The following is a 57,671-nucleotide window of genomic DNA, read 5'->3' as shown; positions in this document are numbered from 1 at the left end:
GCCGCCCTGCAGCTTGTGGAACAGTGGCAGGTAATCCATTTAGCGGATGACCTCGACACCACCCATGTACGGCTTGAGCACCTCAGGCACACGGATCGAACCGTCGGCCTGCTGGTAGTTCTCCAATACCGCCACCAGGGTGCGGCCGACTGCCAGGCCAGAACCGTTGAGGGTATGTACCAGCTCTGGTTTGCCGGTTTCCGGGTTGCGCCAGCGGGCTTGCATGCGACGCGCCTGGAAATCACCGCAGTTGGAGCAGGAGCTGATCTCGCGGTACTTGTCCTGGCTCGGTACCCACACTTCCAGGTCGTAGGTTTTCACCGCACCGAAGCCCATGTCGCCGGTGCACAGCGCCAGTACCCGGTAGGGCAGTTCCAACAACTGCAGCACGCGCTCGGCATTGGCGGTCAGGCCTTCGAGGGCTTCCATCGACTTGGATGGCTCGACTACCTGGACCATTTCGACCTTGTCGAACTGGTGCTGGCGGATCATGCCACGGGTGTCACGGCCCGATGCGCCGGCTTCACTGCGGAAGCAAGGCGTGTGGGCGACCAGCTTGAGCGGCAGTTGCTTGGCATCGAGGATTTCGCCGGCAACCAGGTTGGTCAGCGAAACCTCGGCGGTTGGGATCAGGTAGAAGTCAGCTTCGCCTTCGCGGCTGATCTTGAACAGGTCTTCCTCGAACTTCGGCAGCTGGCCGGTGCCCTGCAGGGCCGGCGCTTGTACCAGGTACGGGGTGTAGTGCTCTTCGTAGCCGTGCTCGCCGGTGTGCAGGTTGATCATGAACTGCGCCAGGGCGCGGTGCAGGCGGGCGATCGGGCCACGCAGCACGGCAAAGCGGGCGCCAGACAGCTTGGCTGCCGCTTCGAAGTCCAGGCCACCGCTGATTTCGCCCAGGGCGACGTGGTCTTTGATTTCGAAGTCGAAGGCTTTAGGGGTGCCCCAGCGGCGTACTTCAACGTTGTCGTCTTCGCTGGCACCAACCGGCACGCTGGCGTCCGGCAGGTTAGGAATGGTCAGCAGGATGCCATCCAGCTCAGCCTGGATGCCGTCCAACTCGACTTTGCCTGCGGCCAGCTCATTGGCCATGCGCTCGACGTCGGCCATCAGCGGCGCAATATCTTCGCCCTTGGCCTTGGCCTGGCCGATGGACTTGGAACGGGCGTTACGCTCCGCCTGCAGTTGCTCGGTGCGCGTCTGCACGGCCTTGCGGCGCTCTTCCAGTGATTCGATGCGCGCGACATCCAGGCTGAAGCCACGGGAGGCCAGGCGATCCGCCACTTCCTGAAGTTGGCCGCGTAACAGTTTGGAATCGAGCATATCGTTCTCTCGTTATGTGTAGGTGTTGGTTCAGAATCGGGTCAAGGACAGGCCGGCCCAAGTCGCGAGCAGCCCGCCCACCACGCTGATACCGGTATAGCCCAAAGCCAGGGGCATCTGCCCGCTTTCCATGAGGCGTACGGTATCGAGCGAAAAGGAGGAAAACGTGGTTAAGCCGCCCAGGAAGCCGACGATCAGGCCCGCGCGCAGCTCGACCGGCACCATGGGCTTGTGCAAAAACAGGCCATACAGCAGGCCGATCAACAAGCAGCCGATCAGATTGACGGCCAGCGTACCGAGATAGAAGTGCCGTGGCCAGTGGGCGACCACCCAGTTGGTGGTCGCAAAGCGCAGCAAAGTACCCGCGATACCGCCTGCACTGACGGCAGCGATCAGTGCAATCATGGTTTTCTCCGTTGCCGGGGGCTGCTGCGATCCAGCTCGGCCAGGTGCCGTAGCTTCTCGCCGATTTTCAGCTCCAGGCCGCGGGGCACGGGTTGGTAATACTGGCGAGGCTCGAGTTGGTCAGGGAAGTAGTCTTCACCTGCCGCGTAGGCATCGGGCTCGTCATGGGCATAGCGGTATTCGTCGCCGTAGCCCAATTGCTTCATCAACTTGGTCGGGGCGTTACGCAGGTGCAGCGGCACTTCCAGCGAACCATGCTCGGCCGCCTCGCGCAGGGCAGTCTTGAAGCCCATGTACACCGCATTGCTCTTTGGCGCACAGGCGATGTAGGTAATGGCCTGGGCCACGGCCAGCTCACCCTCGGGGCTGCCCAGGCGCTCTTGCACGTCCCACGCCGACAGGCACAGGCTCAGGGCACGAGGGTCGGCATTGCCGATGTCTTCGCTGGCCATGCGCACCACGCGGCGGGCGATGTACAGCGGGTCGCACCCCCCGTCGAGCATACGCGCGAACCAGTACAGCGCGGCATCGGGGTTGGAGCCACGCACCGATTTGTGCAACGCCGAGATCTGGTCATAGAACGCCTCGCCGCCCTTATCGAAGCGCCGACGGCTGTCACCGAGCAGGCTTTGCAGCAGCTCGACGCCAATTTCGCTGCCATCTTCAGCCAGGTCCGAGGCGTTTTCCAGAAAGTTGAGCATGCGCCGGCCATCGCCGTCGGCGGCCGCCATGAGCATCTTGAAGGCCTCGTCGCCCACCTGCAGGTTGTGCTTGCCCAGGCCGCGCTCTTCGCTCAAGGCTCGGTCGACGAGCTTGCGCAGCGCCGGCTCGTCCAGGCTCTTGAGCACATACACCCGCGCGCGGGAAAGCAACGCATTGTTCAGCTCGAAGGACGGGTTTTCGGTGGTGGCGCCAATGAAGATCAGCGTGCCGTCTTCCACGTAGGGCAAAAAGGCGTCCTGCTGCGACTTGTTGAAGCGGTGCACTTCGTCGACGAACAGGATGGTCCGGCGGCCATACTGGGCCGCCTGCTGCTTGGCCACCTCGACCGCCTGGCGGATCTCCTTGACCCCTGCCAGTACCGCCGAGACCGTTTCGAAGTGCGCATCACAGAACTGCGCCAGCAGCCGCGCCAGGGTGGTTTTGCCCACCCCGGGCGGCCCCCAGAAGATCATCGAGTGCAACGCCCCCTGCTCCAGCGCCTCGCGCAGCGGCTTGCCGCGCGCCAGCAGGTGCTCTTGGCCAACGTACTCGTCCAGGTTGGACGGGCGCAGGCGAGCAGCCAGGGGCTGGGCGACGGGTTCGCTTCGAAACAGGTCCATCACGGGCTCCGGTTACTCCTGGATGATATCCGCGCCTTTCGGGACATCGAACTTGAACTTGCTGTCAGGCACTGCCTGGTTGGCCTTCACCCCACTGAACAGGATGTTGGTCCGCTGGCCGACACTGTCAATCAGCTGCATGTCATTGATCAGGCCCTTGCGGAACGACACGCGCAGGGAGTCGAACAAGGTGTCCTTGGTTTTCGGCTTCAAGGTGAAATCCATGACTTCGCCCTGCTCCTTGGACGCGATGTCGAAGCTCTGGCTGATCTTCGACACGTCACCGGACAGCAGCAGCGCCGGGGTCTGGTTCAGGCGTACATCAAGCTTCTTGATGGTGGCCTGCTCAAGGTCCGGATCCCACAGGGTGACCATCTTGCCATCAGACACCACCACCTGCTCCTGCGGGGCATCGGTGTGCCAGTAGAACAGGCCCGGGCGCTTGACGGTCATCTGGCCCTTGGTCTCCTGCAGGCTGGTGCCGTCGGCACCCAGCGTCAGCTGAGAGAAATTGGCATCGATCGTCTGCGACTTTTCCAGCAACTGGGTCAGGCGCTTCACGTCCAACTCGCCGGCATGGGCCGACACAGAGCCCATGGCCAGGGCAGAAACCAACAGCATGCGAATCGCGCGCATGGAAATCCTCGTAGGACAGTAAATGAGCCAGGCGCCCAGCAGGCGCCCGGCAAGGTGTTCATCAATCGCGCGGGCCGCCTGGGGCTATCACTTCCCGCGAGCCGTTGCTGTTCATCGGGGTGACCACGCCGGCCATCTCCATTGCCTCGATCATGCGTGCGGCACGGTTGTAGCCGATCTTCAGCTTGCGCTGCACAGCCGAAATGGAGGCACGGCGGCTCTCGAGCACGAACTGCACGGCTTCATCATACAGTGCATCGCTTTCCGAATCGTCGCCGTCACCACCCCCGCCGCCACCTTCGAAGCCGCTGCCGGCCTCTTCGACGCCGTTGAGGATGTCATCGTTGTAGTCCGGCGCGCCACGCAGCTTCCAGGCTTCCACCACGCGGTGCACTTCGTCATCGGAAACGAACGCACCGTGCACGCGGATCGGCAGGCTGGTGCCGGGTGGCATGTACAGCATGTCACCGTGACCGAGCAACTGCTCGGCGCCACCCTGGTCGATGATGGTGCGGGAGTCGATCTTGCTCGACACCTGGAACGCCATGCGCGTCGGGATGTTGGCCTTGATCAGGCCGGTGATCACGTCAACCGACGGGCGCTGGGTGGCGAGGATCAGGTGAATACCGGCGGCCCGCGCTTTCTGAGCGATACGGGCGATCAGTTCTTCGACCTTCTTGCCGACGATCATCATCATGTCGGCGAATTCGTCGACCACCACCACGATGGTCGGCAGGGTCTTCAGCGCGGGTGGCTCGTCGTCCATGCTCTCGCGACGGTACAGCGGGTCGTGGATGACCTCGCCGGCCTCCTGAGCGTCCTTGATCTTGCGGTTGAAGCCGCCCAGGTTACGCACGCCCATCGCGGCCATCAGCTTGTAGCGCCGCTCCATCTCGGCGACGCTCCAGCGCAGCGCGTTGGCGGCGTCCTTCATGTCGGTGACCACCGGGCACAACAGGTGCGGGATGCCTTCGTAGATCGACAGTTCGAGCATCTTCGGGTCGATCATGATCAGCCGCGCGTCTTCCGGGCCGGACTTGAACAGAATCGACAAGATCATCGCGTTCACACCCACCGACTTACCAGAACCGGTAGTACCGGCCACCAGCAGGTGCGGCATCTTGGCCAGGTCGGTGATCACCGGTTTGCCACCGATGTCATGGCCCAAGGCCAATGCAACCGGCGACTTGGACTCGTCGAACTGCGGTGACGACAGCACTTCAGAGAAGCGCACCATCTGCCGGTTTTCGTTAGGGATCTCGATACCCACGGTGGTCTTGCCCGGGATTACCTCGACCACGCGCACGCTGGTCACCGCCAGCGAGCGCGCCAGGTCCTTGGCCAGGTTGGCGATACGGCTGACCTTGACCCCTGCCGCGGGCTGGATTTCGTAGCGGGTAATGACCGGGCCGGGGTGGATGGAGTCCACCGAGACTTCCACGCCGAATTCCTTGAGCTTGATTTCCAGCAACTGGCCAACACCGGCCAGGGATTCTGGCGAGTACTCGATCTTTTTCTGCTCGGCCGGATCGAGAATGGAGATCGACGGCAACGTGCCTTCCACAGCGCTGTCGACGAACAGCGGGGTCTGTTTTTCCTTCATCACCCGCTTGCTCGGCTCTGGCGCCCTGGCCGGGGCTGGCGGGATGATCACTGGCGCCGCAGGTTGCTCGCGGGGCACCACTGTCTCGCGCGCCACCACGGGTTCGCGTGGTGGGGCAGGCCGGGCGGGCGCCTCTTCGCGCTCGACGCTACGCTCACGCAGCTGAGGTTTGACCGGCTCGCGCTTCTGCGCAGCCGCTGGCGCGGTGTTGAAACTCGGCTCATCCACCTCACGCAACTGCGCTTCCAGGCGCTTGCGCTCGTTGCGGGCTTCCCACCAGCGGTTGGCGGCGCCTTGCACCAGCTCGAACAGGTCGAGGGTGATCTTGCCGGTAAGGTCCATCACTTTGAACCAGGACAGGTCGGTGAACACCGTCAGGCCAAACAGGAACAGGGCAATGAACATCAACGTGCTGCCCTGCACGTTCAGCAGGCTGCGCGCCAGTTCGCCCAGGCTTTCGCCGAGGGCACCGCCCGCGGAGAACGGAATGCTGGCCGGCGGGTGGAAATGGATATGCGCCAGGGCTGCGCCCGACAGCACCAGGAACACCAGCCCGATCAGGCGCCAGGAGAACAGCCAGCCGCTCCATTCCCAGGGTTGGTGGCGCTCGCGGAAGATCTGCCAGGTCTTGATCGCCAGCAGCAGCGGGAAGATGTAGGCGAAATAGCCCAGCACCATGAACAGGATGTCGGCGAAGTAGGCCCCTGCTCGCCCGGCGGCGTTTTGCACCTGGTCAATGTTGCTGGTGTGGCTGAAGCCAGGGTCGGAAGTGTCGTAGGTCAGCAGCGCCATCCACAGGTACAGGCACAGGGCGCCGACAGCGATCAACGCACCTTCCTTGAGACGATAGTGCAGCTGCTGCCGCCACATAGGCACTGGCAAGGGAGCTGGAGTTGCGGTGGATTTCTTCAAAACGCGTCTATTCCTGCGCGTGCTGCGCGTCCAATAGTGATCGGCCGGTGTCTGGCCAATGAACCACTACTTTTAACATTACTGCCCGCCAGCCGCCATGGCGGCGCGCCGCACATGGGCTTGAGGGGGCTGCTTTCACTTAGCTGCAATTTGAGCATGCATTTTCTTTTGTGACAAAGGCTTATGCTGTGTTTTTGCACAGGTGTGACAGCAAATGTCTCGGATGGTGCCTGAGGCCTCATGAATGTGTAGGAAAATGCCTAAAGGGCTGCCTTCGCTACGGCGAATGAACCGCAGTGATTGACCCTGCTTTTCAGCCACGCCATGCTGACCACTCCCCTCCCCCACCGCACGATAGACCATGCTTACCTGGCTGACCCGCGACTCGCTGACCTTTCCGCCCCTGGAAAAGGCCCTGCACGAACCCAACGGCTTGCTCGCCGCCGGCGGCGACCTGAGCCCCGAGCGCCTGGTGCAGGCCTATCGCCACGGCTGCTTCCCCTGGTACCAGGACGGCCAGCCGATCCTTTGGTGGTCACCCAACCCTCGCACCGTGCTGCTGCCAGACGAACTGCACGTCTCGCGCTCGCTGGCCAAGTTCATGCGCCAGGGCCACTACCAGGTCAGTTTCGACACCGACTTCGCCGGCGTGATCGCCGCCTGCGCCGCGCCACGTGACTACGCCGACGGTACATGGATCACCGACACCCTGCGCGCGGCCTACTGCGAGCTGCACCGGCTCGGCTACGCCCATTCGGTGGAGGTGCGCCAGGACGGTGAGCTGATCGGCGGCCTGTACGGCCTGGCCATGGGCCGCCTGTTCTTCGGCGAATCGATGTTCAGCCGCGCCGACAATGCCTCCAAGGTCGGCTTCGTGACCCTGGTCACACACCTGCGCCAGGCCGGTTTTGTGCTGATCGACTGCCAGATGCCGACCAACCACCTGCACAGCCTTGGCGCGCGCGCCATCAGCCGCGCCGACTTTGCCGACTACCTCGCGCGCTACCTCGACCAGCCCAACAGCGCCACCTGGGTTCCCTAGGCGAGTTCTCAGAGCTGGCTTACACTTAAGGCAAAGTCTCACCGAAGGGGTTGATCATGACAGAGTTGGCGCGGTTGAAGTTTTATGCCACTCAACCCCACTCCTGCAGCTACCTGCCCGAGGAGCAGGCAACCACGCTGTTTCTCGACCCCAGCCAGCCAATGGACGTGAACGTGTACGCCGACCTGTCGGAGATGGGTTTTCGGCGCAGTGGCGATCACCTGTACCGCCCCCATTGCCAAAACTGCAACGCCTGTGTGCCAGCACGCATTCCGGCGGCGCGCTTCATCCCCAACCGCCAGCAACGGCGCATTCTCAAGCGCAACGCCGACTTGACCGTGACCGCCGCACGCCCGGCGTTCAAGGAAGAGTATTTCGACCTGTACCGGCGCTACATCGAGACACGCCACGCCGACGGCGACATGTACCCGCCCAGCCGTGATCAGTTTTCCACCTTCCTGGTACGTGACCTGCCCTTCTGCTGGTTCTACGAGTTCCGCCTGGCAGGGCGCCTGCTGGCGGTGGCGGTATGCGACCTGCTGCCCAACGGCTTGTCGGCGGTCTACACCTTCTACGAGCCCGATGAAGAGCGCCGGAGCCTGGGCCGTTTCGCCATCCTCTGGCAGATCACCGAAGCCCTTCGGCAGAACCTGGAGGCGGTTTACCTCGGGTACTGGATCAAGAACTGCAAGAAGATGAACTACAAGACCCAGTATCGCCCCATCGAGCTGCTGATCAACCAGCGCTGGGTCACCCTCAACTGAAAGCATTGGCTTGAAATACTATTTTCCGGCATAATCCACGCCACTTTTTTGCCCGGTGCGGTTATGCGTCGGGCCAACACTGGACACCGAGGGCTCAACTGCATGTCGAAAGAAGACAGCTTCGAAATGGAAGGTACTGTCGTCGACACCCTGCCCAACACCATGTTCCGCGTGGAGTTGGAAAACGGGCACGTCGTAACCGCGCACATCTCCGGAAAGATGCGCAAGAACTACATCCGTATTCTCACTGGCGACAAGGTCCGCGTCGAACTGACACCTTACGACCTGAGCAAAGGCCGCATCACGTATCGTGCGCGCTAAGCCCAAGCCATGAAAAAGCCCGGCCAAGTGCCGGGCTTTTTTGTGCCTGCAAGAGTGGTTGGGCTGCTTTGCAGCGCATTCGCAGCGCAAGGCTGCTCCTATGTATGGACTCGCCCACACTGTCTAGCTGCTTTTGAACTTAGGAACCCGGTTGCATCTATGTATCAGGCCTATTCGAGGAAGCTTTTTGCTTCTGGCCAACATCGTGGTGAGCTCGCAGCGTGCCGTTTACATTGAGGCCATTCATCAGGCCTGTAGGAGCAGAGGCATCTGTCTGCGACGGTCTTACCAGGGGTCAATGTTCACTAGCAGGGGTTGGAGCGCTCGGCGCCCCGGTGGCATTGCTCGGTTGATCAGAGGCTCATAGCAGCCTCCGAGTTGCTGTTCGGTTTGCGCTGATATACCTGATCGCTCTGCAACAAGGCCCAGATAATGCGCAGATTTCGATTAGCCAGTCTGATCGCCGCCTCCTTGCGTCCAAGGCGGGATAGCCAGCGTAAAAGGCGGTGATCGTCTGGCTGATCGGAATCAGGCCTTAGCTGACTCAAGACAGCATGCGCCCCCTGGATCATCAGGCTGCGTATGTAGCCATCACCTCGCTTGCTCATCCTGCCCAGCCTGATTTTGTTTCCGCTGCTGTGCTGGTCGGGCACGATACCGAAGAAGGCGGCATACATTCGGCCACTGGCGAAGCGGCTAGGCTCGGTCTGTTTCGCCACGATCGCCGTGGCAATGATTGGGCCCACGCCACGAATGGTGATCAACCGCTGTGCGACCTTATCTTCCTGGGCTGTCGCTTCAAGCCGCCTACTCAGCGTCGCAATGCGTTCACCCAGAGAGAGCCAGTCAGTCAGCAGCTCATCGAGCAACTCGCGCAACAAGTCGGGCAGAGGTAAAGAGGCATCTTCAAGAGCCCGTGGCACATGCGAATTGATCGCCGCATCGCCTTGAGGCATGGAGACGCCATGCTCTAGCAGCAGGCCACGTATCTGATTACCCAGCGCTGTATGCCGCTTGATGTTGCCGCGCCGGACACGGTGCAGCGCTTGAATAGCCAGTGCTGTAGTGCTCTTGATCGGGATTGAGGCAATACTGGTATCGCGACCGGCACGCAAAATGGCATGGGCGTCGTTACGGTCATTCTTCGCGCCGCTGCGGTGTTCGGCAACGCGTTGCGCAGGCAGGATCCGAACCGGATTACCCTTGGCCTGCAGTAGTCTGGCCCAGGCTTGAGCACCAGGACCGCACTCCATTAAGACAGTCACCGTCACTGGCAGCTTGATTAGAAAATCATGGAAATTTTGACGGGATTTGATGCGATTTTCGTAGATCACCCGCCCGGTAGCATCCTCGCCTGCTAACTGGAAGACCTGTTTGGCCAGGTCTACGCAGAGGGTTGTGCAAAGCTCCACATCAGTGGAAGACAGGGGATCGTGCTTCGAACTATGCTTCTTCATGGTCTCGCCCTCGCTGCCGTTGGCTTCTTTGAACGCCACCGTGGCACTGTGATGCCTCGGCGGGGGCGAGTCCATCGATTACCTGGGAATGTGACACCCTGTAGGAGCAGCCTTGCGCTGCGAATGGGCCGCAAAGCGGCCCCCGCTATCACGCCACCTCAGCCGTGGTTTCGAAGTCGAACACCAACTCGCCATCGCGCAAGTCGACGTGCACCACGCCGCCATGCTCGGCCAGCTCACCGAACAGGATCTCTTCAGCCAGCGGCCGCTTGATCTTGTCCTGGATCAGCCGCGCCATCGGCCGTGCACCCATCTGCACGTCGTAGCCCGACGCCGCCAGCCAGCCTCGTGCGTCATCACTGACCTCCAACAGCACACGTTTATCTTCCAGCTGCGCCTGCAGTTCGATAAGGAACTTGTCGACGATACTCTTGATGGTTTCGTGGCTCAGGCGGCCAAACTGGATGATTGTGTCCAGGCGGTTGCGGAACTCCGGCGTGAAGCTCTTGCGAATGACTTCCATGGCATCGGACGCATGGTCCTGATGGGTAAACCCGATCGAAGCCCGCGCCGCAGTCTCAGCCCCGGCGTTGGTGGTCATGATCAGGATCACGTTACGGAAGTCCGCCTTGCGCCCGTTGTTGTCGGTCAGCGTGCCGTGGTCCATCACCTGCAGCAGCAAGTTGAAGACTTCAGGGTGCGCCTTCTCGATTTCGTCCAGCAACAACACGCAATGCGGCTGCTTGGTGATCGCCTCAGTCAACAGGCCACCCTGGTCGAACCCGACGTAGCCAGGCGGTGCACCGATCAAGCGCGAAACGGTATGCCGCTCCATGTACTCGGACATGTCGAAGCGCACCAGCTCCACACCCAGCGCCTTGGCCAACTGCCGCGCCGCTTCGGTCTTGCCGACACCGGTTGGCCCGGCGAACAGGAACGAACCCACCGGCTTGTCGGGCGCCTTGAGCCCCGCACGGGACAGCTTGATCGCCGTCGCCAGCGAGTCGATGGCCGCGTCCTGCCCGAACACGGTCAGCTTCAGGTCACGCTCAAGGTTGCGCAGCAGCTCCTTGTCGGAACTGGTGACATGCTTCGGCGGAATCCGCGCGATCTTGGCGACGATGTCTTCGACTTGTGGCACCTCGATACGCTTGACTCGGTTTGCCTCAGGCTGCAGGCGCTGGTAGGCACCCGCCTCGTCGATCACGTCGATGGCCTTGTCCGGCATGTGCCGGTCGTTGATGTAGCGCGAGGCCAGCTCTGCAGCGGCGCGCAGGGCTTCATCGCTGTACTCGATGTTGTGGTGGCTCTCGAACCGGCCCTTGAGCCCGCGCAGGATCCCCACGGTGTCTTCCACCGAAGGCTCGCTGACATCAACCTTCTGGAAACGCCGCGCCAGGGCACGGTCCTTCTCGAAGATGCCGCGGAATTCCTGGAAGGTAGTCGAACCGATGCAGCGAATGTCGCCAGACGACAGCAGCGGCTTGAGCAGGTTGGACGCATCCATGACCCCACCGGAAGCCGCACCGGCGCCGATGATGGTATGGATCTCGTCAATGAACAGGATCGCCTGCGGGCGTTTGCGCAGTTCGCCGAGCAGCGCCTTGAAACGCTTCTCGAAGTCGCCGCGGTACTTGGTACCGGCCAGCAGCGCACCCAGGTCGAGGGAATACACCACGCTCTGGGCCAGCAGGTCAGGTACCTGGCCGTCGACGATACGCTTGGCCAGGCCTTCGGCGATGGCCGTCTTGCCCACCCCGGCCTCACCGACCAGCAGCGGGTTGTTCTTGCGCCGGCGCGCCAGGATCTGCGCAACACGCTCGACTTCCTGCTCACGGCCCACCAGCGGGTCAATACGCCCGGCACGTGCCAGTTCGTTCAGGTTGCTGGCATAGGCGTCCAGTGGGTTGCTCGACGATGACGTTTCGCCACCGTCCTCGTCCTGCATCTCCTGGTCGCCTTCGGTGTTGGGGCCATGGCCCGGCACCTTGGAAATACCGTGAGCGATGTAGTTGACCACGTCGATACGGGCCACGCTCTGCTGCTTGAGCAGGAACACGGCCTGGCTTTCCTGTTCACTGAAGATCGCCACCAGCACATTGGCGCCGGTCACTTCGCGCTTGCCGGAGCTCTGCACATGGAACACGGCACGCTGCAGCACACGCTGGAAGCCCAGGGTCGGCTGGGTTTCGCGGTCTTCGTCGTTGACCGGAATCAGGGGTGTGGTGGAATCGATGAACTCTTGCAGGTCGTGCTTGAGTTTGTCGAGATTGGCGCCACAGGCGCGCAGAACGGTCGCAGCAGCCTCATTGTCAAGGAGTGCCAGCAACAGATGTTCGACGGTCATGAACTCATGACGCTTCGAACGAGCCTCCTTGAAGGCCAGATTGAGGGTGACTTCGAGCTCGCGGTTTAACATAGCTTCACCTCATACCCAAGTGGTCGGCGATTAACCGTCCTTCTCGATTTCACAGAGTAGCGGATGCTGGCTTTCCCTGGCGTATTGGTTGACCTGCATGGCCTTTGTTTCGGCGATGTCACGGGTAAACAATCCGCACACTGCCCGCCCCTCGGTATGGACGGTCAGCATGATCTTGGTCGCCAGCTCGCGGTTCAGACTGAAGAACGTCTCGAGCACTTCGACGACGAAATCCATTGGTGTGTAGTCATCGTTGAACAAAACCACCTTGTACATCGGTGGCGCCTGCAGGATCGGCTTGGCTTCCTGGACAGCAAGACCTGAGCCGTCGTCCTCATTCGATTGCGGGCGATCCTGATTGAATGTTAGTCGAATCTCACTAGGTGCATGCATGGAAAGAATTTCATCATGATCGACAGGTTAAAGTTGTGGGTTGAGCGCAAAGTCAGCCTCCGGCGCACGCGCCGCATGACCTTGACTATCGGCAAAACGGTGTTACAACCAATAAGAACCCACCGTGGTCGATAAAGATCCGCGCAGTCAACCAGATTTTTCGCATGGTTCGTATGCGGATGAAGTGGATGATACTCCAGTGATGGAGTCCTTTGCAGAGGGACATAGGGATGGCAAGCGGTAAAGTCAAGTGGTTCAACAATGCCAAGGGCTACGGATTCATCAACGAGGAAGGTAAATCCGATGACCTTTTCGCTCATTACTCGGCCATCCAGATGGACGGATACAAGACGCTGAAGGCTGGCCAGTCCGTGGAGTTCGACATCATCCAGGGCCCCAAAGGCCTGCACGCGGTCAACATAAAGGACGCCGCTGCCGCTAAGGACGCCGCTGCCGCTGCGGCTGCCAAGGCCCAAGGCCAGACTGCAAGCGAAACCGCCAGAGCCTGACCACTGCTCCGTGTGGGTATACGAAAAAACCGGTCGCCTCTTTAGCCAGGCGACCGGTTTTCTCTTGCCTCACATATGCTTGATCATCTCATCGCCAAAGCCCGAGCTGCCCACCAACGTCGCCCCGTCCATCAGGCGTTCGAAGTCATAGGTCACGGTCTTGGCGGCAATCGCGCCATTGGTGCCCTTGATGATCAGGTCGGCCGCCTCGGTCCAGCCCATGTGGCGCAGCATCATCTCTGCAGACAGAATCACTGACCCCGGGTTGACCTTGTCCTGCCCGGCGTACTTGGGCGCGGTGCCGTGGGTGGCCTCGAACATGGCCACGGTATCCGACAGGTTGGCACCCGGTGCAATGCCGATACCACCCACCTCTGCTGCCAGGGCGTCGGACAGGTAGTCACCGTTGAGGTTGAGGGTGGCGATCACGTCGTATTCAGCGGGGCGCAGCAGGATCTGCTGGAGCATGGCGTCGGCGATGGCATCCTTGACGATGACCTCACGCCCGGTCTTGGGGTTTTTGAACTTCATCCAGGGGCCGCCGTCGAGCAGCTCGGCAGCAAACTCGTCACGGGCCACCTCGTAGCCCCAATCCTTGAAGGCCCCTTCGGTGAACTTCATGATGTTGCCCTTGTGCACCAGGGTCAGCGACTCGCGGTCGTTGTCCACCACGTATTGCAGGGCCTTGCGCACCAGGCGCTTGGTGCCCTCGCGGGAAACGGGTTTGACGCCGATACCGCAGTCCTGGTCGAAACGGATCTTAGTGACGCCCATTTCCTCCTTGAGGAACTTGATCACCTTGTTCGCCTCGGGCGAGCCGGCTTTCCATTCGATGCCGGCGTAGATGTCTTCGGAGTTCTCGCGGAAGATCACCATGTCGACATCGCCCGGTTTTTTCACCGGGCTCGGTACGCCCTGGAACCACACCACCGGGCGCAGGCACACGTACAGGTCAAGCTGCTGGCGCAACGCCACGTTCAGCGAGCGGATACCGCCCCCGACCGGCGTGGTCAGCGGGCCCTTGATCGACACCACGTACTCGCGCACCGCATCGAGGGTTTCCTGCGGCAGCCAGGTGTCTTGGTCGTAGACCTGGGTGGCCTTCTCACCCGCGTACACCTCCATCCAGGCAATCTTGCGCTTGCCGCCGTAGGCCTTCTGCACGGCGGCGTCCACGACCTTGATCATCACCGGCGAGACATCGACGCCAATCCCATCGCCTTCGATATAAGGAATGATGGGGTTATCGGGCACATTGAGCGAATGGTCTGCATTGACGGTGATCTTGGTGCCGTCGGTCGGAACCTTGATTTTCTGGTATCCCATGCTTGCACTACTCCGCTTTCGGGTGTGATTGGACATCCTGCAATCCAATGAGCCTAAACCACATCTGCTGACCTGCAAGGGCTGCGACATCGCGCCACATTGCCCCTACGTCTTTGGTCTTATAAATGGCGCCGATGTCACTTGGCCTTGCTGATTAGCCCAAAGGGTTTGATATACTCCGCCGCGACCGAAGGGTCATTGGGGCGATCCCTAGGAAAATGCGGCTCGCCCTTGGCCAAGAACGGCCACAAAGCCTGGGCTGTTACCGCAGTTCAGCACTTGACGCTCGACTGATGCATCCACCATCACCGCTCGCAGCCTCTCGACTTTCCGCTCATGGCGTCGCCAGGGCGAAGCGCCTACCCTGCGCACCTCGAGACTCGAGTACGCTCAGCACATAGAGAGTTAACCCGCATGCCCACCCGTTCCAAGATCATCTATACCTTCACCGACGAAGCCCCCGCCCTCGCCACCTACTCGCTGCTGCCGATCGTCGAAGCCTTCACCGCTTCCGCTGACATCGCCGTCGAAACTCGCGACATCTCCCTGGCCGGCCGTATCCTCGCGGCATTCCCGGAGCAACTGGGCGCCGAGAAGCAAGTAGGCGATCACCTGGCGGAACTGGGCCAACTGGCTACCACGCCTGAAGCGAACATCATCAAGCTGCCGAACATCAGCGCCTCGGTACCGCAGCTCAAGGCCGCGATCAAGGAACTGCAAGGCAAGGGCTTCAACATCCCTGACTACGCCGACGAGCCGTCCACCGAGGCCGAAAAAGAATCTCGCGCCCGTTACGACCGCATCAAAGGCAGCGCCGTTAACCCGGTACTGCGCGAAGGCAACTCTGACCGCCGCGCGCCGCTGTCGGTCAAGAACTACGCACGCAAGCACCCGCACAAGATGGGCGCCTGGGCTGCCGACTCGCAGTCGCACGTTGCCCACATGACCCAAGGCGACTTCTACGGCAGCGAAAAAGCCGCCCTGATCGAGGCCGACGACAGCCTGCGCATCGAGCTGGTCGCCAAAGACGGCACCACCACCGTCCTGAAAGCCAAGACCGCGGTCAAGGCTGCCGAAATCGTCGACTGCGCGACCATGAGCCGCAAAGCCCTGAAAGCCTTCATTGCCGAGCAGATCGCCGATGCCAAGGCCTCCGGCGTGCTGCTGTCGGTGCACCTGAAAGCCACCATGATGAAGGTCTCCGACCCGATCATGTTCGGCGTCATCGTCGAAGAGTTTTATAACGACGTGCTGGCCAAGCACGCCACTGCACTGGCTGAAGTAGGCTTCAACGCCAACAACGGCATCGGCGACCTGTACGCCCGCATCAAAGACCTGCCAGCTGACAAGCAGGCCGAGATCGAAGCCGACATCCAGGCCCTGTACGCCGTTCGCCCGGCCCTGGCCATGGTCAACTCCGACAAAGGCATCACCAACCTGCACGTGCCGAGCGACGTCATCGTCGACGCCTCGATGCCGGCCATGATCCGTGACTCGGGCAAGATGTGGAACACCGCCGGTGAGCTGCAAGACGCCAAGGCGATCATCCCGGACCGCTGCTACGCCGGCATCTACCAGGCCACCATCGAAGACTGCAAAGTCAACGGTGCCTTCGACCCGACCACCATGGGCAGCGTGCCGAACGTTGGCCTGATGGCGCAGAAAGCCGAAGAGTACGGCTCCCACGACAAGACCTTCCAGATCCAGGCCGATGGCGTGGTTCGTGTGGTCGATGGCAAAGGCCAGGTCGTGCTGCAGCAGAACGTCGAAGCTGGTGACATCTTCCGCATGTGCCAGACCAAAGACGCGCCGATCCAAGACTGGGTCAAGCTGGCCGTCAACCGTGCCCGCCTGAGCAACACCCCGGCGGTGTTCTGGCTGGACCCGGCTCGCGCCCACGACGGCGTGATGATCGAGAAAGTCCAGAAGTACCTGAAGGATCACGACACCGCTGGCCTGGACATCCGTGTCCTGGCACCGGTCGATGCCATCAAGTTCTCCCTGGCTCGCATCCGCGAAGGCAAGGACACCATCTCGGTGACCGGCAACGTGCTGCGCGACTACCTGACCGACCTGTTCCCGATCATGGAGCTGGGCACCAGCGCCAAGATGCTGTCGATCGTCCCACTGATGAACGGCGGTGGCCTGTTCGAAACCGGCGCTGGCGGTTCGGCACCGAAGCACGTGCAGCAGTTGGTTGAAGAGAACTTCCTGCGTTGGGACTCGCTGGGTGAATTCCTGGCCCTGGCCGCTTCCCTGGAGCACCTGGGCAACACTTACGACAACCCGCGCGCCAAAGTCCTGGCCAATACCCTGGACCAGGCCACCGGCAAGTTCCTCGACACCAACAAGTCGCCTTCGCGCAAAGTCGGCGGTATCGACAACCGCGGCAGCCACTTCTACCTGACCCTGTACTGGGCCGAGGCCCTGGCTGCTCAGACTGACGACGCCGCCCTGCAGGCGCGCTTCGCACCGCTGGCAAAAGCCCTGGCCGAGAACGAAGCGACCATCGTCGCCGAGCTCAACGCCGTTCAAGGCAAGCCGGCCGACATCGGCGGCTACTACGCCCCGAATGCCGAGCTGACCGCCAAGGTGATGCGCCCAAGCCAGACCTTCAACAGCGCCATTGCCGCCCTGTAAGGTCCGCTTGAAGTAACCCCACAAACCCCGGCCACGCACCGGGGTTTGTGCTTTCTGGATCTTGGGGGCTGCTTTGCAGCCCATCGCCGGCAAGCCAGCTCCCACAGGCAATGTGCATACCCTGAGATTTATGCACCACCTGTGGGAGCTGGCTTGCCGGCGATGGACCGCAACGCGGTCCCGGCAATCGACAAGGACACTTCAATGACCTGGCAACCCCACATCACCGTCGCCACCCTCGTCGAGCACGAAGGTAAATTCCTGTTCGTCGAAGAATTCAAAGCCGGCCAGCACGTCTTCAACCAACCTGCCGGCCACCTCGAACCCAACGAAACCCTGCCCCAGGCCGCCCTGCGCGAAACCCTCGAAGAAACCGCCTGGGAAGTCGAACTGACCGGCGTGGTCGGCATCTACCTGTACACCGCCCCCAGCAATGGCGTGACCTACCAGCGCATCTGCTTCGCCGCCCGCCCCGTGCGCCATCATGCTGACCTGGCACTGGACACCGACATCGTCCGCGCCGTCTGGCTGACCCGCGACGAGCTGCTGGCCGACCCCACCCGCTGGCGCAGCGAGCTGGTGCCGCGCTGCCTCGACGACTACCTCGCCGGCCCGCTGCACAGCCTCACGCTGCTGCGCGACTGACGTGCAGCCTCGGGTTTGATAGAATCGGCGTTTTTCCCCTCTGATACACATCGGTAGCCATGACCAGCCCAGCACTCAAAGACCCCGCCAAGACCCGCGTCATCGTCGGCATGTCCGGCGGCGTGGACTCCTCCGTCTCCGCCCTTCTGCTCATGGAGCAGGGCTACCAGGTGGAAGGGCTGTTCATGAAGAACTGGGAAGAGGACGACGGCACCGAATACTGCACCGCCCGCGAAGACCTGGCCGACGCCCAGGCCGTGTGCGACCGCATCGGCATCAAGCTGCACACCGCCAACTTCGCCGCCGAGTACTGGGACCACGTGTTCGAGCACTTCCTCGAAGAGTACAAAGCCGGCCGCACGCCTAACCCGGACATCCTCTGCAACCGCGAAATCAAGTTCAAGGCGTTCCTCGACTACGCCCTGTCGCTGGGCGCCGACCTGATCGCCACCGGCCACTACGTGCGCCGTCGCGACACCGGCGCGCTCACCGAGCTGCTAAAGGGCCTGGACCCGAACAAGGACCAGAGCTACTTCCTGCATGCGGTTGGCGGCAAAGAGATCGCCCGCACCCTGTTCCCTGTCGGGGAGTTGGAAAAACCAGAGGTACGCGCCATTGCCGAAAAGCATGGCCTGGCCACCGCCAAGAAGAAAGACTCCACCGGTATCTGCTTCATCGGCGAGCGCCGTTTCAGCGACTTCCTCAAGCAGTACCTGCCAGCCCAGCCCGGTGAAATCCAGACCACCGACGGCGAAGTCATCGGCCGCCACCATGGCCTGATGTACCACACCATCGGCCAGCGCCAAGGCCTGGGTATTGGCGGCCTGAAGGACGCCGGCGACGAGCCGTGGTACGTGCTGCACAAGGACCTGGCCCGCAATGTGCTGGTGGTCGGCCAGGGCAATGAACACCCTTGGCTGTTCTCCCGCGCCCTGCTCGCCTCGGAAATCTACTGGGTCAACCCGATCGACCTCAGCAGCCCGCGCAAGCTCACCGCCAAGGTGCGCTACCGCCAGAGCGACCAGCACTGCACCCTGGAACTGACCGAGAGCGGTTACCGCGCCGTGTTCGACGAACCGCAACGCGCGGTCACCCCAGGCCAGTCGGTGGTGTTCTATGACGGTGAGGTGTGCCTGGGTGGCGGCGTGATCGAGACTGCCGAGCCCTGGAGCCCGCGCGCATGAGCAACCTGCAGGAGCAATTGATTGCCCTGGGCGGCGTATTCCAAGCCGCCGTGCTGGTCGACCGCATCGCCCGCACCGGCCAGGCCAGCGAGGCCAACATCGGCTGCATGCTGGGTAGCCTGCTGGTGCGCGACCCCAAGGACACCCTGGAGGTGTTCGGCGGTGACGACCTCAACCTGCGGGACGGCTACCGCGCCCTGGTCGGCGCCCTGGAGCGCGACCCCAGCAGCCTGCAGCGCGAGCCCTTGCGCTATGCCCTGTCCATGCTGGGCCTGGAACGCCAACTGGCCAAGCGCGGCGACCTGCTCGACACCATCGGCAACCGCCTGCCGCAAATCCAGTCACAGGCTGACCATTTCGGCCTGGTTCATGAAAACGTCATCGCTTCCAGTGGCGCCTTGTACCAGGACACCCTGAGCACCTTGCGCCAGCGTATCCAGGTACACGGCGACATGCGCTTCCTGCAGCAGGCCAGCAACGCCTCCAAAATCCGCGCCCTGCTGCTGGCCGGCATCCGCGCCGCGCGCCTGTGGCGCCAGCTGGGCGGCCATCGCTGGCAGCTGGTGTTCAGCCGTCGCAAGCTGCTGAACGAACTGTACGACATGATGCGTACGCCTTCCTGAAGGCAACGCCGACCCTTGTAGGAGCAGCCTTGTGCTGCGAATGGGCTGCCCAGCAGCCCCAGCCTCTCAGGCCTGACTCAAGATTGACGGGGCTGCTGCGCAACCCTTTCGCGACACAAGGCCGCTCCCACAAAGGCACTGCGAGATGTTTTTATAGGCCCGACCTTTGGTCAGCCACCCGACCCGGGCGCTTTTTTCATGTATGATATGCGCCCTTCCAAAAGCCTGACTGTCCGAGAACACCCCATGCAGCTTTCCTCGCTCACTGCGGTTTCCCCTGTAGACGGCCGTTATGCCGGCAAAACCCAGGCCTTGCGCCCCATTTTCAGCGAATACGGCCTGATCCGTTTCCGCGCCCTGGTCGAAGTGCGCTGGCTGCAGCGCCTGGCCGCCCACCCGCAGATCGGCGAAGTACCGGCGTTCTCCGCCGAAGCCAACGCCCTGCTGGACACTCTGGCCACCGACTTCAAGCTCGAGCACGCCGAACGCGTCAAGGAAATCGAGCGCACCACCAACCACGACGTCAAGGCCATCGAGTACCTGCTCAAAGAGCAGGCTGCCCAACTGCCTGAGCTGGCCAAGGTCAGCGAGTTCATTCACTTCGCCTGCACCAGCGAGGACATCAACAACCTGTCCCACGCCCTGATGCTGCGCGCTGGCCGTGACGACGTGCTGCTGCCGCTGATGCGCCAGATCGCCGACGCCATCCGCGCCCAGGCCCACGCCTTGGCCGACGTGCCGATGCTGTCGCGCACCCACGGCCAACCGGCTTCGCCGACCACCCTGGGTAAAGAGCTGGCCAACGTCGTGTACCGCCTGGAGCGTCAGATCGCCCAGGTAGCCGCCGTGCCACTGCTGGGCAAGATCAACGGCGCCGTGGGCAACTACAACGCCCACCTGTCGGCCTACTCGCAGATCGACTGGGAAGCCAACGCCCGCGCCTTCATCGAAGACGAGCTGGGCCTGCAGTTCAACCCGTACACCACGCAGATCGAGCCGCACGACTACATCGCCGAGCTGTTCGACGCGATTGCCCGCTTCAACACCATCCTCATCGACTTCGACCGCGACGTCTGGGGCTACATCTCGCTGGGCTACTTCAAGCAGAAGACCGTCGCCGGTGAAATCGGCTCGTCGACCATGCCGCACAAGGTCAACCCGATCGACTTCGAGAACTCTGAAGGCAACCTGGGTATCGCCAATGCGCTGTTCCAGCACCTGGCCAGCAAGCTGCCGATCTCGCGCTGGCAGCGCGACCTGACCGACTCCACCGTGCTGCGCAACCTGGGCGTGGGCTTCGCTCACAGCGTCATCGCCTACGAAGCCAGCCTGAAGGGCATCGGCAAGCTGGAAGTCAACACCGCACGTATCGCCGCCGACCTGGACGCCTGCTGGGAAGTTCTGGCCGAGCCGATCCAGACGGTCATGCGCCGCTTCAACATCGAGAACCCGTACGAGAAGCTCAAAGAGCTGACCCGTGGCAAGGGCATCACCCCTGAGGCGCTGCTGACCTTCATCGACGGCCTGGACATGCCAGCCGACGCCAAGGCCGAGCTCAAGCAGCTGACCCCTGCCACTTACATCGGTAACGCGGCAGCACAGGCCAAACGCATCTAAGCTGACCGTCGCGTTCAACGCCCGGCTTAGCCGGGCGTTTTTATTCCCGGACGAAAATTACGTTTTTTCAATAGGTTGAACATGAATCCTGATACTCCACTGCAGCTGCTGGGCGGCATCTCGGCCCGCGAATTCATGCGCGACTACTGGCAGAAGAAGCCCCTGCTGGTACGCCAGGCCTTCCCCGACTTCATCAGCCCGATCGAGCCCGACGAACTGGCCGGCCTGGCGCTGGAAGAAGAAGTCGAATCGCGCCTGGTGCTCGAACACGGCGAGCGCCCGTGGGAGCTGCGCCGCGGCCCGTTCGAAGAAGAAGTCTTCGCCACCCTGCCCGAGCGTGACTGGACCTTGCTGGTACAGGCCGTGGACCAGTTCGTCCCGGAAGTGGCCGAACTGCTGGAAGAATTCCGCTTCCTGCCCAGCTGGCGCATCGACGACGTGATGGTCAGCTTTGCAGCCCCAGGTGGCAGCGTCGGCCCGCACTTCGACAACTACGACGTGTTCCTGCTGCAAGGCCACGGCAAGCGCAACTGGAAGATCGGCCAGATGTGCAACAGCGAAAGCCCGCTGATCGAGCACGCCGACCTGCGCATCCTCGCCGACTTCGAACAGAGCGGTGAGTGGACCTTGGAACCTGGCGACATGCTCTACCTGCCGCCGCGCCTGGCCCACTACGGCGTAGCCGAAGACGACTGCCTGACCTACTCGGTCGGCTTCCGCGCGCCAAGCGCTGCTGAAGTGCTGACCCACTTCACCGACTTCCTCGGCCAGTTCCTGCCGGACGAAGAGCGCTACAGCGACGCCGACGCCCAGCCGGTCAGCGACCCGCACCAGATCCAGCACGACGCCCTCGACCGCCTCAAAGGCCTGCTCGACAAGCACATGGGTGACAAAGACCTGCTGCTGACCTGGTTCGGCCAGTTCATGACCGAGCCGCGCTACCCGGAGCAGGTCGTGGGTGAAGAGCTCACTGAGGAACAGCTGATCGAAGCGCTGGAAGATGGCGCCATCCTGATCCGCAACCCAAGCGCGCGCATGGCCTGGTCCGAGCTCAACGACGACCTGATGCTGTTCGCCAGCGGCCGCAGCTGCCCATTGCCGGCCAAACTGCGTGAGCTGCTGAAGCTGGTCTGTGCTGCCGATGCGTTACACATCGAAAACCTTGCAGAGTGGCTGCAGGATGAAGATGGCCTTATGCTGGTACAGCAGCTGATCAAACAAGGAAGCCTGGGATTCGCCAATGAATAAGATTCGTGTGCGCCTCGCCGACTGGCATAAGGACAACGCCGACATCCGCCGCATCCGTGAGGCGGTGTTCATTGCCGAACAGCACGTACCACCGGAGCTTGAGTGGGATTCGGACGATCCGACCGCGGTGCACTTCCTGGCCCTGGAGGGTGACTACCCGATCGGTACCGCCCGCCTGCTGCCTGACGGCACCATTGGCCGGGTCTCGGTGCTCAAGGACTGGCGCGGCCTGAAGGTTGGCGATGCGCTGATGAATGCGGTCATCGTCGAGGCCCAGAACAGCGACCTGAAGCAGCAGATGCTCAGTGCCCAGGTACACGCCACGCCGTTCTACGAGCGCTTGGGCTTTCGCGTAGTCAGCGAAGAGTTCCTTGAAGCCGGCATCCCGCATGTGGACATGGTGCGCGACTCGCGCGCCTGATCCATAAGCCGTGGTTTCACTGACCCCTTCGCGGGGCAAGCCCGCTCCCACAGGTCCTCCACTGCATTCAGGATCAGTGCAAGACTTGTGGGAGCGGGCCTGCCCCGCGAAGAGGCCAGCAAAGACAATACATCTCCACTGACAAAAACCTGTACATCCATCCAGATAAAACTTGCCTCTGCGCCCCTGCTTGCGCATCCTAGTGCCCATCACCCCCGATGAAGCGTGCTCGGCCATGCGCCTGTTCCTCTGCGAAAAACCCTCCCAGGCAAAAGACATCGCCAAAGTGCTCGGCGCCAACCGCAAGGCCGACGGCTGCTGGCAAGGCACCGACGTCTGCGTCACCTGGTGCATCGGCCACCTGCTCGAAACCGCCCCGCCCGACAGTTATGACGAACGCTACAAGCGCTGGAACCTCGCCGACCTGCCGATCATTCCCGAAAAATGGAAGATGCTGGTCAAGCCCAAGACCGCCAGCCAGTTCAAGGCCGTCAAACGCCTGCTAGGCGAGGCGCGCGAGCTGGTCATCGCCACCGACGCCGACCGCGAAGGCGAAATGATCGCCCGCGAACTGGTCGAGCACTGCCGTTACCGCGGGCCGATCCAGCGCCTGTGGCTGTCGGCCCTTGATGATGCCTCCATCCGCAAGGCCCTGGCACGCCTGCTGCCGGGCCAGGAAACCTTCAGCCTTTATCACTCGGCGCTGGGCCGCTCCCGCGCCGACTGGCTGATCGGCATGAACATGAGCCGGCTATTCACCTTGCTCGGGCGCCAATCCGGCTACCAGGGCGTACTGCCGGTAGGCCGGGTACAGACCCCGACCCTGCGCCTGGTGGTGGACCGTGATCGCAGCATCGCCGACTTCGTCCCGGTACCGTTTTGGGCCATCGACGTGCAACTCGAACAGGCTGGCCAGGGCTTCAACGCTCAGTGGCGAGCACCAGAAGATGCTTGTGACGACCAGGGCCGGTGCCTCAACCAGGTGCTGGCGCAACAGGCTGCCGCCGACATGGGCAATGCGGGCACTGCCCGCGTGGCCAAGGTGGCGACTGAACGCGTACGCGAAGCCGCCCCCCTACCCTTCGACCTGGGCACCCTGCAGGAGCTGTGCTCAAAGAAGTTCGGCTTCGGCGCCCAGGAAACCCTCGACATCGCCCAGGCCCTGTACGAAACCCACAAACTGATCACCTACCCGCGCAGCGACTGTGGTTACCTGCCGCTGAGCCAGCACGCCGAGGCCCCCGCCATCCTTGCCGCCCTGCAGCGCGCCGATGCCAGCCTGGCGCCGCTGCAGGCTCACCTGGAGCCCCAGCGTCGCTCCCGCGCCTGGAACGACGCCAAGGTCAGCGCCCACCACGGCATCATCCCCACTGCCGCGGCCAGCGACCCCTCGCGCCTGCCCGCTAAGTACAAGGCGGTCTACACCCTCATCCGCGCCCGTTACCTGGCGCAGTTCCTGCCCAACCACGAGTACGACCGCACCCAGGCCGATTTCGACTGTGCAGGCCATGCCTTGCGTGCTGTGGGTAAGCAGATCGTCGAGCCTGGCTGGCGCCGTGCCTTGCCCGAGGCGCTGACCCCGGCCAAAGGCCGCGAGGCGCCGCCGGCCCAGGTTCTGCCAGCCCTGCGCGAAGGCCAGGACTGCAACGTGCAAGGACTGCAACTCAAGGACATGTGGACCCAGCCACCCAAGCCCTTTACCGAAGGCGACCTGATCAAGGCCATGAAAAACGTCGCCAAACTGGTAGATGACCCGCGGTTGAAGCAGAAGCTCAAGGAAACCACGGGCATCGGCACCGAAGCGACACGGGCCAGCATCATCCAGGGCCTGCTCGACCGTGGTTATCTGGTCAAGAACGGCAAGGCCTTATCCGCGACGCCCGCAGCCTTCAGCCTCATCGACGCCGTACCCAGGGCCATTGCCGACCCCGGGACGACGGCCATCTGGGAGCAGGCCCTGGACATGGTGCAGAGCGGCGAAATGAGCCTGGAAGAGTTCGTCGCCCGGCAGTCGGCCTGGATGGGTAAGCTGGTCGAACGCTGCAGCAGCATGCGCATGACCATTACCGCGCCAGCGGCCGGCGCAGCGCCACCTTGGAAAAAGAAGCGCCGGGGCGGCGGCAAAAGTAAAGCCACCGGAAGCAAACCGACCGCAGGCAAGCCAAGGCAGCCTCGTAAAAAGGCAGCGACCTGAAGCCTGAGGTGTATCTGTAGGAGCGGGCTTGCCCGCGAAAGGACCAGCACAGGCACCACCAAAACACAGGTAAACCATAAAACCCGACCAACGCACTGGCGCCGTGAAATTTACCTGCTAAATTTTCATGAAAATAATCACAATAATTTTCATGAGGCACCGGCATGTTCAAGCAATCCGCGCAACACATCGCCAGCTATTACGCCCAGACCTACCCCACCCGCATTCCCCTGCGCCCCACCCTGCAAGGCCGCCACGACACCGACATCCTCATCGTCGGCGCAGGTTTCAGCGGCCTGCACACCGCCCTGAGACTGACCATGGCCGGCAAGCGTGTCACGCTGCTGGAAGCAAGCCGTGTGGCGTGGGCCGCTTCCGGGCGCAACGGCGGCCAAGCGTTGCTGGGCTGGTCGTGCGACATGCCACCGCTGGAGAAGGCCCTTGGCGTAGAACGCACCCGGCGCTTGTGGGACAGCATGTGCTGGGCGGCCGATGAAATGCGTGAGCTGCCACAGCGCCATGGCTTCGATATCGACTACCGGCTTGGCAGCTTGTGGACAGCCGTGCTGCCGCGCCGCGTAAAAATGCTTGAAGAAGCCCTGCACGACGCCGAAACCAAATGGGGCTATGACGCCCTGCGCCTGATAGGGCGCGACGAGCTACCCCAGTGGATCGACAGCCCACGCTACCAAGCCGCGCTGTATGACGCCAAAGGCGCCCACCTCAACCCCCTCAAGCTCGCCCAAGGCCTTGCCAGCAATATCGAAGCAGCCGGTGGCCATATTTTCGAGCAAAGCCAGGTGCTCGGCTACCAGCAGACTGGCAACGGTTATGTGACCCGCACTGAGCATGGCGAGGTACACAGCCAAATTCTGGTATTGGCCTGCAACGCGTACATCGACCGCCTCGACCCGGACCTGTCGCGCCGCTTGCTGCCCGTCGGCTCCTACCAGGTCGCCACCGCGCCTCTGGAAGCCGACTTCGCCAAGTCATTGTTGCCGCGCAACAGCTGCGTGATCGACAACCAGTTCGTACCCGACTATTTCCGCCTTACCCCCGACAACCGCCTGCTGTTTGGCGGCGGCTGCACCTACCTGGGCGGCATCCCCAAGGATGTGGCCAGCGCCACCCGCCCTTACCTTGAACGGGTGTTCCCGCAGTTGGCCGGCGTGGCCATCGACTATGCCTGGGGCGGCCACATCGACTGCAGCATCCAGCGCACCCCCGACATCGGCCGGGACGGCGAGCGCTATTGGTTACAAGGCTTCTCGGGCCACGGCGTGCTGCCGACCCTGGCCGGGGCGCGGGCGGTCAGCGATGCGATCCTTGGCAACGACGACCTGCTGGCGCTGTACCAAGGTATCGATAACGGCCGCTTCCCAGGCGGCGACTTGATGGCCGCACCGCTGGAAGCCGCAGCCAAAGCCTGGTACAGGTTGCGCGACCATGTCTGATGAAGTTCAAACACTGGCGCTGCTGATTCGCGACCTGCGCAAGCACCGCGGGCTGACGCTCGACGAGTTGGCCGGTAAGGTCAAGCGCTCACTGGGGTTTCTGTCACAGGTCGAGCGCGGCTTGTCACGGCCGACCGTGGCCGACCTGACCGCAATCAGCGAAGCGCTGCACGTACCGACCACCTACTTCTACCAGGCCGGCCAACCCCGGCCGCTGGACTGGGTTACCCGACCAGGTGAGCGGCGCACCATTTACTACGCCGAAGGCATCAGCGATGTGCTGGTGTCGCCTACCTTGAATGGCGGCTTTTCCATGCTCGAAAGCCACTTGGCGCCCGGCGCCAGCAGTGGCGAGGGGCACCTGAACGACAGTTCCGAGCAAGGCGGTTTCGTCCTGGAAGGTGAGCTGACGCTGTGGCGCGATGGCCACGCCGAGGCCGTCACGCTCCGGCGCAACGACAGCTTTCAGCTGCCGCCGCACAGCCAGTTCCGCTACGCCAACCTGACCGACCAGACGACCCGGGTTCTCTGGGTCTTCCGATGAGAGCACAGCATGACCATCACAACAGGTTTTCCCGATCTGCTCAGTGAAGTACGCGCCTTCCGTGCCCGCTACCCCGAAGTACGCCAAGTCGACCTGCTGAGCCTGGACATCCCCGGGCATTTCTACGGCAAGCGCTACCCCGTCGACATGCTGGAAAAGGTCGCCGCCGGCAGCCCGCTGAAACTGCCGCAGAACTGCGTGTTGCTAGGGGTACAGGGCGGGCTGTTCCCGATTGGTGACTACTGTTTCAGCGACGGCGACCCGGATGCCGTGCGGCGCCTGATCCCCGGCACCCTCAAGCCAGTCACCTGGGAGCGCGAGCCGCTGGGGCAGATGTTGATCAGCTCCGACGGCACCGCCGCGCCCATCGAGTTCGAGCCCCGGGAAGTGCTCGCCCGCGTACTGCAACGCCTGGCGCGGCGTGGCATTCGCCCGGTGGTGGCGTTCGAGCTGGAGTTTTACCTGTTCGAACGGGCACTGAAGGAAGGGCTGCCGCAGTTCCCCCGCGACCCGTTCAGCGATGACCCGGACGATCAGCCCAACATGCACATCGAGCGCCTGTCGCGCTTCAGCGACGTGCTGCGCGACATGGTCGAAACGGCCAATGCCCAAGGGGTGGATGCCAATGTCATCACGGCCGAACTGGGGCCGGGCCAGTTCGAGATCAATTTCGGCCACTGCGACGACGGCCTGCGCGCCGCCGACTGGGCTGCCCTGTTCTGCCGCAGCACCCGTGGCGTGGCGCTCAAGCACGGGCTGCGTGCTTCGTTCATGAGCAAACCCTACCTGCACGCCCCTGGTAGCGGCATGCATGTACACGTCAGCCTGTACGACAACGACGGCAACAACCTGCTGGCTGCCGATGGGCAACGCCCGCTGCGCCATGCGGTGGCGGGCTGCCTGGCGGTCCTGCCGCACTGCATGCCGATCTTTGCAGCCAACCACAATGCGTTCCGTCGCTACGGCGCCATGGTCAACGCCGCCAGCCGTGCGAGCTGGGGCTATGAAGACCGCGATGCGTGCATACGCATTCCCGAGTCCGATGTACGCAATTTGCGCATCGAGCATCGTCTGGCTGGCGCGGATGCCAACCCGTACCTGGTGCTGGCGGCGATCCTGTGCGGGATGGAGCATGGCCTGGATGCGGCGCAGGAGCCGATCACACCGCTGAACGAAGACCGCGGCAGCGGCATCGACTTCCCCAAGGACATGCTCAGCGCAGTCCCCGCGATGCGCAGCCACCCCGCAGTGAATGAGGGGCTGGGGGAAGAATTCGTGATGGTGTATTGCGAGAACAAGCGGCAAGACCACTTGGCATTCATGCAAGAAGTCAGCGCCAGGGAGTACCGCTGGTTCCTGTAATGGCTCGATTGCCGGTGCCGGCCCTTTCGCGGGGCGAGCCCGCTCCCACAGGTTTACTACCAGGTTAAAGACGGTGATATACCTGTGGGAGCGGGCTTGCACCGCGAAAAGGCCAGTACTGACAACACAGAAATCTCTCCTACTCTCAATAGCTCACCCCCACAGGTTTACTACCCGGTTAGAGACGGTGGTATTCCTGTGGGAGCGGGCTTGCCCCGCGAAGAGGCCAGTACTGACAACTCAGAAATCTCTCCTATTCTCAATAGCTCACTTGGCAATCCCCTGCATAGAGGAGACGCGACCATGAGCTACGTAACCACGAAGGATGGCGTTCAGATCTTCTACAAAGACTGGGGCCCGCGCGATGCGCCGGTCATTCACTTCCACCACGGCTGGCCGCTCAGTGCCGATGACTGGGATGCCCAGTTGCTGTTCTTCCTGGCCCAAGGCTTTCGCGTGGTCGCCCACGACCGCCGCGGCCACGGGCGCTCTAGCCAGGTGTGGGATGGCCATGACATGGACCACTACGCCGATGACGTAGCCGCCGTGGTCGACCACCTGGGCATCCAGGGTGCGGTGCATGTCGGCCATTCCACGGGGGGCGGCGAAGTGGTGCGCTACATGGCACGCTACCCCGGCGACAAGGTGGCCAAGGCGGTACTGATTGCTGCAGTGCCACCGCTGATGGTGCAGACACCGTCCAACCCAGGCGGCCTGCCCAAGTCGGTCTTCGACGGCTTCCAGGCCCAGGTCGCGAGTAACCGGGCGCAGTTCTACCGCGACGTGCCCACGGGGCCTTTCTACGGTTATAACCGGCCCGGGGCCAAACCGTCGGAAGGCATCATCGGCAACTGGTGGCGCCAAGGCATGATCGGCAGTGCCAAGGCGCACTACGACGGCATCGTGGCGTTTTCGCAGACTGACTTCACCGAGGACCTCAAGCGCATCACCCAGCCGGTGCTGGTCATGCACGGTGACGATGACCAGATCGTGCCTTACGAGAACGCGGGCCCGTTGTCGGCCAAGTTGCTGCCTAATGGCACGTTGAAGACCTACAAAGGGTATCCGCACGGCATGCCGACCACCCATGCCGATGTGATCAATGCGGATTTGCTGGCGTTTATACGGAGTTGATGTAACCCCCTGTAGCGGCCTTTTCGCGGGCAAGCCCGCTCCCACACGACTTTCACTGCCTTCGAACCAGTGAAAACCTGTGGGAGCGGGCTTGCCCGCGAAAGGGCCCGCATTGGCAACATACAGCCGCCAGGACTAACATGTGGCACTTCTAGCGCGGCTGTTTGCCGCGCCCTTGCCTTCCTGTGTGCACAAAAAACCAATGCCCTTCGAACTCACCGTAGAACCCCTCACCCTACTCATCCTGGCCCTGGTCGCCTTCGTCGCCGGCTTCATCGACGCCATCGCCGGCGGCGGCGGCCTGCTCACCACCCCGGCCCTGCTCACCGCCGGCATGCCGCCACACCTGGTGCTGGGCACCAACAAGCTCAGCTCTACCTTCGGCTCGGCCACGGCCGGCTTCACTTACTACAAGCGCAAACTGTTCCACCCCGCGCAGTGGCGCCCGGCGTTGTTCGCTACCCTGGTAGGCGCCTCGCTGGGTGCGGTGATCGCCCACTACCTGCCCGCCGAATGGCTGAACAAGATGCTCCCGGTCGTGGTCTTCGCCTGCGGCGTCTACCTGCTGTTCGGCGGCACGCCCAAGGCGCCGCTGGATGCCGACGCACCGATCAAGAAGAAATGGCAGGCCCCCCAAGGCTTCACGCTGGGCTTCTACGATGGCGTAGCGGGCCCCGGCACTGGTGCGTTCTGGACCGTGAGCACCCTGCTGCTGTACCCGATCGACCTGGTGCGCGCCAGCGGTGTGGCGCGCAGCATGAACTTCGTCAGCAACATCGCGGCGCTGACGGTGTTCATCATTTCCGGGCAGGTGGATTATGTCGTCGGCCTGTGCATGGGCCTGTCGGTGATGGTGGGTGCGTTCTTCGGCGCACGCACGGCGATCAGCGGCGGCAGCAAGTTCATCCGCCCGGTCTTCATCACCGTGGTGCTGGCGCTTACCGTGCGCCTAGCGTGGCAGCACTGGTTCGGGCAGGCCTAAGCGTTCAGCCACGTACAAATCGATCAGGTACCGGGCGATGGAACGCCCGGCCGGCAGCGGCGGCAGGTCATGCACGCTGAACCACTGGGCATCCTCGATCTCGTCGGGCTGCATGACGATCTCGCCGCCCGCGTACTCGGCATGGAACCCCAGCATCATCGAATGCGGGAACGGCCAGCACTGGCTGCCGACGTAACGGATGTTCTGCACCTCGACCGCTACCTCTTCACGCACTTCGCGCACCAGGCAATCCTCGGCCGACTCGCCGGGCTCGGCAAAACCCGCCAAGGTGCTGTAGACACCGGTGACGAAACGCGGCGAGCGCGCCAGCAGAATCTCGTCACCGCGGGTGACCAGCACGATCATGCTCGGCGAAATGCGCGGGTAGCTGCGCAGGTCGCAGGGCTGGCAGTACATCGCCCGCTCCCAACGGATTTGCGTCATCGCCTGACCGCAGCTACCGCAAAAACGGTGCTCGCGGGCCCAGGTACCAATCTGCGCGGCATAACCCAGCACCTTGTACAGGTCGAAGTCGCCTTCGAGCATGAACGCGCGCAGGCCACGCCAGCTGCAACCTGGCAGGTCGGTGGCGCCGCGCAGTGCAAGCAGGAACACCGGCTCGCCATCGAAGTGACCGATGCCATGCTCGCACAGCACGTCCAGGTCCTGGCGCTTGAGCCATTCGCGGGGGAACAGCGCGCCGTTGTCGTCCACCAGGAACCCTTCCGGGCTGCGGGCGACGGCCAAGCCCCCGGTGATCTGCGGGTCGAGTACTGCGGTAGTCCAGCGTGCTGACATGTCGGGGTTCCTTGCTGCGCGCCCCCCGACCCAGTCAGTCGGCGAACGTCGGTTTCTGTTTGCTCATGTGCGCCGCCACGGCCACGCGCAGGTCTTCAGACTGCAGCATCGCGGCGTTCCAGGTGGCGATGTATTCAAGGCCATCGTCAATGCGATGGTCACGCATGTAGCTGAGCATTTCCTTGGTGCCGGCCACGGCGATCGGCGATTTTGCGGCAATCTCACGGGCGATGGCAAAGACCCCGTCAAGCAGCGCGGCCTGATCATCATAGACCCGGTTGACCAGGCCGATGCGCAGCGCCTCATCGGCCTCGACGTTGCGCCCGGTGAATGCCAGCTCGCGCATGATGCCGTCGCCAATGATACGTGGCAAACGTTGCAGCGTGCCGACATCGGCGGCCATGCCCATGTCGATTTCCTTGATCGAGAACTGCGCATCTTGGCTGCAGTAGCGCATGTCGCACGCCGAGATGAGGTCGATGGCGCCCCCAATGCAGTAGCCCTGGACTGCCGCCAGCACCGGCTTGCGGCATTTGTCGACGGCATTGAACGACGCCTGCAGGCGCAGGATGGTGCTGCGCAACAAGCGCGCATTACGGCCAACGTCCTTGCCCAACTGGCCGGCCAGCGAGGCCAGCATCATCAGGTCGATGCCGGCAGAGAAATGCTTGCCCGCACCGCTAATGACGACGGCGCGCACCGCATCGGTGTCGTCGACCCACTGGAAGATGTCGATGATCTCCTCCCAGAAGGCAGCGTTCATCGCGTTGACTTTCTCGGGGCGGTTGATCTGGACGTGGGCGATGCTATCAGTCAGTTCAACCTTGAACGCGCTGTACTCGGTCACGGGCGGCACTCCTGCTGGGAAAGGGTCATGACGCAGGATGTTAACCCAGCCAGGAGGCCGCACTTGTGCCAAAAGCAGGACGGCAAATCTTGCCTAAGTCGGCTCGATCCGGCACCGTGCGCCATCGCTGAATCATAAGGATACATATTCATGCCCCGCTCCCTGCCCGGTGCGCTCGCCCACAACTTCCTGGGCCAGTCACCGCTTTGGTATAAGGCTGTCATCGGCCTGTTCCTGGTGCTCAACCCCTTGCTGTTGCTGACTGCGGGCCCGGTCACGGCGGGCTGGGTGCTGGTGATCGAATTCATCTTCACCCTGGGCATGGCGCTCAAGTGCTACCCGTTGATGCCTGGCGGCTTGTTGCTGGTCGAAGCACTGCTGCTCGAGATGACCACCCCACAGGCCCTGTACGAAGAGCTGCTGCACAACTTCCCGGTGATCCTGCTGCTGATGTTCATGGTCGCCGGCATTCACTTCATGAAAGAGCTGCTGCTGTTCCTGTTCTCGCGGATCTTGCTCGGTGTGCGCTCGAAGGCGGCCCTGTCGCTGCTGTTCTGCGTGCTGTCAGCGTTCCTCTCGGCCTTTCTCGATGCGCTGACAGTCACGGCGGTGATCATCAGCGCTGCCGTGGGCTTCTACGCGGTCTTTCACCGCGTTGCTTCGGGTGCCAACCCGCGTGAAGAAAGCGCGCTCGACAGCGACCAGCAGATCCCGCAACTGCACCGTGAAGACCTCGACCAGTTCCGCGCCTTCCTGCGCAGCCTGTTGATGCACGGTGCGGTGGGCACTGCATTGGGCGGCGTGTGCACGCTGGTGGGCGAACCGCAAAACCTGCTGATAGGCCATGAAATGGGCTGGCACTTCGCCGACTTCTTCCTCAAGGTCGCCCCGGTGTCGTTGCCGGTGCTCGGCGCCGGGCTGTTGACCTGCGTAGCGCTGGAAAAACTACGCCTGTTCGGCTACGGCACACTGATGCCTGAACGCGTGCGCCAGGTGCTGGCTGCCTACGCCGCCGAAGATGACGCCGCCCGTACGCCGGCACAGCGCGCCGCGCTGTGGGTACAAGGCAGCGCCGCGCTGATCCTGATCATCTGCCTGGGCCTGCACATTGCCGAAGTGGGCCTGATCGGCCTGCTGGTAATCGTGTTGATCACTGCGTTCACCGGCATCACCGACGAACACCGCCTGGGCCGCGCCTTCCAGGATGCCATGCCGTTCACCGCGCTGTTGGTGGTGTTCTTCGCCGTGGTCGCGGTGATCCATCAGCAGCAGTTGTTCAGCCCGCTGATCGCCTGGGTACTGGCGCTGCCCGCCGAACAACAACCGGGCATGCTGTACCTGGCCAACGGTTTGCTGTCGGCGATCAGCGACAACGTGTTCGTCGCCACTATCTACATTACCGAGGTCAAGCAGGCCTTCATGAACGGTGGCATGAGCCGCGAGCATTTCGAGACGCTGGCGGTGGCGATCAATACCGGCACCAACTTGCCGAGCGTGGCAACGCCGAATGGGCAAGCGGCGTTCCTGTTCCTGCTGACCTCGGCGATTGCACCGCTGATCCGCCTGTCGTACGGGCGCATGGTGTGGATGGCGTTGCCCTATACCGTGGTCATGGGTGGGCTGGGCTGGTGGGCGGTGACTTACTGGCTGTAAAACCTGGCGGCGTGGGGATATTCGATACAACTTTTCCCGCACGCCCGCATCGAAGCAAAGGTAAATCCACATCCGCTTCAAGGAGGTTCGCTATGGCGATGCGCACGGCACTGATGCTTTCCTGCATGACCCTTGCCCTGGTCGGCTGCGCGGGTTCGAACGATGAACACCGCACGCCGCCGACCACCCAGCAGGTCGACCTGCAACGCTACCAGGGCACCTGGTATGAGCTGGCGCGCCTGCCAATGTTCTTTCAGCGCAACTGCGTGCAATCCGAAGCGCGTTACGGCTTGCGTGAGGACGGGCGCATCGACGTCAACAACCGCTGCAAGGAAAAGGACGGCCAGTGGAACGAGGCCAAGGGCATCGCCGAAGCCCAGCAACCGGGCAAGACCGACAAGCTCTGGGTGCAGTTCGACAATTGGTTCAGCCGGCTGGCTCCAGGCCTGACCAAGGGTGAGTACTGGGTGCTTTACCACGACAAGGACTACCGCGTGGCCCTGGTCGGGCACCCGAACCGCGAGTACCTATGGTTGCTCTCACGCACGCCGGCAATCACCGACCAGGAACGCGAGGAACTGCTGTCGATTGCCCGCAAGCAAGGCTACGACACCAGCAAGCTGATCTGGCGCCAGGAGGGCTAGCCCGCCGCGCGGCTGGCATGTCGACGACGCGGGGCAAGCAGGCTAAGGTGTGCGCCCCGCCTCCCCTCGAAGGAACGAGCCGTTGATCACCTGCCACGTCAAATACACCGTCGACCCTTACCAGCTACCGGCCTTCGAAGCCTATTCGCGCCTGTGGATGCGCCTGGTCACGCGCATGGGCGGCAAGCACCATGGCTATTTCCTGCCTGCCGAAGGTGCCAACAACATCGCCTACTGCCTGTTCAGTTTTTCCAGCCTGGCCGCCTACGAGCAGTACCGCAAGCAGGCAGAGACCGACCCGGAATGCATCGCTGCAGTCGCCCTGGCCACTGAGCAACGGTTCATCCACAGCTATGAACGCAGCTTCCTCAAGCCGTTGCTCGAACCGCGCATTCGCTCGCTGGCGCTGTGCGTTTTCCATCACCAAGGGAAGATTCTGGTCAACGTCTTCGACGACCCGGTGACGCAGCAGACGCTGTGCCGCCCACTCGGGGGTGGCATCGAGTTTGGTGAGCGGGGCCGTGACGCCATCGCCCGGGAAATCGAAGAAGAATTGGGGCAGTCGATCAGCGATGTGCGGTTGCTCGGCACGCTGGAGAGCTTGTTCCACTATGCCGATACGCCGGGGCATGAGATTGTGCAGGTATTCGATGCACGCTTCGACGACGCCAGCCTTTACCAGCAGACCTGGGTAGAAGGCCGCGAGTCCGACGGCAGCCCCTTCCGCGCCCGGTGGTGCGACAGCGCCGACTTCGACCGCATCGGCCCGCTTGTGCCGCAGGGCCTGCAAGCGTTGTTGCGCGACCTGTCGCTGCTGGGCTGAAGCAAAGGAGCCTGATCATGGACCTGCTGTTTCTAGGCACCAGTGCCGGGGTGCCGACCAAGGCCCGCAACGTCAGTGCCACGGCCGTCATCGAGGCCAGCGGCAGCCACTGGTACCTGATCGATTGCGGCGAAGGCACGCAGCATCGGCTGCTGCAGACGCCGCTGTCGATACGCGACCTGCGCGGCATCTTCATCACCCACGTACACGGCGACCATTGCTTCGGCCTGCCCGGCCTGCTGGCCAGCGCCGGGATGAGCGGGCGTACCCAGCCGCTGGATATCATCCTGCCCGCCGCCCTGCATGACTGGGTGCGCCTGGGCTTGACCGCCAGCGACACTTACCTGCCTTTCGAGGTGCGCCTGCTGGCCGTTGAAAGCCTGACTGACTGGCGTAGCGAGACGCTGCAGGTCAGTACCGTGCAGCTGTCGCACCGGGTGCCGAGCGTGGGCTTCGTGTTCACCGAGCTCAACCCTGAGCCGCGCCTGGACGTGCAGCGCCTGGATGCCGAAGGCATTCCACGCGGGCCGTTGTGGGGCGACCTGGCCAAAGGGCTGTCGGTCGAGTATGAGGGGCGGACCCTGCACGGCCAAGACTACCTGCGCGCATCGCGGCCGGCGCGACGGGTGATCGTGTGCGGTGACAACGACAGCCCCGAGCTGTTGGCGGAGGCGGCCAAGGGCGCGGATGTGATGGTGCACGAAGCGACCTTTACCCAGGCGGTCGTCGAGCGCACGGGGGCTACGTTCGGCCACAGCACAGCGGCGCAAGTGGCACGGTTTGCCGAGGCGGCGGGTGTGCGCAACCTGGTGCTCACGCATTTCAGCGCACGCTACCAGGGCGATCCGCGGCGCAGCCCGTGCATCGACGATGTACGTGTGGAGGCCCTGACGCATTACAGCGGGCATCTGACCTTGGCGCAGGACCTGCAGCGGTATCATATTGGGCGGGATGGGTGTCTTGTGGTGGTGGGGTAGATAGGGTTGCGGCTGATAGGTGCATGCCGTTAGGGCTGTGGCGCCTATGAGATCGAGCGCCGCCCGCGCGGCGCATCGCGAGCAACGCTCGCTCCTACGTTTTTTCGGGCCAATTATTCCTGGGGCAAACGCGCGCGACCGCCCTGGCGTATGGCTCGATATCGCGTCGAACAAACAAGGCGGTCGCGCGCGCCTGCCACAGGCGTTATTGGCCAAAAACAAACGTAGGAGCGAGCGTTGCTCGCGATGCGCCGCGCGGGCGGCGCTCGATCTCATAGGCGATGAAAACCTCCCGCCAGGCACCTGTCAGCCGAACCACCCCTTCAAGACATACACCCCCTACGCCGCCAACCGCCCACTGGCAATCGCCTCCGACGCTGCCAGCATCGCCCGCAACAACACCGCACACCCCGCCGCCAGGTCCTCCGGCGTGGCGTTCTCGATTTCGTTGTGGCTGATGCCATTCTCGCAAGGCACGAAGATCATCCCTGCTGGCCCCAATTCGGCCAGGAAGATCGCGTCATGCCCGGCTCCACTGACGATATCCATGTGCGGCAGGCCCAGCGCACCTGCCGAATCGCGCACGGCATCGACGCAGGCCTTGTCGAAATACAGGGCCGGGAAATCCGCCGTAGGGATCAGCTCATGCGCCAGGCCATGCTTGGCGCAGGTGCTCTCGATCACCCCACGCACCTCGGCAATCATCGCGTCCAGTTGCTCGCCTTCAAGGTGACGGAAGTCCAGGGTCATGCGCACCTCACCCGGGATCACGTTGCGTGACCCTGGGTAGGCCTGCAGGCAACCCACCGTGCCACAGGCATGTGGCTGGTGCCCAAGGGCCGTACGGTTGACTGCCTCGACCACGGCGGCAGCGCCCACCAAGGCATCCTTGCGCAAGTGCATGGGCGTTGGGCCGGCATGGGCTTCGACCCCGCGCAGGGTCAGGTCGAACCACTTCTGGCCCAGCGCACCCAACACCACGCCGATGGTCTTGGCCTGGTCTTCAAGGATCGGCCCCTGCTCGATATGCGCTTCAAAATAAGCCCCCACCGGGTGGCCGAGTACCGCGCGCTGGCCGGCGTAACCGATCGCATCGAGCGCCTCGCCAACACTCACCCCCTGTGCATCACGCTTGGCCAGCGTCTCTTCCAGCGTGAACTTACCGGCGAACACCCCAGAGCCCATCATGCAGGGGGCAAAGCGCGAGCCCTCCTCGTTGGTCCACACCACCACTTCCAACGGCGCTTCGGTTTCAACGCCGAGGTCGTTGAGGGTGCGGATCACCTCCAGCCCGGCCATCACCCCATAACAGCCATCAAACTTGCCGCCGGTGGGCTGGGTATCGATATGGCTGCCGGTCATCACCGGTGGCAGCTTGGGGTTGCGCCCCGGGCGGCGGGCGAAAATATTGCCGACCGCATCGACACTCACGGTGCAACCGGCTGCCTCGCACCACTCGACGAAGAGGTCGCGGGCCTGGCGGTCAAGGTCGGTCAGCGCCAGCCGGCAGACACCGCCTTTGGCCGTGGCGCCGAGGCGGGCAAGGTCCATCAGCGATTGCCACAGGCGTGCGCTGTCAACATGGCGGGCGGTGGTCTTGAGGATATCGTGGACTGGAGTCATGGGTTTTCCCCTCAGGCTTTTTTGTTGTTTATCAGGGCCTCTTCGCGGGCAAGCCCGCTCCCACATTGAACGTGCCGTAGCCTGTGGGAGCGGGCTTGCCCGCGAAGAGGCAAACTCAGTATCACGGCAACGGCTTGGCCAACCGCGCCGGGCTGCGCGCCGCCAAGCCACCCAGGACGTAGTACAACGCCCCACCCAGCAGCGAGCCGGTGAACCAGCCATAGTCGTAGAACCAGCTGAAGCTGCTGTTGCCGATCGACATCACGGTCAGCGCCACCGGGACGCCGAAGGCGGCAAACCCAGCCCAGTTCCAGGCCGGATACACGTCATCGCGGTACAACCCGGCCAAGTCCAGGCGCTGGCGACGGATCAGGAAATAGTCCACCACCATGATTCCGGCAATCGGCCCGAGCAGGCTCGAGTAACCCAGCAACCAGTTCGAATAAACGCTTTCCAGGCTCAGGTCCGAGACGATCCAGCCCAGCTTCTTGAGCAGTTCATGGCCCATCAGCGCCAAGCCGATAAACCCGGTCAGCCACACCGCGCGGCTTCGCCCGATCAGGCGTGGCGCGATGTTCTGGAAGTCGTTGGTGGGCGAGACGATGTTCGCCGCCGTGTTGGTCGACAACGTGGCGATCACGATCAACGCCATGGCCAGCGCCACCCAGCCCGGGCTTTGGATCTTGCCGATCAGGCTGACCGGGTCAGACACCGTTTCACCCACCAGCGACGCGGACGCTGCGGTCAGCACCACACCCAATGCCGCGAACAGGAACATGGTCAGCGGCAGGCCGAAGATCTGCCCCAGTATCTGGTCCTTCTGGCTTTTGGCGTACCGGCTGAAGTCGGGAATGTTCAGCGAGAGCGTGGCCCAGAAACCGACCATGGCGGTGAGCCCGGCACAGAAGTAGCTGACCACGCTGACGCCCTCTGGCCGCTTGGGCGGCTGCGCCAGCAACTCGGTCATCGACATGTGCGGCAGTGCCCAGAACAGCAGGCCCACGCCCACCGCCACCAGCAACGGCGCCGAAAGCGTTTCGAGCCATTTGATCGACTCCGCCCCGCGCAACACCACCCACAAGTTAAGCGCCCAGAAAATCATGAAGCCGATCACCTCCCCGGTGCCCTCCAGAGCCTTCCAGCCATCGAACATCGAGCCGAGGAACAGGTGAATGGCCAGGCCGCCGAACATCGTCTGGATGCCGAACCAGCCGCAAGCGACCACCGCGCGAATCAAGCACGGCACGTTCGAGCCGAGGATGCCAAACGAGGAACGCAACAGCACCGGAAACGGGATGCCGTACTTGGTGCCAGGGAACGCGTTGAGGGTCAGCGGGATCAGCACGATGAGGTTGGCCAGCAGAATGGCCAGCAGCGCCTCGCCCACGCTCAGGCCAAAGTAGGCCGTGAGCACGCCGCCGAGGGTGTAGGTGGGCACGCAGATGGACATACCCACCCACAGGGCGGTGATGTGCCATTTGTTCCAGGTGCGTTGGTGCACCTTGGTGGGTGCGATGTCGTGGTTGTAGCGCGAGCTGTCGAGCACGTCAGTGCCTGCCTCCAGCTCGAACAGGCCATCCTGCTCGATCACTTGCGATCTGCTCTGTTGCATGGGGCCTTCTCCAGGTTTTTCTAATTGTTTGCTCATCGGGCTAAAGCGATGGCCGGAGTACACACACCACCAGTACTGCTCCTCCGGTCCGGCCTGGCGGTTGTGGCCGTACTCAAATTACGTGCCGGGTTGGCCTGAGCCGTCCCGGGTGGCCGCCGCCGACCGGAGGTAATCAACTGAACTGCAAGGCATTTATCGACGCAAAGCGAAAGCACGGTTATCCCTTCGCCTGCCTGTTGCGCCCGCTCAAGCCAGGCTTGCGTCCGGCGCGTGTTTCAAACCGGTGCAGCCTGTTTTTTCAGCCACGCGGCAGGCGTCTTCTGGCCCGCTATCAAGCAGCTGATTTTGCATGGAAAATCTTGACCAATTTGGCTTCTTGTCAAGTGCGTCAAAATGGTGAAAGGCCTCACCATTTTGGTGATTCAAACAATAATTATCTAAATATCAATAAGTTACGAAAGTTATAAGCTCATAAATTATTTTCTTGAACAATCCCAAATCACCATCTAGATTCCATTCTTGTCAGGCCTGACAGGATTGTAGGCTACCCTTCGATCACCGGCAGTCACTGGCGTATAACAATTCAAGAACCGGCCCAGACCGGTCAGCCTGCGAGGAAGACGGCATGTCCCTGTTGATCCGTGGTGCCACCGTGATCACCCACGAAGAGCGTTACACCGCCGATGTCCTGTGTGTCGATGGCCTGATAGCGGCCATAGGCGCAAACCTCGAACCGCCCACCGACTGCGAAATCCTCGACGGCAGTGGCCAGTACCTGATGCCCGGCGGCATCGACCCGCACACCCACATGCAACTGCCCTTCATGGGCACCGTGGCCAGCGAAGACTTCTTCAGCGGCACCGCTGCCGGCCTGGCCGGTGGTACCACCTCCATCATCGACTTCGTCATCCCCAACCCGCAGCAGTCATTGCTGGAAGCCTTTCACACCTGGCGTGGCTGGGCGCAAAAGAGTGCCTGCGACTACGGCTTCCACGTCGCCATCACCTGGTGGAGCGAGCAGGTCGCAGAAGAGATGGGCGAGCTGGTGGCCAACCACGGGGTGAACAGCTTCAAGCACTTCATGGCGTACAAGAACGCCATCATGGCGGCCGACGATACCTTGGTCGCCAGCTTCGAGCGCTGCCTGCAACTGGGCGCGGTGCCTACCGTGCATGCCGAGAACGGCGAGCTGGTCTACCACCTGCAGAACAAGCTGCTGGCCCAAGGCCTGACCGGGCCAGAGGCACACCCGCTGTCGCGCCCTTCGCAGGTCGAAGGCGAGGCGGCCAGCCGTGCTATCCGTATTGCCGAAACCATCGGTACGCCGCTGTATGTGGTGCACATCTCGAGCCGCGAAGCCCTGGACGAGATCACCTACGCTCGGGCCAAAGGCCAGCCGGTGTATGGTGAAGTACTGCCAGGCCACCTGCTGCTCGACGACAGCGTCTACCGCAATCCGGATTGGGCCACGGCCGCAGGCTATGTAATGAGCCCGCCCTTCCGCCCGCGGGAACACCAGGAAGCCCTGTGGCGCGGCCTGCAGTCGGGTAACCTGCACACCACCGCCACCGACCACTGCTGCTTCTGCGCCGAACAAAAGGCCATGGGCCGCGATGACTTCAGCCGCATCCCCAATGGCACCGCCGGCATCGAAGACCGCATGGCGGTGCTGTGGGATGCCGGAGTCAACAGTGGGCGCTTGTCAATGCAGGAATTCGTCGCGCTGACCTCCACCAACACGGCCAAGATCTTCAACCTGTTCCCGCGCAAGGGCGCGATACGCGTCGGTGCCGACGCTGACCTGGTGCTGTGGGACCCACAGGGCACGCGGACGATTTCGGCGCAAACCCACCACCAGCGCGTGGACTTCAACATTTTCGAAGGCCGCACCGTTCGCGGCATCCCCAGCCACACCATCAGCCAGGGCCGTGTGCTGTGGGCCGATGGCGACTTGCGCGCCGAACCTGGCGCCGGTCGTTACGTGGAGCGCCCGGCCTACCCCTCGGTGTACGAGGTGTTAGGCCGCCGCGCCGAGCAACAGCGCCCGACACCCGTTCAGCGCTGAGCATTACCCGCACTGCACCTGCACTGCCGTACCGGCCCTGAAGAGGCCGGGCGGCGCCGTATTGCCGTTGACTGCCACATCCAAAAAAGAAAAGAGAGGCTACAACCGTGATCGATGCCCTGAACCACTTGCCGCGCCCCCGGGCCGGCGCCGACCAGCTGGCCGAGCGCTTCGGCGATCTCGCCCCTCCCCTCACCGCCCGCCAGGCCGCCGTGGAGAGCGCACGCTGCCTGTATTGCTACGACGCGCCCTGCGTCAATGCGTGCCCCAGCGAAATCGACATTCCCTCGTTCATCCACCGCATCAGTGACGAGAACCTGCAAGGCGCCGCCGAACGCATTCTCTCGGCCAATATTCTCGGCGGCAGTTGCGCCCGTGTCTGCCCGACCGAGATCCTCTGCCAACAGGCCTGCGTACGCAACAACGCCCAAGAATGCGCACCGGTGCTGATCGGCCAGTTGCAACGCTATGCGCTGGACAACGCGCACTTCACCGAGCACCCCTTCACCCGCTCCCCCGCTACCGGCAAGCGCATCGCCGTGGTCGGCGCCGGCCCTGCGGGGTTGTCCTGCGCGCATCGCCTGGCCATGCATGGGCATGACGTGGTGGTGTTCGAAGCCTGCGAAAAAGCAGGTGGCCTCAACGAATACGGTATCGCCCGCTACAAACTGGTAGACGACTACGCCCAGCGCGAAGTGGAATTCCTGCTGGGCATCGGTGGCATCGAAATCCGCCACGGCCAACGCCTGGGGGACAACCTTGGCCTGGGCGAGCTGCGCGATCAATACGACGCGGTGTTCCTGGGCCTGGGCCTGAATGCGGTGCGCCAGCTCGGCTTGGCCGATGAAGAGGCACCTGGGGTGCTCGCCGCCACGCAGTACATCCGCGAACTGCGCCAGGCCGATGACCTGAGCCAACTGCCGCTGGCCGACCGCTGCCTGGTGATTGGCGCCGGCAACACCGCCATCGACATGGCCGTGCAGATGAGCCGCCTGGGCGCCCATGACGTCAACCTGGTGTACCGCCGCGGCCACGCCGACATGGGCGCCACCGATCACGAGCAAGACATCGCCAAGGCCAACCAAGTGCGCCTGCACACCTGGGCGCGCCCCGAGGCGGTACTGCTGGACGATGCCGGCCAGGTGCGCGGCATGCGCTTCGCCCGCACCGAGCTTGCCGACGGGCGCCTGCGCGACACCGGCGAAACCTTCGAGCTGGCCGCCGATGCGATCTTCAAGGCCATCGGCCAACGCTTCGATGACGCCAGCCTCGCCGACCCCGTGGCGGCGCAGCTGGCCCGCGAGGGTGAACGCATCCGCGTCGATGCGCACATGCGCACCAGCCTGGCGGGCGTCTACGCGGGCGGCGACTGTACCGCATTGGGCCAGGACCTCACCGTCCAGGCTGTGCAGCACGGCAAGCTGGCCGCTGAAGCCATCCATGCCCAACTCATGCTCAACGTGGAGGCAGCGTAAATGGCCGACTTGTCTATCGAATTTGCCGGCATCAAGGCACCCAACCCGTTCTGGCTGGCCTCGGCGCCCCCCACCGACAAGGCCTACAACGTGGTCCGCGCCTTCGAGGCTGGCTGGGGCGGTGTGGTCTGGAAAACCCTGGGCGAAGACCCGGCGGCGGTCAACGTGTCGTCGCGCTACTCGGCGCACTACGGCCCCAACCGCCAGGTGCAGGGGATCAACAACATCGAATTGATCACCGACCGCTCGCTGGAAATCAACCTGCGCGAGATCACCCAGGTGAAGAAGGACTGGCCCGACCGTGCGCTAATCGTGTCGTTGATGGTGCCGTGCGAGGAAGAATCCTGGAAGTTCATCCTACCTCTGGTGGAGGCCACGGGCGCTGATGGTATCGAGCTGAACTTCGGCTGCCCCCACGGCATGCCTGAGCGCGGCATGGGCGCAGCAGTCGGCCAGGTACCGGAATATGTGGAGATGGTCACCCGCTGGTGCAAGACCTATTGCGCCCTGCCGGTGATCGTGAAACTCACACCCAACATCACCGACATTCGCCAGTCGGCCCGCGCCGCGCACCGTGGCGGGGCGGATGCGGTGTCGTTGATCAACACCATCAACTCGATCACCAGCGTGGACCTGGACCGCATGGTGGCCCACCCGATAGTCGGCGACCAGAGCACCCATGGCGGCTATTGCGGTTCGGCGGTCAAGCCGATCGCGCTGAACATGGTCGCGGAAATCGCCCGCGACCCGGAAACACGCGGCTTGCCCATCTGTGGCATCGGCGGCATCGGCAACTGGCGAGACGCGGCCGAGTTCATTGCCCTGGGCAGTGGCGCCGTGCAGGTGTGCACGGCAGCGATGCTGCACGGGTTCCGCATTGTCGAAGACATGAAAGATGGCCTGGCGCGCTGGATGGACCAGCATGGGCACCGCAACCTGGAAGCATTCAGAGGCCAGGCGGTGGGGCACACCACTGACTGGAAGTACCTGGACATCAACTACAAGTCAGTGGCGCACATTGACCAGGACGCCTGCATTGGGTGCGGTCGTTGCCATATCGCCTGCGAAGACACCTCGCACCAGGCCATTGCCAGCACGGCCAAGGCCGACGGCACCCACGTCTACAGCGTGATCGAGGAGGAATGCGTGGGCTGCAACCTGTGCCAGATCACCTGCCCGGTGGAAAACTGCATCGACATGGTGGCGCAGGATACCGGCAAGCCTTACCTGAACTGGACGCAGGATCCGCGTAACCCCTATCGCGAGGCGAGCTGAGGCTGAATAGGCCGGGGCCGCTGCGCGGCCCTTCGCGGGGCAAGCCCGCTCCCACAGGATTTCTGCTTGCTTGAAATAGCACACGACGCCTGTGGGAGCGGGCTTGCCCCGCGAAGGGCTGCGAAGCGGCCCCAACTCTGGTCAAACCACCGCTGTCTCATGCAAGTACACCCACACCACCCGCTGCTCGTCACACTCCACAATCGCCAACGAATACCGCGCAGTCTCCTGCCCCGGCAAGCGGTGGGTCTCCTTGTAGCGCACCGCCACACTCGCACCCGCCTGCCACACTACCTGCACGTCACTGACCTCGATTTCCAGCCCTGGTCGAACGCCGGCCCCCCGCTCGAACAACTGCCCCACCTGCTGGTGATCAACAATCGCGCCCGTCGTGGTAACCATACTGAAGTTGTCGGCAAACACCGCCATCAACTCGCTGCGAAGCGCCTCGGTCTGCGCAGCGGGCCGGGTGAATACCGCATGGATCAGATCATGTACATCGTGGATGCTGCGTACAGCCCGTTCACTCAAGGTCATATTCAAGGTTCCAAACCAATGCCGCGCAGGATGACGCTGGTCACCGTCTGCACCGCGTTTTCAAACGCCCTGTCCGACAATGCCTCGCCGCCATTGAGCAACGCCACCTGATAACCGAAGTCCGCATAATGCTGGGTCGATGCCCAGATCATGTACAGCAGTGCAGACGGCTCCACCGGCAAGATGCGGCCCTCTTCCACCCAACGGCGGATCTTGGCCTCCTTCAGCTTTGCCCATGGCACGAGGCTTTCATCCAGGCTCACGCCCAGCACAGGCGCCCCGTGCAGCATTTCTTCAGCCCAGATCTTGGAGCCCAGCGAGCGCGAGCGCGAGTGGCCCATCTTGGCCCGGATGTAACTGGTGAGCACCACCCGCGGGTCATCGAAATTTTCGAAGCACAGCGCGTCCTGTTTCCACACGTCTAGCAGGTCCTGCAGCACCGCGCGGAACAGTTCGTCCTTGGTGCTGAAGTAGTAATGCAGGTTGGAGCGCGGCAACTCGGCCTGTTCGGCGATGTCGCCCATAGAGGTAGCGCCGTAGCCTTTTTCGGCGAATACCTTTTCTGCTGCCTGAAGAATCTTCTCGATATTGCGCCGACGGATCTCGATCTTGTGGTTGGCCATTAAGGTTGGGCCGTCCACACCGCCAGCTCATAGCCGTCCGGGTCCACGAAATGGAACCGCCGGCCACCCGGGAACGCAAACGTCGCCCGGCTGATCACCGCCCCCGCCGCCTTAATCCGCTGCTGCGTTGCCTCCAGATCGTCCGCATACAGGATGACCAGCGGGCCACCCGGGCGCACCGGCTCACCCGTGGTAAAGCCCCCGGTCAGGCGACCATCGCTGAACTCCGTGTAACTCGGCCCGTAATCGGTGAAACGCCAGCCGAACACGCTGCCATAAAACGCCTTGCTCCGTGCGATATCGCCGACGTTGAATTCGATGTTGTCGATCTGCCGATCGTGGCCACGAACGCTCATGCATAGTCCTTGCTGAGAGAGGTAATTGCCCCAGTCTACTCCGGTCGTTTCGCCCAATCGAATCAGGCAGCCTGGAACAATCGCGTGACCACGGGCTGCTGACGGTGACGCGCTTGCCAAATGTCGTAATCGGCCTGGATGGCAAGCCAGAGCCTGGCCGTACTGATACCGGCCATTTCCAGGCGTAATGCGAGGTCTGGAGACATTGCGGCACGGCCATGCAACACCCGAGAAAGCGCTTCACGCGAGAACCCCAGGTGCGACGCAAAGGCTTTCACCGTCAGGCCCAACGCCGGCAGAACGTCCTCACGCAAGGTTTCGCCGGGGTGTGGCGGATTGTGCAAAGGCATGATCAGCCCTCCTGTTCAGTGATAATCAAGGTAATCAACCAGTTCGACATCCGAACCCACAAAACGAAAAATCAGCCGCCAGTTACCCGAAACACTGACTGACTGATGATCATGGGTAGCTCGCCGCGTCCATTTGGGAGACAGGCATAGCGTGACCCTATACATCACACATGGCAAAGTATCACATGTGACGTCATGCGTCACACGCTGATTGAGACCAGAACACATGCGGGTAGCACACTATCCACACCGCGCCCGGTCCCGCGCCGGGCACTGCGCACGGTGCAGGTTCAGTGCCGTGTTGATGATGCCGATATGGCTGAACGCCTGCGGGAAGTTACCCAGCATTCGCTTGCCGGCCGGGTCGTACTGTTCCGCCAGCAAGCCGAGGTCGTTGCACAGGCCGCTCAGCCGTTCGTACAAGGCTTGCGCCTGCGCTTGCCGGCCCAGCAGGACATAGACGTCGGCGAGCCAGAACGAACACACCAAGAAGGTGCCCTCGCCCGGGGTCAGGCCATCGCTGCAGCTGTCGGTGTCATAGCGCAACAGCAAGCCATTTTTCAGCAAACGCTGCTCGATTTCCTGCAGGGTGCGCAGAAAACGAGGGTCATCCGCTGGCAAAAAACCGGTCAAGGCGATGTGCAGCAGGCTGGCGTCCAACTCGTTGGCGCCATAGGCCTGCACGAAAAATGTGCCGCTGGGGTCCAACCCGTTCTCACACACGTCCCGATGGATCTCATCCGCCACCTGGCGGTAATGCCGCCCGCGCGCGCGGTCTTCTTCGGTGGTGTCGGCCAACCCTGCGGCGCGGTCGAATGCCACCCAGGCCATCACCTTGGAGTGCACGAAATGCTGCCGGCCGCCGCGCACTTCCCAGATACCTTCATCGGGCTCACGCCAGATGCGCTCGACATACGGCAGGATCAACCGGGCAATCGCGGCGCTCCGTGGGTGGCGGGGCAAACCGCCTTTGATTGCTTGGCTCATGGCATCGGCCAGTTCGCCGTAGATATCCAGCTGCCGCTGCCCCGACGCCGCGTTGCCCACCCGCACCGGCTGCGAGTGCTCGTAACCGGCCAACCACGGCAAGGTGTATTCCTGCAAGTCGCGCTCGCCGGCCAGGCCATACATGATCTGCATCTGCTCGGGGTTGCCGGCGACCGAACGCAGCAGCCATTCACGCCAGGCCTGGGCTTCGTCGAAGTAGCCAAGGTTCATGAACGCCAACAAGGTCATGGTGGCGTCGCGCAGCCAGCAGAAGCGGTAGTCCCAGTTGCGTTCACCGCCGATACGTTCGGGCAGCGACGTGGTAACCGCGGCAACGATCCCGCCGGTGGGCGCGTAGGTCATCGCCTTGAGCGTGAGCAGCGAACGACGCACCCGGGCGGTATAAGGGCCGACCTCCGGGCAGCGGGCGGCAAAGGCCTGCCATTGGTCGATGGTTTGCCCCAGCGCGGTGTCGACATCGCAATCGGGCTGAACAGGCAGGTGCGAGGGCTGGTGGCGCAGGCTGAAGACCTGGCGTTCACCGGCACGCACGCGAAAACGTGCAACGGTGTGGTGGTCGCGGGCATGCGGGGGCACGGTGCTGCTGAGGATCAACCGGTCTGGGCCGGCGACGGCGCTGAGGGTCAAGGGGTCGAGCCGTTCCACCCACGGCACGCTGCGGCCGTAGTCGAAACGCATCACCAGGTCCAGTTCGAAGTTGGTTTCGCCAGCAAGCCCCTCGACGATGCGGATGACCGAGTTGACCTCGCCCAAAGGCATCAAGTCCAGCACGCGGGCCCGGCCTGAGGCGGTGACCCAGGTGGTTTCCAGCACCAGGGTGTCGTCCAGGTATTGCCGGCTGGTGTGTTCGACCGGGTCGCAGGGGGCCAGGCGCCAACGGCCGTTTTCATCGTTGCCTAGCAGCGCTGCGAATACCGCCGGGGCGTCGAAGCGCGGTAGGCACAACCAGTCGAGCGAGCCATCCCGGCTGACCAAGGCGGCGCTGCGGCAATTGCCGAGCAGGGCGTAGTCTTCGATAGCTGCGGGCATTGGATCTCCTTTCAATTGAGCCGGGTCTGTTGCCTGTATTGGCCTCTTCGCGGGCAAGCCCGCTCCTACAGGTTCTGCACAGTGCTCAAGACTGTGGGAGCGGGCTTGCCCGCGAAGAGGCCGGCACAGGCAACACCGCTTGATCAGGTCACCCCAGGCGGTGCCATTCCCGCTTGTCCCGGGTCAGCAGTTCATTGCCAGCCTCGGGCCCATCCTCACCCGCCGGGTATTCATGCACCTCCCCTTCCTTGGCCCAGGCATCGAGAAACGGCTGTACCGCGCGCCAGCCGTTTTCGATGTTGTCGGCGCGCTGGAACAACGTCTGATCGCCGGTCAGGCAGTCGTAGATCAGCGTCTCGTAGCCCGTTGCTGGGGTCATCTTGAAGAAGTCCTTGTAGGCAAAGCCCAGCTCGACGTTCTCCATCACCAGCTCCGGCCCTGGGCGCTTGGCCTGCAAGTCGAACCACATGCCCTCATTGGGCTGGATCTGGATTTTCAGGTAGTTGGGTTTGGGCCGTTCCAGCTCCGACTCGCGAAACTGCGCATACGGCGCAGGCTTGAAGCAGATGGCAATCTCGGTGTCGCGCACGCTCATGCGCTTGCCGGTACGCAGGTAGAACGGCACGCCGGCCCAGCGCCAGTTGTCGATCATCACCTTCAGCGCTACGTAGGTTTCGGTCTGGCTGTTTTGCGCTACGTTGGCCTCCTGGCGGTAACCGGCCAAGCGCTTGCGCCCCTGCTTGCCAGCGCTGTACTGACCGCGCACGGAGTTCTTCAGCGCCATCTTCGTCGACCACGGGCGAATGGCACCGATCACCTTGGCCTTTTCACCACGCACCGCATCGGCGCCAAAGGCGGCCGGTGGCTCCATGGCGACCATCGCCAGCAACTGGAACAAGTGGTTGGGGACCATGTCGCGCAGGGCCCCGGTGTTGTCATAGAACGCACCCCGGGTCTCGACGCCAACGGTCTCGGCGGCGGTGATTTGCACATGATCGATGTAGTGGTTGTTCCAGAACGACTCGAACAGGCCGTTGGAGAAGCGGCTGACCAGGATGTTCTGCACCGTCTCTTTACCCAGGTAATGGTCGATGCGGTAGATCTGCCGCTCGCCCATCACCTTCAGCAAACAGGCGTTGAGTGCCTCGGCGCTGGCAAGGTCGGTCCCGAAAGGCTTCTCCACCACGACCCGACGAAAGCCCCCGCCGGACTCGTCGAGCAAGCCGGCCTGGCCCAGGCGTTGGGCCACTTCGGGGAAGAAGCGTGGCGATGTCGCCAGGTAGAAAATCGCGTTGCCATGCCGGGTCGCGTCGATGCGCTTGGCGATGGCCTGGTAAGTGGCCGGGTCCAGAAAGTCGCCGGTCTGGTAGTCGAGCTGTTTGGCCAAGCGGCCCCAGAGTTTTTCGTCCAGGCACTTGGCGCCCCCCTCACTGTCCTTGTCCCGCTCCAGCATGAACGCGTGCAGGCGGTCGGCGAACGCTTCGGCAGTGGCCGCATTGTGGTCGACGCCGACAATGCGCAGGTTGCGGTCCAGCAACCCGTCGCGGCTAAGGTTGTACAGCGCCGGCATCAGCAGGCGCTTGACCAGATCGCCATTGGCGCCAAACAGAAACAAGGTACAAGGCGGTGCAGCAGGGATCGTCTGTTTAGTCATTCGCCTTTCTTCTCGACATGGCCACCGAAGCCCAGGCGCATGGCCGAGAGGATCTTGTCACCGTAAGTGCCTTGCTGCTGGCGCGAGCGGAAGCGTGCAAACAGCGCGCTAGACAGCACTGGCACTGGCACGGCTTGCTCAACGGCGGCGTCGATGGTCCAGCGGCCTTCGCCACTGTCCGACACCGAACCACTGAACTGCGCCAACTGCGGGTCGGCTACCAATGCGTCGGCAGTGAGGTCGAGCAGCCACGAGGTCACCACACTGCCACGACGCCAGACTTCAGCGATTTCGGCCACGTTGAGGTCGAAACGCTGGTCTTCCGGCAGCTCGTTGCCGCCTTTGCTGCGCAGCAAATCGAAGCCTTCGGCGTAGGCCTGCATCAGGCCGTATTCGATGCCGTTGTGGACCATTTTCACGTAGTGACCGGCACCGGGCGGGCCTGCATGAATGTAGCCATGCTCGGCGCGCTGGTGCTCGCCTTCGCGGCCATGGGTGCGCGGGATGTCGCCAACGCCGGGTGCCAACGCCTTGAACAGCGGCTCGAGGCGTTCGAACACGTCCTTTTCGCCACCGATCATCATGCAGTAGCCACGGTCCAGCCCCCACACACCCCCTGAGGTACCGACGTCCAGGTAATGCAGGCCACGTTTGGCCAATTCGCCCGCACGGCGCATGTCGTCTTTATAGAAGGTGTTGCCACCGTCGATGATCGCATCGCCCGGTTCCAGCAGCTCGGCCAGTTGGGCGATGGTCTGCTCGGTAGGCTCCCCGGCCGGCAGCATCACCCACACCGCGCGCGGTGCCTTGAGTTTCTGTACCAGTGCACCGAGGTCGTGCGCACCTTGGGCTCCCTCGCCCTCCAGCCCCACGATGGCGTCACGGTTGCGGTCGTGCACCACGGTGCGGTGGCCGGCGCGCATCAGGCGCCTTGCAATATTGCCGCCCATGCGGCCCAGCCCGACGATTCCCAATTGCATGAGCCGATGCTCCCCTTGCGAAATAGATGACGACTACAGTTCAGCGTTTCAGATTAGTCCAGCGTACCGCCGAAGGGTTCAGCGACGAACGGCAAGACCACGATAAACAAAAAAGTTCCCACGGGCGGTGAAAGAATTCAGAATGCGCCCCGCATGAAGCGACTACGCTTGAAAATGTCTCCACCAATTGCGAGGTGTGCAATGGGTACTTTGATGCCAGCGACTCCCATCCAGACACTCTACGTCTCAGTGCGCCGTGATGAACTGGCCCGCCTGAAGCAAGAACGCGATCAGCTGCAACAACGTGTCGCGCAACTCAGCCAAATGCTGGAACAAGCCAATATTGGCGAAAAATCCGTCAGCCGCTGACGAACTTTCTACTCGTTGACGGGGGCACGCCCTCCTTACCGTAGCATCCGCCGCAGGCCCGCTCCGGAGCCTGCATCCGCCGATGGATACGCGTATGTCCCCCGTTGCCTATTTGCTCCCTGCCGCCCTGCTCATCGCCTGCCTGCCGGCGCAGGCGAGCACGCCACAAACAAACCCGCCACAACAATGCCAGACGCTGACTGAGGCCGAGTCCCGCGCCTTGTTCGAGCAATGGAATGCCAGCCTGCAGACTGGCGATGCGGCGGCCGTCGCCAAACTGTACAGCGACGATGCGGTATTGCTGCCCACGGTGTCGAAGGTGCCTCGGCTGACCCCCGACGAGCGAATCGACTACTTTCAGCACTTTCTTGCTGATCGGCCAAGTGGCACGCTGGACACGCTTCACCTGACCCCTGGTTGCAACAAGATGACCCTGGCAGGGCTGTACACCTTCGACTTTGCCGCCAACGGCAAGCAGGTACCCGCGCGCTACACCTTCACCTACCGCTGGGACGGGCAGGCCTGGCTGATCAGCCACCACCATTCCTCACTGTTGCCACAAAGCTGAGGTCGCCTTAGCAAGACACCTGCAAATTGCGTGTTTTACCCGCCCCATAAGAGGGCGAGAAAACACGCACGCGCCCCATGACGACGCGCCGCCCTTCCCGCCTGCCCCACCCTCGATCACCCCTGTTCACATCCAGTCACATTCGCCAACGTTTGCGTCTAAATCAGCCATAACGAAAGTGACCAGTGGGTCACCTTTTTTACTTCTTCTCTCCTACACTCAGCTTTCGGCCCGCCATTTGCTCAGAGGAAGAGTGACGTAGAAAAGTCGAACTTTCACAAACGGCGGTGGGTCAGCAATTAAGTAGGGCACGTGCAAAGGGGGCTTCCCCACCAGGGCCCGCCAACCCCAATCAGTCCAATCGCCGTCGGCCGGAATGCTGATCGCGTTGAGCCTGTGCGCACGACTCAGGGGCATGGATAGCACTACACAGTTTTGTATTAGAGAGAACCAACACGAGATAACACCACGGGTGCCAGCACCCGGCCAAGCATAGGGACGGAGAGAAGTATGATCAGTGCCGCTGTCGAGCCTCACGTAGATTCATTCAACCCGGACAACCGCGAGCCGCTTACCCCGGATTTCGCCACGACAGGCAAGGCACCCGGCGCCCAGCGCCAGCACAACCCGAACAAACGCAAGATTCTGTTCGTCACCTCGGAGATCGCCGACCTGGTCAAGACCGGCGGGCTGGGCGATGTCTCCGCCGCCCTGCCTCGCGCCTTGGCGCATCTGCATGATGTACGGGTATTGATCCCCGGCTACCGCCAGGTGATGGAAAGCGACAACCCGATTCACATTGTCGGCGAACTGGGCGGCCATGCGGCGCTGCCGCCGTGCAAGATCGGGCGTATGGACTTGGCTGACGGCCTGGTCATCTATGTGTTGATCTGCCCTGAGTTGTACCAGCGTGATGGCACTCCCTATGGTGCCAACAATGGTCGCGACTGGCCCGATAACCACATCCGCTTCGCACGCCTGGGCTTGGCCGCCGCCGAAATTGCCGCAGGCGAAGGCATGATCCACTGGAAGCCCGAAGTGGTGCATGCCCACGACTGGCCCGCCGGCCTGGCGCCCGCCTACATGCATTGGCGCGGGCTGAACACGCCGACGTTGTTCACCATTCACAACCTGGCCTACCAGGGCGTCTATAGCCGTGGCTGCAGCCCGGAACTGGCGATCCCCGAGCATGCCATGCAGCAAGAAGGCATGGAGTTCTACGGCAAACTGTCGTTCCTCAAGGCGGGCCTGGCCTACTCCAGCCACATCACCACGGTCAGCGCCACCTATGCCCGGGAAATCACCACGCCGGAGTTTGGCTGCGGCCTGGATGGTTTCCTCTCGGCCAAGGCCCAGCAAGGCCTGCTGGGCGGCATTCCCAACGGCATCGACGAAAGCTGGGATTCGGCCACCGACAAACACCTGCAACACAACTTCAGCATCAACGACTGGGCCGGCAAGGCGCGTAACGCCGAAGCGGTGCGCCAGCTGTTCGAGCTGGAACCTTCCGAAGGGCCGTTGTTTGCCGTGGTCTCGCGCCTGGTCTACCAGAAAGGCCTAGACCTGACCCTGGGCGTGGCCGACTACATCGTCGAGCAAGGCGGGCAGATCGCGATCATCGGCCGTGGCGAGCCGGAAGAAGAACAGGCCATGCGCGAACTGGCGCTGCGTCACCCCGGCCGCATCGGCGTGCGCATCGGCTTCAACGAAACCGACGCCCGGCGCATGTTCGCCGGCAGTGATTTCCTGCTGATGCCCTCGCGCTATGAGCCGTGCGGCCTCAGCCAGATGTACGCGCAGCGCTTCGGTTCGCTGCCGGTGGCGCGTAATACCGGCGGCCTGGCCGATACCATCGAGTGCGGTGTCACCGGTTTCCTGTTCAACGAATCGACCATCGAGAGCTACCGTGAGGCGCTCAGCCGCGCCTTCTATGTCTACGGCAAGAAAGACCTGCTCAACGCCATGCGCTGCCTGTCGATGACCCAGCCGTTCAACTGGTGCCAGGCGGTGGAACCCTACGCCCGCCTTTACGAGGACTTGGTCAAGCAGGCACAGGTCAGCCATTACTGAGCGGAGAACCGAAGATGCACAGGCATGGCGCACACTTGCTGGACGCCACGTCGGCGCGCTTCGCCCTCTGGGCGCCGGATGCGCGCAGCGTGAGCGTGGAACTGGAGCAGCAGCCTGCTGTAGCACTGCTGCCCGACAATGATGGCTGGTACACGGGCGTTGCCCCGTGTCAGGCCGGTGATCGGTATCGTTACCGGGTCGACGGCACATTGCTGGTCGCCGACCCCGCGTCGCGCTACCAGCCCGAAGGGGTGCAAGGGCCCAGCGAAGTGGTGGATGTTGCCAGCTATGCCTGGCAACACCCCTGGCAGGGCCGACCGTGGCATGAGGCCGTCATCCAGGAATTGCACGTCGGCGTGCTGGACGGTTACACCGGGGTTGCCCGGCGGTTGCCGCGCCTGGCCGAAATCGGCATCAGCGCCATCGAGCTGATGCCGCTGGGGCAGTTCCCGGGCGAACGCAACTGGGGTTACGACGGCGTGCTGCCGTTCGCGCCGCAAAACACCTACGGCACCCCGCAGCAACTGTGCGCGCTGGTCGACCAGGCGCACGGCGAAGGGTTGATGGTGTTGGTGGACGTGGTCTACAACCACTTTGGCCCGGATGGTAATTACCTGCACCAGTACGCCAGCCCGTTCTTTCGCGAAGACCGGCAAACGCCCTGGGGCGCGGCGATCGACTTCCGCCGCGCAGAAGTGCGCGAGTTTTTCATCCAGAACGCCTTGATGTGGCTGTGCGACTACCGCTGCGACGGCCTGCGCCTGGATGCGGTGCATGCCATCGACCAGCCGGACTTTCTGGTCGAGCTGGCGCAACGGGTGCGTGCTGCCGTGGCGCCCGGCCGGCATATCTGGCTGGTGCTGGAGAACGAGCACAACCAAGCCTTTTTGCTAGAGCAGGGTTTCGATGCCCAGTGGAACGACGATGGCCACAACGCCCTGCACGTGCTGCTGACCGGCGAAACCGAAGGCTACTACGCCGACTATAAACACCGCCCCATCGACCAGTTGGCCCGCTGCCTGTCGGAAGGCTTCGTGTTCCAGGGCCAGGCCAACCGCCATGGCACGCCACGGGGCGAGCCAAGCGGGCATCTCGAGCCCAGTTCATTCGTGCTGTTCTTGCAAAACCACGACCAAATCGGCAATCGCGCACTGGGTGAGCGCCTGACCCGCCTCTGCCCGCCGCAGGCTTTGCGGGCAGCCACCGGCCTGTTGCTGCTGGCGCCGATGATCCCGTTGTTGTTCATGGGCGAGGAGGATGGCAGTTGCAGCCCGTTCCTGTTCTTTACCGACTTCCATGACGAATTGGCCGATGCGGTGCGCGAAGGCCGGCGGGGCGAGTTTGCCCACTTCGCCGCGTTCGCCGACCCCGAGCAGCGTGAACGCATCCCCGACCCCAATGCCGCACAGACCTTTGCCTCGTCACGGCCGCAAAACAAGGACGTCATTGCCGGTTGGCATGGCCTCTATCATCAGTTGCTCGACTTGCGCCGCCGCCACGTCATCCCGCACTTGCCGGGCAGCCGCGCGCTGGGCGTTGACGTGCACGGCGACAAAGCGCTGACCGCACGTTGGCAGTTGGGCGACGGCAACACCTTGCGCATTGACCTCAACCTGTCCGCAAGCCCCCAAGCCGTCGCGCTGCCACCCGCCGAAAGCCGGCTGTTCGACAGCAGTGACACCCGCCACCCCGATACGTCCCTGACCGCGTATAGCTGCGTGGTCAGCCTGCTTCCCCCTGGCCAGGAGCGCCCATGAGCGAAACCGCCCTGCACCGTTTGGCGGCCCGCGTCGGGCTTAGCCGCGACTGGATCGATGCCAATGCCCGGCCGCAGCGAGTCAGCGATGACGTACTGCGCAATGTCCTCGAAGGCCTCGGCCACCCCGCCGCCGACGAAAACGCCATCCAAGCCAGCCTGCGCGCCGTGGAGGCCGCCGAAGACAGCGAACACCTGCCGCCCTTGTTGACCGTCGAGCTTGGCCAACCCCTGGCGCTGGGCCGCTACTTCAGCGCCAACAGCACCGTGCGTTGCACCTTGGAAGACAACAGCCAGCGCACCCTTACCCTGGACAACCAGGGGCGCCTGGCTGCCGAGCTGCCCCTCGGCTACCACGCACTGGAAATCGACGGCCGCACCTGCACCGTGGCCGTGGCGCCTTCACGCTGCTACAGCCTGGCCGACAGCGTGGCGCAACCGCCCCCACGCTGTTGGGGCCTGGCCGTGCAGCTGTACAGCCTGCGGCGCACTGGCGATGGTGGCTATGGCGACTGCCTGGCACTGGAACAACTGGCGCGCACCGCCGCCGAGCGCGGCGCCGATGCCTTGGCGATCAGCCCGATTCACGCGCTGTCGGCCATCGACCAGGAGCACTACAGCCCCTACTCGCCCTCCAGCCGCCTGTTACTCAATACCCTCTATGCCAGCCCAGCCGCGCTGTTCGGCGAGCGCGCCGTGCGCATGGCGATCGAAGCCTGCGGCTTGGAACAGGTGCTCGAAGACCTCGAGCAGCAGCCGCTGGTCGACTGGCCGCGCGCCGCTGCTGCTCGCCTGCGCCTGCTCGAAGCCCTGTACCAGGACTTCAGCCAGGGCGACCACCCGCTGCGCAAGGACTTCGACAGCTACCGCGCGGCCGCTGGCCAAGCCCTGGAACACCATTGCCGCTTCGAAGTGTTGCAAGCGCAAGCGGTGGAGCATGGCCTGGGCGCCGACTGGCGCAATTGGCCCCGCGCCTGGCACGACCCCTACCACCCCGAAGTCGAGGCCTTCGCCAGCGCCTACCCGGCCAAGGTCGAGTTCCACGCCTTTTGCCAGTGGCTGACCGAACGTAGCCTGCAACGCGCCCAAGAGGCCGCGCGGGGCAATGGCATGTCGGTCGGCCTGATCGCCGACCTGGCGGTGGGTGCCGACGGCGCCGGCAGCCAGGCCTGGAGCCGCCAGGACGAGTTGCTGGCCAACCTAAAAGTCGGCGCGCCGCCCGACATTCTCAACCGTTCGGGGCAGGACTGGGGCATTTGCGCCTTCTCGCCCGAAGGCCTCAAACGCAACGGCTACCGCGCGTTCATCGAGATGCTGCGGGCCAACCTCGCCCACGCCGGCGGCCTGCGCATCGACCACGTCATGGGCCTGCGCCGGCTGTGGTTGATCCCGCGTGGCGCCAAACCCAGCGAAGGCGCTTACCTGAATTACCCGCTCGACGACCTGCTGCGCCTGCTGGCGCTGGAATCGGTTCGGCACCAGGCGGTCATCCTCGGCGAAGACCTCGGCACCGTGCCCGAAGGCCTGCGCGAACAGCTGGCCGACAAGGCCGTGCTGGGCATGCGCGTGCTGCCTTTCGAACAGACTCAACCTGGCCACTTCAAGCCCATTCTCGACTGGCCCGACAGCGCCCTGGCCACCACCGGCACCCATGACCTGGCGCCGCTGGCCGGCTGGCTGGAAAACCGCGACATCGACTGGTTCCATCGCCTGCACTTGATCGATGCCGCCAACGAACTGCACTGGCGCCACGACCGCCAAAAAGAACACAACGGCCTGCGCCGCACCCTGGAGGCCAACTACGGCCCGCTACCCGATAACGACGCGGTGATCGACGCCGCCATCCGCTACGTCGGCCACACCCGCGCCCCGCTGGTGCTGGTGCCCCTCGAAGACCTGCTGGGCTGCGACGAGCAACCCAACCTGCCTGGCACCACCGCAGGCCACCCCAACTGGCGCCGGCGCTTTGCTATGCCGGTGCGCGAACTGCTCGACGACGAAGACGCCGCACGGCGCCTGGAACTGCTGGCCCAGGCCCGCGAACAAGCCTGGGAGCGTGACCGATGAAACCCCTGACCGCGACCTTACGCCTGCAATTTCAC

At 63.0% G+C, this 57,671-nt stretch carries 51 protein-coding genes and 2 pseudogenes (2 of these 53 cut by a window edge); 31 read left to right on the top strand and 22 right to left on the bottom strand.

The window, feature by feature from the left end; genetic code table 11:
- The 6 genes from cysG to HU764_RS07560 form a co-directional block, all read right to left on the bottom strand.
- On the bottom strand, positions 1 to 39 hold the 5' portion of the coding sequence (gene cysG / locus HU764_RS07585) for a siroheme synthase CysG (RefSeq protein WP_027592727.1). It extends 1,353 nt beyond the left edge of the window; the window shows 39 of its 1,392 coding nt (coding positions 1–39); the start codon lies at positions 37 to 39; the stop codon falls past the left edge of the window.
- Positions 40 to 1,320: a serine--tRNA ligase gene (serS, locus tag HU764_RS07580; RefSeq protein ID WP_186681199.1), complete on the bottom strand. Its 1,281-nt coding sequence runs from the start codon at positions 1,318 to 1,320 to the stop codon at positions 40 to 42.
- A 30-nt stretch (positions 1,321 to 1,350) separates the two neighbouring features.
- On the bottom strand, positions 1,351 to 1,725 hold the full coding sequence (gene crcB, locus HU764_RS07575; protein WP_085273002.1) for a fluoride efflux transporter CrcB: 375 nt from the start codon (positions 1,723 to 1,725) through the stop codon (positions 1,351 to 1,353).
- Positions 1,722 to 3,047, bottom strand: a complete 1,326-nt coding sequence (locus HU764_RS07570; protein WP_085273001.1) for a replication-associated recombination protein A — start codon at positions 3,045 to 3,047, stop codon at positions 1,722 to 1,724. Before HU764_RS07570 ends, crcB begins: the two co-directional genes overlap by 4 nt.
- A 12-nt stretch (positions 3,048 to 3,059) precedes the next feature.
- Positions 3,060 to 3,683: an outer membrane lipoprotein periplasmic chaperone LolA gene (lolA, locus tag HU764_RS07565; protein WP_027592731.1), complete on the bottom strand. Its 624-nt coding sequence runs from the start codon at positions 3,681 to 3,683 to the stop codon at positions 3,060 to 3,062.
- 61 nt (positions 3,684 to 3,744) lie between these two features.
- Positions 3,745 to 6,198: a DNA translocase FtsK gene (locus tag HU764_RS07560; protein WP_420876185.1), complete on the bottom strand. Its 2,454-nt coding sequence runs from the start codon at positions 6,196 to 6,198 to the stop codon at positions 3,745 to 3,747.
- 361 nt (positions 6,199 to 6,559) lie between these two features.
- Here HU764_RS07560 and aat point away from each other — a divergent pair, with 361 nt between their 5' ends.
- The 3 genes from aat to infA all read left to right on the top strand — a co-directional run bounded on the left by aat (position 6,560) and on the right by infA (position 8,325).
- Positions 6,560 to 7,240 carry a leucyl/phenylalanyl-tRNA--protein transferase gene (gene aat, locus HU764_RS07555; RefSeq protein WP_186681201.1) on the top strand — a complete coding sequence of 227 codons (681 nt, stop codon included), beginning with the start codon at positions 6,560 to 6,562 and terminating at the stop codon, positions 7,238 to 7,240.
- Positions 7,241 to 7,296: 56 nt separating this feature from the next.
- Complete coding sequence (locus HU764_RS07550) at positions 7,297 to 8,004, top strand: arginyltransferase (protein ID WP_027592734.1); 708 nt, start codon at positions 7,297 to 7,299, stop codon at positions 8,002 to 8,004.
- A 102-nt stretch (positions 8,005 to 8,106) separates the two neighbouring features.
- Positions 8,107 to 8,325, top strand: a complete 219-nt coding sequence (gene infA / locus HU764_RS07545; RefSeq protein WP_002553999.1) for a translation initiation factor IF-1 — start codon at positions 8,107 to 8,109, stop codon at positions 8,323 to 8,325.
- A 353-nt stretch (positions 8,326 to 8,678) separates the two neighbouring features.
- Here the strand turns inward: infA and HU764_RS07540 are convergent, their stop codons facing one another.
- The 3 genes from HU764_RS07540 to clpS form a co-directional block, all read right to left on the bottom strand.
- Entirely contained in the window at positions 8,679 to 9,737 is a 1,059-nt protein-coding gene (locus tag HU764_RS07540; RefSeq protein WP_186683367.1) for an IS110 family RNA-guided transposase, read from the bottom strand.
- A 193-nt stretch (positions 9,738 to 9,930) separates the two neighbouring features.
- Positions 9,931 to 12,201 (bottom strand): ATP-dependent Clp protease ATP-binding subunit ClpA, encoded by a 2,271-nt coding sequence (clpA, locus tag HU764_RS07535; protein WP_186681204.1) that lies wholly within the window; start codon positions 12,199 to 12,201, stop codon positions 9,931 to 9,933.
- A 30-nt stretch (positions 12,202 to 12,231) separates the two neighbouring features.
- Positions 12,232 to 12,594 carry an ATP-dependent Clp protease adapter ClpS gene (gene clpS, locus HU764_RS07530; RefSeq protein ID WP_003251220.1) on the bottom strand — a complete coding sequence of 121 codons (363 nt, stop codon included), beginning with the start codon at positions 12,592 to 12,594 and terminating at the stop codon, positions 12,232 to 12,234.
- Positions 12,595 to 12,824: 230 nt separating this feature from the next.
- Between clpS and cspD the strand changes: the two genes are divergently transcribed.
- Entirely contained in the window at positions 12,825 to 13,103 is a 279-nt protein-coding gene (cspD, locus tag HU764_RS07525) for a cold shock domain-containing protein CspD (RefSeq protein WP_186703742.1), read from the top strand.
- 69 nt (positions 13,104 to 13,172) lie between these two features.
- Here the strand turns inward: cspD and icd are convergent, their stop codons facing one another.
- On the bottom strand, positions 13,173 to 14,429 hold the full coding sequence (icd, locus tag HU764_RS07520) for an NADP-dependent isocitrate dehydrogenase (protein WP_186703741.1): 1,257 nt from the start codon (positions 14,427 to 14,429) through the stop codon (positions 13,173 to 13,175).
- 414 nt (positions 14,430 to 14,843) lie between these two features.
- Between icd and HU764_RS07515 the strand changes: the two genes are divergently transcribed.
- The 13 genes from HU764_RS07515 to HU764_RS07455 all read left to right on the top strand — a co-directional run bounded on the left by HU764_RS07515 (position 14,844) and on the right by HU764_RS07455 (position 30,477).
- A complete protein-coding gene (locus tag HU764_RS07515; protein ID WP_186681206.1) occupies positions 14,844 to 17,069 on the top strand; it encodes an NADP-dependent isocitrate dehydrogenase in 2,226 nt (741 codons plus the stop codon).
- A 204-nt stretch (positions 17,070 to 17,273) separates the two neighbouring features.
- The gene (locus tag HU764_RS07510) at positions 17,274 to 17,714 is read left to right on the top strand and encodes an NUDIX hydrolase (RefSeq protein WP_186703740.1); all 441 of its coding nucleotides are present in this window, start codon (positions 17,274 to 17,276) and stop codon (positions 17,712 to 17,714) included.
- Between the two features lie 59 nt (positions 17,715 to 17,773).
- Positions 17,774 to 18,898 carry a tRNA 2-thiouridine(34) synthase MnmA gene (mnmA, locus tag HU764_RS07505; protein ID WP_027592740.1) on the top strand — a complete coding sequence of 375 codons (1,125 nt, stop codon included), beginning with the start codon at positions 17,774 to 17,776 and terminating at the stop codon, positions 18,896 to 18,898.
- Complete coding sequence (hflD, locus tag HU764_RS07500) at positions 18,895 to 19,521, top strand: high frequency lysogenization protein HflD (RefSeq protein WP_027592741.1); 627 nt, start codon at positions 18,895 to 18,897, stop codon at positions 19,519 to 19,521. The genes mnmA and hflD overlap by 4 nt, the downstream gene beginning before the upstream one ends.
- A 246-nt stretch (positions 19,522 to 19,767) precedes the next feature.
- A complete protein-coding gene (purB, locus tag HU764_RS07495) occupies positions 19,768 to 21,138 on the top strand; it encodes an adenylosuccinate lyase (RefSeq protein ID WP_027592742.1) in 1,371 nt (456 codons plus the stop codon).
- A gap of 81 nt (positions 21,139 to 21,219) precedes the next feature.
- Complete coding sequence (locus tag HU764_RS07490; RefSeq protein WP_099428812.1) at positions 21,220 to 22,386, top strand: ribosomal protein uL16 3-hydroxylase; 1,167 nt, start codon at positions 21,220 to 21,222, stop codon at positions 22,384 to 22,386.
- On the top strand, positions 22,379 to 22,807 hold the full coding sequence (locus HU764_RS07485; protein ID WP_027592744.1) for a GNAT family N-acetyltransferase: 429 nt from the start codon (positions 22,379 to 22,381) through the stop codon (positions 22,805 to 22,807). Before HU764_RS07490 ends, HU764_RS07485 begins: the two co-directional genes overlap by 8 nt.
- A 235-nt stretch (positions 22,808 to 23,042) precedes the next feature.
- The gene (locus HU764_RS07480; RefSeq protein ID WP_186681242.1) at positions 23,043 to 25,001 is read left to right on the top strand and encodes a DNA topoisomerase III; all 1,959 of its coding nucleotides are present in this window, start codon (positions 23,043 to 23,045) and stop codon (positions 24,999 to 25,001) included.
- A 164-nt stretch (positions 25,002 to 25,165) separates the two neighbouring features.
- Complete coding sequence (locus HU764_RS07475; RefSeq protein ID WP_186703739.1) at positions 25,166 to 26,455, top strand: NAD(P)/FAD-dependent oxidoreductase; 1,290 nt, start codon at positions 25,166 to 25,168, stop codon at positions 26,453 to 26,455.
- Positions 26,448 to 26,999: a helix-turn-helix domain-containing protein gene (locus HU764_RS07470; protein ID WP_027592747.1), complete on the top strand. Its 552-nt coding sequence runs from the start codon at positions 26,448 to 26,450 to the stop codon at positions 26,997 to 26,999. Before HU764_RS07475 ends, HU764_RS07470 begins: the two co-directional genes overlap by 8 nt.
- Before the next feature lie 15 nt (positions 27,000 to 27,014).
- The gene (locus tag HU764_RS07465) at positions 27,015 to 28,361 is read left to right on the top strand and encodes a glutamine synthetase family protein (protein ID WP_217835016.1); all 1,347 of its coding nucleotides are present in this window, start codon (positions 27,015 to 27,017) and stop codon (positions 28,359 to 28,361) included.
- 303 nt (positions 28,362 to 28,664) lie between these two features.
- Positions 28,665 to 29,495, top strand: a complete 831-nt coding sequence (locus HU764_RS07460; protein ID WP_099428807.1) for an alpha/beta fold hydrolase — start codon at positions 28,665 to 28,667, stop codon at positions 29,493 to 29,495.
- A 202-nt stretch (positions 29,496 to 29,697) separates the two neighbouring features.
- The gene (locus HU764_RS07455) at positions 29,698 to 30,477 is read left to right on the top strand and encodes a TSUP family transporter (protein WP_186681218.1); all 780 of its coding nucleotides are present in this window, start codon (positions 29,698 to 29,700) and stop codon (positions 30,475 to 30,477) included.
- Here the strand turns inward: HU764_RS07455 and nudC are convergent.
- Together nudC and HU764_RS07445 are read right to left on the bottom strand one after the other, a co-directional pair.
- Positions 30,445 to 31,275 (bottom strand): NAD(+) diphosphatase, encoded by an 831-nt coding sequence (gene nudC, locus HU764_RS07450; protein WP_186681221.1) that lies wholly within the window; start codon positions 31,273 to 31,275, stop codon positions 30,445 to 30,447. The genes HU764_RS07455 and nudC overlap by 33 nt on opposite strands.
- A 34-nt stretch (positions 31,276 to 31,309) precedes the next feature.
- On the bottom strand, positions 31,310 to 32,122 hold the full coding sequence (locus HU764_RS07445; RefSeq protein ID WP_099428805.1) for a crotonase/enoyl-CoA hydratase family protein: 813 nt from the start codon (positions 32,120 to 32,122) through the stop codon (positions 31,310 to 31,312).
- A 150-nt stretch (positions 32,123 to 32,272) separates the two neighbouring features.
- On the opposite strand from HU764_RS07445, the gene nhaB reads away from it, so the two are divergent.
- The 5 genes and pseudogenes from nhaB to HU764_RS07420 all read left to right on the top strand — a co-directional run bounded on the left by nhaB (position 32,273) and on the right by HU764_RS07420 (position 36,219).
- Positions 32,273 to 33,775 carry a sodium/proton antiporter NhaB gene (gene nhaB / locus HU764_RS07440; protein ID WP_186681223.1) on the top strand — a complete coding sequence of 501 codons (1,503 nt, stop codon included), beginning with the start codon at positions 32,273 to 32,275 and terminating at the stop codon, positions 33,773 to 33,775.
- A 92-nt stretch (positions 33,776 to 33,867) separates the two neighbouring features.
- The gene (locus HU764_RS07435) at positions 33,868 to 34,419 is read left to right on the top strand and encodes a lipocalin family protein (protein WP_186681225.1); all 552 of its coding nucleotides are present in this window, start codon (positions 33,868 to 33,870) and stop codon (positions 34,417 to 34,419) included.
- Positions 34,420 to 34,501: 82 nt separating this feature from the next.
- Positions 34,502 to 34,801: pseudogene (locus HU764_RS28060) on the top strand (NIPSNAP family protein); the annotation flags it as partial.
- Entirely contained in the window at positions 34,796 to 35,242 is a 447-nt protein-coding gene (locus HU764_RS28055; RefSeq protein WP_186681243.1) for an NUDIX hydrolase, read from the top strand. The pseudogene HU764_RS28060 and the gene HU764_RS28055, both read left to right, overlap by 6 nt.
- Positions 35,243 to 35,259: 17 nt before the next feature.
- Positions 35,260 to 36,219, top strand: a complete 960-nt coding sequence (locus HU764_RS07420; protein WP_186703737.1) for a ribonuclease Z — start codon at positions 35,260 to 35,262, stop codon at positions 36,217 to 36,219.
- Between the two features lie 339 nt (positions 36,220 to 36,558).
- Here HU764_RS07420 and HU764_RS07415 read toward each other — a convergent pair whose 3' ends face one another.
- Both HU764_RS07415 and HU764_RS07410 read right to left on the bottom strand, forming a co-directional pair.
- Entirely contained in the window at positions 36,559 to 37,842 is a 1,284-nt protein-coding gene (locus tag HU764_RS07415) for a Zn-dependent hydrolase (protein ID WP_186703736.1), read from the bottom strand.
- 121 nt (positions 37,843 to 37,963) lie between these two features.
- Positions 37,964 to 39,454 carry an NCS1 family nucleobase:cation symporter-1 gene (locus HU764_RS07410; RefSeq protein WP_186681230.1) on the bottom strand — a complete coding sequence of 497 codons (1,491 nt, stop codon included), beginning with the start codon at positions 39,452 to 39,454 and terminating at the stop codon, positions 37,964 to 37,966.
- A gap of 625 nt (positions 39,455 to 40,079) precedes the next feature.
- Between HU764_RS07410 and hydA the strand changes: the two genes are divergently transcribed.
- From hydA to preA, 3 genes are all read left to right on the top strand, one after another.
- Positions 40,080 to 41,519, top strand: a complete 1,440-nt coding sequence (hydA, locus tag HU764_RS07405) for a dihydropyrimidinase (RefSeq protein WP_027592759.1) — start codon at positions 40,080 to 40,082, stop codon at positions 41,517 to 41,519.
- A 107-nt stretch (positions 41,520 to 41,626) separates the two neighbouring features.
- Positions 41,627 to 42,994, top strand: a complete 1,368-nt coding sequence (locus tag HU764_RS07400) for an FAD-dependent oxidoreductase (RefSeq protein ID WP_186681232.1) — start codon at positions 41,627 to 41,629, stop codon at positions 42,992 to 42,994.
- Complete coding sequence (preA, locus tag HU764_RS07395) at positions 42,995 to 44,269, top strand: NAD-dependent dihydropyrimidine dehydrogenase subunit PreA (RefSeq protein WP_085272989.1); 1,275 nt, start codon at positions 42,995 to 42,997, stop codon at positions 44,267 to 44,269.
- A 141-nt stretch (positions 44,270 to 44,410) separates the two neighbouring features.
- Here preA and HU764_RS07390 read toward each other — a convergent pair whose 3' ends face one another.
- From HU764_RS07390 to gnd, 8 genes and pseudogenes are all read right to left on the bottom strand, one after another.
- Positions 44,411 to 44,806 carry a DUF4440 domain-containing protein gene (locus tag HU764_RS07390; RefSeq protein WP_099454753.1) on the bottom strand — a complete coding sequence of 132 codons (396 nt, stop codon included), beginning with the start codon at positions 44,804 to 44,806 and terminating at the stop codon, positions 44,411 to 44,413.
- A gap of 2 nt (positions 44,807 to 44,808) precedes the next feature.
- Entirely contained in the window at positions 44,809 to 45,429 is a 621-nt protein-coding gene (locus tag HU764_RS07385; protein WP_027592763.1) for a TetR/AcrR family transcriptional regulator, read from the bottom strand.
- Positions 45,429 to 45,785, bottom strand: a complete 357-nt coding sequence (locus HU764_RS07380; protein ID WP_186680885.1) for a VOC family protein — start codon at positions 45,783 to 45,785, stop codon at positions 45,429 to 45,431. The genes HU764_RS07385 and HU764_RS07380 overlap by 1 nt, the downstream gene beginning before the upstream one ends.
- A 62-nt stretch (positions 45,786 to 45,847) precedes the next feature.
- Positions 45,848 to 46,135 carry a HigA family addiction module antitoxin gene (locus HU764_RS07375; RefSeq protein ID WP_099428796.1) on the bottom strand — a complete coding sequence of 96 codons (288 nt, stop codon included), beginning with the start codon at positions 46,133 to 46,135 and terminating at the stop codon, positions 45,848 to 45,850.
- Between the two features lie 15 nt (positions 46,136 to 46,150).
- A pseudogene (locus HU764_RS07370) lies at positions 46,151 to 46,237 on the bottom strand (type II toxin-antitoxin system RelE/ParE family toxin); the annotation flags it as partial.
- A gap of 138 nt (positions 46,238 to 46,375) precedes the next feature.
- On the bottom strand, positions 46,376 to 48,172 hold the full coding sequence (locus HU764_RS07365; protein ID WP_186680883.1) for a glycoside hydrolase family 15 protein: 1,797 nt from the start codon (positions 48,170 to 48,172) through the stop codon (positions 46,376 to 46,378).
- 148 nt (positions 48,173 to 48,320) lie between these two features.
- A complete protein-coding gene (gene zwf / locus HU764_RS07360; protein WP_186680881.1) occupies positions 48,321 to 49,826 on the bottom strand; it encodes a glucose-6-phosphate dehydrogenase in 1,506 nt (501 codons plus the stop codon).
- Positions 49,823 to 50,806: a phosphogluconate dehydrogenase (NAD(+)-dependent, decarboxylating) gene (gene gnd, locus HU764_RS07355; RefSeq protein WP_186680879.1), complete on the bottom strand. Its 984-nt coding sequence runs from the start codon at positions 50,804 to 50,806 to the stop codon at positions 49,823 to 49,825. Before gnd ends, zwf begins: the two co-directional genes overlap by 4 nt.
- A gap of 201 nt (positions 50,807 to 51,007) precedes the next feature.
- On the opposite strand from gnd, the gene HU764_RS07350 reads away from it, so the two are divergent.
- The 6 genes from HU764_RS07350 to HU764_RS07325 form a co-directional block, all read left to right on the top strand.
- Positions 51,008 to 51,175, top strand: coding sequence for a DUF6026 family protein (locus tag HU764_RS07350; protein WP_177323874.1), 168 nt, complete (start codon positions 51,008 to 51,010; stop codon positions 51,173 to 51,175).
- A 94-nt stretch (positions 51,176 to 51,269) separates the two neighbouring features.
- The gene (locus HU764_RS07345; protein ID WP_081717453.1) at positions 51,270 to 51,743 is read left to right on the top strand and encodes an SgcJ/EcaC family oxidoreductase; all 474 of its coding nucleotides are present in this window, start codon (positions 51,270 to 51,272) and stop codon (positions 51,741 to 51,743) included.
- Positions 51,744 to 52,253: 510 nt separating this feature from the next.
- A complete protein-coding gene (glgA, locus tag HU764_RS07340) occupies positions 52,254 to 53,813 on the top strand; it encodes a glycogen synthase GlgA (RefSeq protein WP_099454759.1) in 1,560 nt (519 codons plus the stop codon).
- Positions 53,814 to 53,827: 14 nt separating this feature from the next.
- Entirely contained in the window at positions 53,828 to 55,570 is a 1,743-nt protein-coding gene (treZ, locus tag HU764_RS07335; protein ID WP_186703735.1) for a malto-oligosyltrehalose trehalohydrolase, read from the top strand.
- Positions 55,567 to 57,636 carry a 4-alpha-glucanotransferase gene (malQ, locus tag HU764_RS07330; RefSeq protein WP_186703734.1) on the top strand — a complete coding sequence of 690 codons (2,070 nt, stop codon included), beginning with the start codon at positions 55,567 to 55,569 and terminating at the stop codon, positions 57,634 to 57,636. The genes treZ and malQ overlap by 4 nt, the downstream gene beginning before the upstream one ends.
- Positions 57,633 to 57,671, top strand: the start of a protein-coding gene (locus HU764_RS07325; RefSeq protein ID WP_186703733.1) for a malto-oligosyltrehalose synthase. The gene runs 2,736 nt beyond the window's last position; the window shows 39 of its 2,775 coding nt (coding positions 1–39); the start codon lies at positions 57,633 to 57,635; its stop codon lies beyond the right edge, outside the window. Before malQ ends, HU764_RS07325 begins: the two co-directional genes overlap by 4 nt.

The sequence above is a fragment of the Pseudomonas kermanshahensis genome, from assembly GCF_014269205.2.
Lineage (GTDB): Bacteria > Pseudomonadota > Gammaproteobacteria > Pseudomonadales > Pseudomonadaceae > Aquipseudomonas > Aquipseudomonas kermanshahensis.
This window is presented reverse-complemented; position numbering and strand designations above follow the sequence as displayed.

Coding starts and splice junctions, on each gene's coding strand:
- serS (WP_186681199.1), bottom strand. CDS start 1,320: ATGCTCGATTCCAAACTGTTACGCGGCCAACTTCAGGAAGTGGCGGAT.
- malQ (WP_186703734.1), top strand. CDS start 55,567: ATGAGCGAAACCGCCCTGCACCGTTTGGCGGCCCGCGTCGGGCTTAGC.
- HU764_RS07455 (WP_186681218.1), top strand. CDS start 29,698: ATGCCCTTCGAACTCACCGTAGAACCCCTCACCCTACTCATCCTGGCC.
- clpS (WP_003251220.1), bottom strand. CDS start 12,594: ATGCATGCACCTAGTGAGATTCGACTAACATTCAATCAGGATCGCCCG.
- icd (WP_186703741.1), bottom strand. CDS start 14,429: ATGGGATACCAGAAAATCAAGGTTCCGACCGACGGCACCAAGATCACC.
- mnmA (WP_027592740.1), top strand. CDS start 17,774: ATGACCAGCCCAGCACTCAAAGACCCCGCCAAGACCCGCGTCATCGTC.
- HU764_RS07390 (WP_099454753.1), bottom strand. CDS start 44,806: ATGACCTTGAGTGAACGGGCTGTACGCAGCATCCACGATGTACATGAT.
- lolA (WP_027592731.1), bottom strand. CDS start 3,683: ATGCGCGCGATTCGCATGCTGTTGGTTTCTGCCCTGGCCATGGGCTCT.
- HU764_RS07380 (WP_186680885.1), bottom strand. CDS start 45,785: ATGAGCGTTCGTGGCCACGATCGGCAGATCGACAACATCGAATTCAAC.
- HU764_RS07460 (WP_099428807.1), top strand. CDS start 28,665: ATGAGCTACGTAACCACGAAGGATGGCGTTCAGATCTTCTACAAAGAC.
- purB (WP_027592742.1), top strand. CDS start 19,768: ATGCAGCTTTCCTCGCTCACTGCGGTTTCCCCTGTAGACGGCCGTTAT.
- cspD (WP_186703742.1), top strand. CDS start 12,825: ATGGCAAGCGGTAAAGTCAAGTGGTTCAACAATGCCAAGGGCTACGGA.
- HU764_RS07365 (WP_186680883.1), bottom strand. CDS start 48,172: ATGCCCGCAGCTATCGAAGACTACGCCCTGCTCGGCAATTGCCGCAGC.
- HU764_RS07510 (WP_186703740.1), top strand. CDS start 17,274: ATGACCTGGCAACCCCACATCACCGTCGCCACCCTCGTCGAGCACGAA.
- HU764_RS07550 (WP_027592734.1), top strand. CDS start 7,297: ATGACAGAGTTGGCGCGGTTGAAGTTTTATGCCACTCAACCCCACTCC.
- hflD (WP_027592741.1), top strand. CDS start 18,895: ATGAGCAACCTGCAGGAGCAATTGATTGCCCTGGGCGGCGTATTCCAA.
- HU764_RS07475 (WP_186703739.1), top strand. CDS start 25,166: ATGTTCAAGCAATCCGCGCAACACATCGCCAGCTATTACGCCCAGACC.
- HU764_RS07420 (WP_186703737.1), top strand. CDS start 35,260: ATGGACCTGCTGTTTCTAGGCACCAGTGCCGGGGTGCCGACCAAGGCC.
- HU764_RS07470 (WP_027592747.1), top strand. CDS start 26,448: ATGTCTGATGAAGTTCAAACACTGGCGCTGCTGATTCGCGACCTGCGC.
- HU764_RS07345 (WP_081717453.1), top strand. CDS start 51,270: ATGTCCCCCGTTGCCTATTTGCTCCCTGCCGCCCTGCTCATCGCCTGC.
- aat (WP_186681201.1), top strand. CDS start 6,560: ATGCTTACCTGGCTGACCCGCGACTCGCTGACCTTTCCGCCCCTGGAA.
- HU764_RS07375 (WP_099428796.1), bottom strand. CDS start 46,135: ATGCCTTTGCACAATCCGCCACACCCCGGCGAAACCTTGCGTGAGGAC.
- HU764_RS07480 (WP_186681242.1), top strand. CDS start 23,043: ATGCGCCTGTTCCTCTGCGAAAAACCCTCCCAGGCAAAAGACATCGCC.
- gnd (WP_186680879.1), bottom strand. CDS start 50,806: ATGCAATTGGGAATCGTCGGGCTGGGCCGCATGGGCGGCAATATTGCA.
- HU764_RS07485 (WP_027592744.1), top strand. CDS start 22,379: ATGAATAAGATTCGTGTGCGCCTCGCCGACTGGCATAAGGACAACGCC.
- nhaB (WP_186681223.1), top strand. CDS start 32,273: ATGCCCCGCTCCCTGCCCGGTGCGCTCGCCCACAACTTCCTGGGCCAG.
- HU764_RS07350 (WP_177323874.1), top strand. CDS start 51,008: ATGGGTACTTTGATGCCAGCGACTCCCATCCAGACACTCTACGTCTCA.
- HU764_RS07490 (WP_099428812.1), top strand. CDS start 21,220: ATGAATCCTGATACTCCACTGCAGCTGCTGGGCGGCATCTCGGCCCGC.
- HU764_RS07385 (WP_027592763.1), bottom strand. CDS start 45,429: ATGGCCAACCACAAGATCGAGATCCGTCGGCGCAATATCGAGAAGATT.
- preA (WP_085272989.1), top strand. CDS start 42,995: ATGGCCGACTTGTCTATCGAATTTGCCGGCATCAAGGCACCCAACCCG.
- glgA (WP_099454759.1), top strand. CDS start 52,254: ATGATCAGTGCCGCTGTCGAGCCTCACGTAGATTCATTCAACCCGGAC.
- hydA (WP_027592759.1), top strand. CDS start 40,080: ATGTCCCTGTTGATCCGTGGTGCCACCGTGATCACCCACGAAGAGCGT.
- HU764_RS07435 (WP_186681225.1), top strand. CDS start 33,868: ATGGCGATGCGCACGGCACTGATGCTTTCCTGCATGACCCTTGCCCTG.
- nudC (WP_186681221.1), bottom strand. CDS start 31,275: ATGTCAGCACGCTGGACTACCGCAGTACTCGACCCGCAGATCACCGGG.
- clpA (WP_186681204.1), bottom strand. CDS start 12,201: ATGTTAAACCGCGAGCTCGAAGTCACCCTCAATCTGGCCTTCAAGGAG.
- HU764_RS07410 (WP_186681230.1), bottom strand. CDS start 39,454: ATGCAACAGAGCAGATCGCAAGTGATCGAGCAGGATGGCCTGTTCGAG.
- HU764_RS07570 (WP_085273001.1), bottom strand. CDS start 3,047: ATGGACCTGTTTCGAAGCGAACCCGTCGCCCAGCCCCTGGCTGCTCGC.
- zwf (WP_186680881.1), bottom strand. CDS start 49,826: ATGACTAAACAGACGATCCCTGCTGCACCGCCTTGTACCTTGTTTCTG.
- HU764_RS07415 (WP_186703736.1), bottom strand. CDS start 37,842: ATGACTCCAGTCCACGATATCCTCAAGACCACCGCCCGCCATGTTGAC.
- infA (WP_002553999.1), top strand. CDS start 8,107: ATGTCGAAAGAAGACAGCTTCGAAATGGAAGGTACTGTCGTCGACACC.
- crcB (WP_085273002.1), bottom strand. CDS start 1,725: ATGATTGCACTGATCGCTGCCGTCAGTGCAGGCGGTATCGCGGGTACT.
- HU764_RS07515 (WP_186681206.1), top strand. CDS start 14,844: ATGCCCACCCGTTCCAAGATCATCTATACCTTCACCGACGAAGCCCCC.
- treZ (WP_186703735.1), top strand. CDS start 53,828: ATGCACAGGCATGGCGCACACTTGCTGGACGCCACGTCGGCGCGCTTC.